Source organism: Nocardia sp., from assembly GCF_025465275.1.
Taxonomy (GTDB): domain Bacteria; phylum Actinomycetota; class Actinomycetes; order Mycobacteriales; family Mycobacteriaceae; genus Nocardia.
Genome location: NZ_JAODNK010000138.1, coordinates 1 through 56,176, shown reverse-complemented (window position 1 = coordinate 56,176; position 56,176 = coordinate 1). Strand labels below are relative to the sequence as shown.

Below are 56,176 nucleotides of genomic sequence, written 5' to 3'. Positions count from 1 at the left end.
GTGACTTATGCCACAGGTGAGGGTGCCGTAACGGCGACGTAATCGATCGGCAATTGCCCGGGCACATCCCTGCAGGAGTTTCGAACCGTCGCCGTGAACGCGGTGCACTGGGACAGGAGAACCTCGTGGTCGATGTCGATGCCCGTTCGACGAACGCAGACGGAATAGCCGCCGCCAAGGAAACCCTGGAGGACTACACGCTGCGGTTCGCTCCGCGCAGTTACCGAAAGTGGAGCCCGGCGGTGGTCGGCATCTCGGCGCTCGGCGGCATCGCCTACCTCGCCGACTTCGCCATCGGCGCGAACATCGGCATCGCCAATGGCACCGGAAACGCGCTGCTGGGCATCGGTATCTTCGCCCTCGTGGTGATGCTGACCGGCTTCCCGCTCGCCTACTACGCGGCCCGCTACAACATCGACCTCGACCTCATCACCCGCGGCAGCGGCTTCGGCTACTACGGATCGATCGTGACGAACATCGTGTTCGCCTCGTTCACCTTCATCTTCTTCGCGCTGGAGGGGTCGATCATGGCCCAGGGCCTGGAACTGGGCCTGGGCATACCGGTGTGGATCGGCTACCTGGCCTCCACGCTGATCATCTTCCCGCTGGTCATCTACGGCATGAACACGCTCGCCAAACTGCAGGTCTGGACCACTCCCCTGTGGTTGCTGCTGATGGTGCTGCCCTTCGGCTTCCTGCTGGTGCGCCACCCCGACTCGGTCTCCGCGTTCTTCGCCTACGGCGGTGAGAACGGTTCCGGCGTCAGCCTTTCCGGCACACTGCTGGCCGCCGGCGTCTGCCTGTCGCTCATCGCGCAGATCGCCGAGCAGATCGACTATCTGCGCTTCATGCCGCCGCGCACGCCGGAGAACGCCCGCAAATGGTGGGGCTGGATGCTGCTCGCGGGTCCGGGCTGGGTGCTCTTCGGCGCGCTCAAGCAGGTTGTCGGACTGTTCCTGGCGGTCTACCTGATCGCGACTCTGCCTGCTGCACAGGGCATTGCGAACCAGCCGGTGCACCAGTTCCTGGAGATCTACAAGAATATGGTGCCGGGCTGGCTGGCCATGACCCTCGCGGTGGTGCTGGTGGTCATCAGCCAGATCAAGATCAATGTCACCAATGCCTACTCCGGCTCGCTGGCCTGGACCAACTCCTACACCCGGGTCACCAAGACCTATCCGGGCCGGCTGGTCTTTCTGGTCGTGAACCTGGTGATCGCGCTGATCCTGATGGAAGCCAATATGTTCGACTTCCTGAACAATATTCTCGGCTTCTACGCCAATTGCGGCATCGCCTGGATCGTCACCGTCGCCACGGATATCGCGATCAACAAGTACGTGCTGAAGCTCTCCCCGAAGGTGCCGGAGTTCCGCCGCGGCATGCTCTACGACTTCAACCCGGTCGGCCTGGTCGGCTTCGGATCGGCGACGCTGCTGTCGATCATGACCTTCTTCGGCCTGTTCGGTGAGCTGCTGAAGCCGTACTCCCCGATCGTCGCGATCGTCGTGGCCTTCATCGCGACACCGCTCACCGCGATTCTCACCAAGGGCAAGTACTACCTGCGCCGCACCGACGACGGCATCGAACTGCCGCTGTTCGACGAGCACGGCAACCCGTCCGGCGAACTACTGGCCTGCGCGGTCACCGGTATGGAATTCGAGCGGCCGGACATGATCGCCTCGGCGGTGCCGGGTCCGGAGGGCGAAATCCAGTACATCAGCTCACTGGCGCTCTCGACCGACAAGACCGGCATTCACCTACTGCCCCACCAGAACTGAGCCGTCCACCCCTGCATCCCGGCGTGCTTGTGGCCGGGATCCACTTCAGTCGATCAGCCGCATGCCCGGCAGCGAAACCTGCGCTGCCGCACGCAGCTGGACCGAGGCGCGCAGCCAACGGCGGTGCGCGCGTTCGGGATCCGGATCGATGAAGCTCGAGACGAGGATCCCGCGCAGCGCGTCCATAGCGGTGAAGACGAAATCGCGGGCGTCCTTGCGATGCACCTCGTTCGGAACGTGCCGGCTCAGTGCGATCAGCACGGCATTATTGACGAACGGCTCGACCTTGCCCAGTTCGGCAGCCAGGGTCGGATCGGTCCGGCCCGCCACCCACAATTCGATCGCCGCGATGAACAGTGGCCCCTGATGTAGCTCCCACAGGAGTTCCAGCATCGTCGCGATGGGATCGGGCCCGGTCTCGATCCGCCCGATCTCCTGCATGGCGGCCTCGGTGCGGCGCTGCGCGAGGTGGCTGATGGCCGCCACCACCAGATCGGTCTTGGAGCCGAAATGGTGTACCTGCGCACCCCTGGTCACCCCCGCACGCTCGGCCACCCGCGGGGTCGTCGTGCCCGCGTATCCGTACTCCACCAGGCATTCGATGGTCGCGTCCAGAAGTCGCACCCGCATCTCGCTGCTACGCTGCTCCTGGGTGCGCCGGGGCGGCTTAGGCGTCGCGGTACGGGTCATTCACGCATCGTACACTTACATACACTTGTGTATGTAATACGGCCCGATTGTGGGCCGGACCAGGGTCCGGCCCACAGAACCGGCTTTATGTCTCCGAGTTGGACAGGCAAGCGTCGCAGGCCCAGCCATCATCGGTGGCTACGCAGTCCTGAAGCCGAATATGCGAATTCCCGATGGTCTGCTGACAGTTGATCGCACAACTATTGAGATCAGGGCCGCAGCTCACCGGATCAGCGGAAGCGACACCGGGAACAACAAGCACCAGACCGGCCAGCAAACCACCGGTGAGGACTGCGATTCGAACAGCACGCATGACGGATTTCCTTTCGTAGCAGGAGTTGTCCAGTCGAGAGCGCTCTTCGGCCGACAAGCCGAGACAGTAACAATGTTCGCTGTGAATTCAGCTCGAGGAAACCTGTGAGTCTCGGGCGCGAATGCCGTTTTCCCGCAACCCTTACCGCTGCGCGCGGGCGATCACCACGGTGCCCGTGAACAACAGCACGCCCAGCACCGCCAGACCCGTACCGACCACGGCCGGAGCCGTATAACCGAGGCCCGCGGCAATCACCAGACCGCCCAGCCAGGCGCCCGCGGCATTCGCGATATTGAGTGCCGCGTGATTCAGTGCGGCAGCCAGAGTTTGCGCATCATGCGCCACATCCATCAGCCGAGTTTGCAGGCCGGGCGCCAATGCCGCACCGGACGCTCCGATGAAGAATGCGCCCGCCGCCGCGGTATACGGATTGTGTGCCGCCACGATAAAGAGGGCCAGGATCACCACCATGGCGATCAATGCCGCGAATATCGCGCGATCCACCCCGCGATCGGCCAGCACGCCGCCGATGATATTGCCCGCCACCATTCCGAGTCCGAACAGCATCAGCACAATCGGCACCAGGCCGACCGACATGCCCGCCACATCGGTGAGCGTCGTGGTGATGTAGGTGTAGACGGCGAACATGCCGCCGAAACCGACCGCACCGACCAGCAGCGTCAGCAGCACCTGGGAACGACGCAGCGCACCCAGTTCGGTACGAGGATCGGTGAGCCGGATACCGGTGAGCTCCGGCACGAATCGGACGAGCGCGGCAACCGTGGCCGCGCCGATCACGGCGACCACCACATAGGCGTCCCGCCAGCCGAGATGCTGACCCAGCCAGGTAGCGGCGGGAACGCCGACAACATTGGCGGCGCTCAACCCCAGCATAACCGCGGCAACCGCCTTGGCACGCTGCCCCACCGGAGCCAGCGATGCGGCAGCCAGCGAAGCCACGCCGAAATAGGCGCCGTGCGGCAGACCCGTCAGGAATCGCGCGGCCACCAGCGTCGCATACGAGGGCGCGAACACGGACGCCGCATTACCGAGGGTGAACGCCACCATCAACGCAATCAGCAATTTCTTCCGCGACATCCGCGCGCAGAGCGCCGCAATTACCGGCGCACCGACGACCACCCCCAGCGCGTACGCCGAAACAGCGTGCCCCGCAACAGGTTCGGAAACATTCATCCCCCGCGCGATCTCCGGAAGCAGCCCCATCGTCACGAATTCGGTTGTGCCGATGCCGAATCCGCCCATTGCCAGCGCCAGCATGGCCGGCACATGCCATCCGCCCCGATACCCGGGCCCCACGCCGGGCTCCGCGGACGCGGAAGTGGCCGTGCGCTCGGACACGGAGACAGCAGACTCGGAGACAGATTTGGCCACGACCAATCGCAACACCCGGGCGAACCCGCCCGATACCCTCCGCCCCGGTGATCTCACTCACGAACAGGGCGGATAGAAAACCACAGCACTTTTTCGCGGTTGCCGGAAAAACAGTACGGGCACCCGCTCCGCCGAGTGGCGGGACAGGTGCCCGGAATGTGGTGGCGAGGGATGGTCCGGGCCGGGACGATCAGTCCCGGCCACCATCGGTCGCCGCTGCGCGCTGTTCACGTACCTTCAGCGCGACTTTTCGGGCGTCGGAACGCCCTTTTCCCTGGGGTTTCAGGGGTGAAACCCCTGAGAGCCCCGAGAGTTGGGTTACTCAGCGCAGGGTGCGCGCCAGGTTGGCGTCGAGCACACCGAGGAATTCCTCGGTGGTCAGGTAGCCCTGATCGCCGCCGACGAGCAGCGCCAGATCCTTGGTCATCTGGCCGTCTTCGACGGTCTTGATGACGACATCCTCGAGGGTCTGCGCGAAGCCGATGACCTCGGGGGTGTTGTCCAACTTGCCGCGATGGGCCAGGCCACGGGTCCACGCGAAGATCGAGGCGATCGGGTTCGTGGAGGTGGGCTTGCCCTGCTGGTGCTGGCGGAAGTGCCGGGTGACGGTGCCGTGCGCGGCCTCCGCCTCACAGGTGCGGCCGTCCGGAGTGAGCAGCACCGACGTCATCAGGCCCAGCGAGCCGAAGCCCTGCGCCACCGTATCGGACTGCACATCGCCGTCGTAGTTCTTGCACGCCCAGACGTAGCCGCCCTCCCACTTGAGTGCGGAGGCGACCATATCGTCGATGAGCCGGTGCTCGTAGGTCAGACCGGCGGCGTCGAATTCCTTCTTGAACTCGGCCTGGTAGACCTCTTCGAAGACGTCCTTGAACATGCCGTCATAGGCCTTCAAGATGGTGTTCTTCGTGGAGAGGTACACCGGATAGTTCTGCTGCAGACCGTAAGTCAGCGAGGCGCGCGCGAAGTCCCGGATCGAGTCCTGGAAGTTGTACATACCCATGATCACGCCGCCGTCTTCCGGCATGCGGACGACCTCGTGCTGGATCGGCTCGGAGCCGTCCTCCGGCGTGAAGGTCAGGGTGACGGTGCCGGCCTGATGCACCTTGAAATCGGTGGCGCGGTACTGATCACCGAAGGCGTGACGGCCGATGATGATCGGCTTGGTCCAACCCGGAACCAGACGCGGAACGTTCGAGATGATGATCGGCGCACGGAAAATGGTGCCGCCCAGAATATTGCGGATGGTGCCGTTCGGCGACCGCCACATCTTCTTGAGGTCGAATTCCTCGACGCGGGCTTCATCCGGGGTGATCGTCGCGCACTTCACACCGACGCCGTGCTTCTTGATGGCGTTGGCGGCGTCGACGGTGACCTGATCATCGGTCTTGTCGCGATACTCGATGCCGAGGTCGTAGTACTCGAGGTTCACATCGAGATACGGAACGATCAGCTTGTCCTTGATGAACTGCCAGATGATCCGGGTCATCTCGTCGCCATCGAGTTCGACGACAGTCCCTTCAACCTTGATCTTGGACATGGACTTCGTGTCCTCCTAGGAAGGTGGTGCTCCCAATACACGGCCGGGTGAGCGCGCTTGTGAGCGAGGGCCCCGGCTGTTCAACAAACAACGTATATGCCCGGCGTTTCCAGCGGGACCTCTGGTACCAGGTCCGCGCAGTTTGTGGCGCCAAACAAGACGAGCGTACTGCTGCTATGAACCGCACCGCACGGGCAGCCCCCGCTGTGCGGGACCCCGCCCTCAGTTACCGGTGAGTAGTGTGCACCGTCACGCCGGGGCTTTCCCGGCGCGACACGGGTTGCCCCCGACACGACGCGGGCCGCGCCCCCGAAAGGACGCGACCCGCGAAAGTGGTTGGGACTCAGACTCCGACGTGCACGTGCTCGGAGCCCTCCAGCAGATTCTCCGGCTTGTCCCGAATCATGAAGGCGATGATCGGAATGGTCAGCAGGAAGAATCCGGCGCCCGCATAGAACGCCACGTCATAACTGTGGATCGAGGCCCGGGCCACCACATTGTCGATGGTCGGGTGATTCTTGGCATAGCGATCCGCCGCCTGCACCGAGAGCGTCATCAGCAGCGCGGTACCGATGGAACCGCCGACCTGCTGTGCCGCGTTCAGCAGCGCACTGGCCACACCGGAATCCTTCTCGTCCACCTGGTGCAGCGCGGTGGTCTGCATGGCGACGAACAATCCACCCATACCGAGCGCGATGAGCAGGATGGCCGGCAGCACGCTGGTGGAGTAGCTGTCACCGAAGGACAGCTGCGCCAGGTAGAGCAGACCACCCGTGCCGAGCACCGCACCGGTGAGCATGACCGGGCGCGGCCCGATCCGCGGCAGCAGTGCGCTGGCGATACCGGCCGAGATGACGATGCCGATCGGGAACGGCAGGAACGACACACCGGCCTTGAGCGCCGAGTACCCGAGGGTGAGCTGCAGATAGAAGCTCAGGTTCAGGAACATGGCGAACATGGCGATCGGCGTGATGAGCGCGACCAGGAATGAGCCGCCTCGGTTGATCTCACCCGGAATACGCAGTGGCAGAAGCGGATTCGCCGTACGACGCTCGATGGTCACGAACGCGACGAGCAGTGCCACACCCGCGACGAGGAAGCCGAGGGTGGTGGTGGCGGTCCAGCCGTCCGACGCCGCGCGGCTGAAGCCGTAGACGACCGAGATCAAGCCGAGCGTCGCGGTGACCGCGCCGGGCAGGTCGTAGCCGCCGGTGCGCGGTGCGGGAGTGTCCTTGACAACAAAGGCGATCGCGCCGGCGAATGCCAGCAGTGCGATGGGCGTGTTCACCAGCAGGCACCAGCGCCAGCTGGCGTACTCGGTGAGCAGGCCGCCGACAATCAGGCCGATGGCCGCGCCACCCGCCGAGACGCCGGCGAACACGCCGAACGCGCGGGCCCGCTCCTTGGCCTCGGTGAAGGTGATGGACACCAGCGAGAGCGCCGCCGGGGCCAGCAGCGCGCCGAACGCGCCCTGCAGTCCGCGACCGGCGAACAGTTCCGCGGTGTTCTGCGCCAGTCCGGCCAGCGCCGATGCCCCGGCGAAGCCGATCAGGCCGATCAGGAAGATGCGGCGGCGGCCGAGGTAGTCGGCGAGCCGGCCGCCGAGCAGCAGCAGGCCACCGAAGATCAGCGTGTAAGCGGTGAGGATCCACTGCCGATTGCCGTCGCTGATGCCCAGGTCCTGCTGGGCGAAGGGCAGGGAAATAGTGACGATGGTGGCGTCGAGCACCACCATCAGCTGGGCCATGGCAATCACGCCCAGCGCCAGCCAGCGCTTGGAAGCGCTTGTCTGACTTGATTTTTCATCGGGCGCGAGAGTCGCCATCCCAGTGGTCATGCCGTCTCCTCAGGAGTGGTTCGAACAGCCTCGTCCATCGTGGCACCTCACGACAATTGGCGTCAAGAGAAAAGTGTCGCAATCAGACAGTTGGCGGTTCTCGTCACAATCTGACCGGACGGCTATACAATGGGGCTATGTCCGAGTCGTCGACGCCTGCCGATTTGTTGGAGCACTCCAGCCTGGAGCGGCACCGACCGGGCCTGCGCGAGCGCAAGAAGCAGCAGACCCGGACGCGAATCATCGATGTGGCACTGCAGCTGTGCGATGCGCAGGGTTTCGACGCCACCACCGTCGAGCAGATCGCCGATGCGGCCGATGTCTCACCGCGCACCATCAACCGGTACTTCGACAGCAAAGAGGCGATCGTCATCGCCCCGATCGAAGATATGGGCAAGGCGCTCGCCGACCAGTTGCGCGCGCAGCCCATCACCGGCAATGAGCTGCAAGCCCTGCTCAACGCGTTCATGGCCGTGGTCGAGCAGGTCATCGAGGGCGACAATCCGCTGCCGTTCCACTGGTTCCAGCAGATGCAGCGCATTACGCAGAGCAATGCGACGGTCCGCGCGGAGAGCCTGTCCGCGGCCGATACCAAGACCCTCTCCATGACGACGGTGCTCGCCGAACGCCTGCAGGCCGATCCGAATGCCATGTCGGTGCGGATGATCTCGGCCACCTGGCACGCCATCGTGCGCATCGGTATGGAGTGCGAGTTCGACGCCTCCTCCGAGTTCCCCGATTGCTCCAGCGCGAGCACGGCGCGCGAGCTCATCGACAACGTCCTCGCTGCCTACGAGGAGTACACGCGCAGTTGCGCGCTCCCCGTCGCAACGGCCGCCACCGGGGCCCGTTAGAATCTCGCCACAGGTCAAGAGCATCAGCGTCAAGCCCCGGCTCGCTGATCGGCAACCCTCCAGCAGCGGCGGGGTGCTCCGGGTGAGGACCAGGCGCTCGAAGGCCGAGCGCAAGCGCACTGTAGGAGGACCCGAGATGTGTTGTTGTCGAAGCTTATTCGCCTTCCGATAACGTCCACCTCCGCCATTCGGCGACCTTTCTCTGGAGCACGACATGAGTGACTCGACCGCGCCCGCTGCCTCTTCGGCAACCAGCGACATCGACCCGGCCAACTGGTCCTTCGAGACCAAGCAGATCCACGCCGGACAGGCCCCCGACGCCACCACCGGCGCTCGCGCGCTGCCGATCTACCAGACCACCTCGTACGCCTTCCGCGATACCGATCACGCCGCCGCGCTGTTCGGTCTCGCCGAGCCGGGCAATATCTACACCCGCATCATGAATCCCACCCAGGATGTGGTGGAGCAGCGCATTGCCGCGCTCGAGGGCGGTGTGGCCGCACTGCTGCTGGCCTCCGGACAGGCCGCGGAGACCTACGCGATCCTGAACCTCGCCTCGGCGGGCGATCACATCGTGTCCAGCCCGCACCTGTACGGCGGCACCTACAACCTCTTCCACTACTCGCTGCCCAAGCTGGGTATCGAGGTCAGCTTTGTCGAGGATCCCGACGATCTGGCGCAGTGGGAAGCGGCCGTGCGGCCGAACACCAAGGCGTTCTACGGCGAGACCATCGCCAACCCGAGCAGCTCCATTTTCGATATCCCGGGCATCTCCGGTGTCGCGCACGCCGCGGGCGTCCCGCTGATCGTGGACAACACCGTCGGCACGCCGTACCTGATCCAGCCGCTGAAGCATGGCGCGGACATCGTGGTGCACTCGGCCACCAAATACCTGGGCGGGCACGGCGCCGCGGTCGCGGGCGTGATCGTCGACGGCGGCACCTTCGACTGGACCGTGCGCACTGCCGACGGTGAGCCGCGCTTCCCGGGCTTCACCACCGCCGATCCCAGCTACCACGGCGTCGTATTCGCCGATCTCGGCGCACCGGCGTACGCGCTCAAGGCGCGGGTGCAGCTGCTGCGCGATCTGGGTGCCGCGGCATCGCCGTTCAACGCCTTCCTGATCAGCCAGGGCATCGAAACGCTGAGCCTGCGGCTGGAGCGCCACGTGTCCAATGCGCAGGCCGTAGCGGAGTTCCTGACGCAGCAGCCGGGCGTGGAGAAGGTCTACTACGCGGGACTGCCCAGTTCGCCGTGGTTCGAGCGTGGCAAACAACTGGCTCCCAAGGGTGTCGGCGCCATCGTGTCGTTCGAACTGGCCGGCGGCGTGGATGCGGGCAAGAAGTTCGTGGACACCCTGGTGTTGCACAGCCATGTCGCTAACATCGAGGATGTGCGCTCGCTCGTCATCCACCCCGCTTCCACCACCCACTCCCAGCTGACACCCGAGGAGCAGCTCGCCTCCGGCGTCACCCCTGGTCTGGTCCGTTTGGCCGTGGGCATCGAGGGCATCGACGACATCCTGGCCGACCTGCGTGCCGGACTGACGGCGGCCGCAAGTTGACCTCGAAGATCGGATCGAGCACTACCCGTTCGACGGCGGAAGTCCTGCTTCCGCCGCCGGACGGCACGCTGGGCAGCATTACGATCGGGGATGTGGCGCTGGAGAGCGGCGCCGTCCTCCCCGACGTGACGCTGGCCGTGCAACGCTGGGGCGAACTATCGGCGAATGCCGACAACCTGGTGCTGATCGAGCACGCTCTGACCGGTGATTCGCATGTGATCGGCCCGGCCGATGTGCATCACGATCAGGCCGGCTGGTGGGACGGGACCATCGGTCCCGGCAAGGCCATCGACACCCGCGAGTGGTGTGTCATCGCCACCAATGTGCTCGGCGGCTGTAAGGGCAGTACCGGTCCGGCGTCCCTGGCGCCGGACGGAAAGCCTTGGGGCGGACGCTTTCCCGAGCTCACCGTGCGCGATCAGGTGACCGCGGAGGCCCAGTTCTTCGATGTGCTGGGCGTCGAGCGCCTGGCCGCCGTCGTGGGCGGTTCCATGGGCGGCATGCGGGTGCTGGAATGGATGATCGGGTATCCCGAACGGGTCGGCGCGGCTCTGGTGCTCGCGGCCAGTGCGCGGGCCACCGCCGATCAGCTCGGCCAGCAGACCACCCAGATCGCCGTCATCAAGGCCGATCCGGACTGGCAGGGCGGTAATTACTACGGCACCGGGCGCGCCCCGATGACCGGTATGGGCCTGGCGCGGCGCATGGCGCATCTCACCTATCGCGCCGAGGCGGAGCTCGATCACCGCTTCGAGAATCACGCCCAGGGTGACGAGAACCCTTGGGAGGGTGGTCGTTACGCGGTACAGAGCTATCTGGAGTACCAGGCCGACAAGCTCATCTCGCGTTTCGATCCAGCCACCTACGTCCTGCTCACCGAGGCGCTGAACCGGTACGACGTGGGTCGTGGCCGCGGTGGCGTCGAGGCGGCGCTGTCGGGCACGCCGGTACCGGTCGTGGTCGGCGGTGTGGATTCCGATCGCCTGTACCCGCTGCGTAATCAGCAGGAGCTGGCCGATCTACTGCCGGGCTGTAAGGGGCTGGAGGTCGTGCACTCCCGCGACGGCCACGACGGCTTCCTCACCGAGACCGAGGCGGTCAGCAAGCTGATGATCGAGACGATGGAGCTGGCGCGCGCGGCGCGTGGTTGATCGGTAGCATCGCATACGACCGACCGGTATGGAATGTCTGCGGTGCAATGACCGCAGACAATCCCATGAGTCGCGCCTGTTTCGTACGAATTATCTTGACGCACTGTCGGTTTCGTTCGTGTGACACCGGGTAACCGACGACCGGAATCCGTGCCGAAACGCGGCGGTGGTCGTATGGTGGTCATCATGACAGCAGCCTTCGATGACATGGATCTTCGCGATCTCGTCGCGTTGCTCTCCGATGAGGAGCAGCACGAACTTCGCCCCGCCGTGCTGCGTGTGCTCCACCGACTCCCGGATCAGGAAATCCTGCGCCGCGAGCTGGGTCGCCGCCTCACCAACGTCTGAGCACAGGTCGAGATAAACCGGTAATAGAGAATCCCCCGGAAGCTGTTGGGCTTCCGGGGAATTCGTTGTAGATCCGTGCGGCGCGGTGCCGGGTTCGCGCGGCTGACGGCTTCGCGCGAGCTAGGTGACGCCCAGGCTGTTGATGGTCGCGGCGAGCACGATGATCACGCTGCCGAGCACGGCGGTCCACCCCACATCGAACGGCTTGCTCCGCACCGCCAGCAGGCCCACCCGCTCGGTCGGCAGCAGCAGTCGCAGCGCCGCCGCCAGCAGGGTCGCACCGCCGAAGAAGAACGTCCCGCGCCGCCAGCGATCCCAGGCCAGGAACACCACGGCCACCACCATCACCGCGGCGACCAGCAGGATGGGCAGGTTGTCGCGCACCGCGGCACCGAACCGGTTGCTGCGCTCTTCGGGGGCGGCATGGGCTGGACTCACGAAGCAGAGCTTAACCTGGAGCCCGTGTTCCATCTGGTCTTCTTCGAACCGCGCATCCCGCCCAACACCGGCAATGCCATCCGGCTTGCCGCCGGTACGGGCTGTGAGCTGCATTTGATCGAGCCGCTCGGATTCGACCTCTCGGAGCCGAAGCTGCGCCGGGCCGGGTTGGACTACCACGACCTCGCCTCCGTCACCGTGCACGAAAACCTCACCGCCGCATGGGAATCCATCAAACCCGAGCGCGTCTTCGCCTTCACGGCAGCAGCCACCACCCGCTACACCGACATCACCTACCAGGACGGCGACGTCCTGCTCTTCGGCCCCGAACCGACCGGCCTCCCCGAAGCAGTCCTCACCCACCCCCGCATCACCGACCACCTCCGCATCCCCATGCTCCCCGGCCGCCGCTCCATGAACCTCTCCAACGCCGCCGCCGTCGCCGCCTACGAAGCCTGGCGCCAACAGGGCTTCCCGGGCGCGGTGTAGTGACAGACGGCACCGGTAGCGGTCTACTTGCAACCAAGGCCCGCGACAATAAGGACGAAACCGTCCTGTCCTCGTAAACCCCGGGAGGCTGCGGATATGCCGAACTATCCTGACGACGTGGCGCTTCCGTATACACAACCTGAGCTCCCTGAGTACATGACGTGGGAGGAACTCGAGCGACTTCCCGAAGAGATCGCCGCACAGATCGAACTATGGGACGGTCGCGTGGTTTGGTTGCGACGGGGCCCCGGCGAGCATCAGGTCTTCACTGGACGTATGTGGGCCGCCCTCGAACGTTGCGCGCGTAAAGACATGTCGACTGAACCGAAGCACTGTTGGCGGGCCAATTTCGAGACCAATGTCTTTTTCGGCACGAACGGAAAATCCGACTTCATGACCCCGGATTTCCTGGTGCACCGCTGCCTTGAGTCCCCTTACCAGGACGTTCGCGCGGCCGATGCGTTCGTGGTCGGCGAAGTCCTCTCCCCCTCCAATACCCAGTCCGACATGGAGGCGAAGCGGGGCCGCTACGCGAGCGCCGGAATCCCGTGGTACTGGGAGGTTTCCCTGGCCAGCGAAACCAGCGCCATCGCTTCCGTGCGCGCCTACGGCCTGCAAGCCGAGCCCGGGCAACTCCCCGACGGTGTCCATCCGCTCCGAACAGCCAACTACCTTCTCACCGGCGAGTGGACACCCGCCGACACCGACGGCATCGAGTTCGACTTCCCGTTCCCGATCCACATCCCCTGGACCGAACTCGAATTCTGATGTCGCCGGGTTCACAGCTCGGCGTCAGCAGGGGTTTCCCGGTGCCGTGTAGAACGGGCTGATGAGCGATTCGGGTTCGTTTGGGGACAGTTCGGAAATCACGTGGGCGGTGGATTCGGTCACTGTGTACGGGACGCTGGTTCGGCCGGTCGGGGAGGGGCCGTTTCCGGCGGTGGTGCTGGTGGCGGGGAGCGGGCCGACCGATCGCGATTGGAATTCTGCGCTGCTGCCGGGGAGCAATGGGAGTGGGCGGCTCATTGCGGAGCAGTTGGCGCGGGCCGGTTTCGCTTCGGTGCGGTACGACAAGCGTGGTATCGGGCCGCACGGGAGGGAGCAGCTCCCGGAGCTGCTCGGCAAGGTCACCATGGCGGGTTTCGCCGATGAGTTGGCGGGCGCGGTACGTGCGGTCGCCGATCAGGAGTTCGTGCGCGGTGATCGGATTTTCGCGCTCGGCAATAGTGAAGGCACCCTGCACGCGCTCAACTATCAGCTGGGCAAGCCCGCGATCCCGTTGACGGGGCTGGTGCTCGTCAGCCCGCCCGGGCGAGCGGTCGGGACGGTGGCGCGCTGGCAACTGGCCGCGCAGGCCGCGACCGTGCCGGAGGGTGACGCCATGCTGGCGCTCTACGATGCGGCCGTAGCCCGATTCCAGGCGGGCGAACCGGCCGCGCCGGATCCCGCACTGCCCGAGGGTGTCCGGCAATTGGTGGGAAGTCTGGAGACACCGTTCAATCTGCCGTTCACCCGTGAGCTCTGGACTGCCGACCCGTCCGAACTCCTCGGCCGGGTGGACGCTCCGGTGTTGATCGTCATAGGCGACAAGGACGTTCAGGTCGATCGAGTGGCCGACGGCGGGCCGCTACAGCACGCCGCCGAGGGCCATCCGAATGTGAGCTTCCTGTTCCCGGAGAATATGAATCACATTCTCAAACAAGAACTTCGGCCCCGATCGGAGCTGACGCCGGGCGCCGTGACCACCAGCTACAACAGCCCGGACGCCATCCTGGATCCCGAGGCCATGGCCGATATTCTGGCGTGGCTCGACGCTCGTAGGTGACGGCGGATCAGTCGTCGATCTCGAAGCGTTTGAAGCGGGAGGTGGCGCCGGCGGTGATACGGACGGCGGATTTGGGTACGCCGTAATGGGCGGCCAGGAGTTCGCAGGCCGCCTTGTTGGCCTTGCCCTCCGTCGCGGGGGCGCGGACGTACAGCTGGAGGGCGCCGTCGTCGAGGGTTTCGACGAGTGGGCCCTTCCTGCTGTTGGGCTTGATGGTTGCCCGGACCACTGTCGGCACTGGCTGCTCCTTTCGGGGTGACAGTAGTGTCGCGTATGTCGTGACGGTACGGATCGTCCGAAAGGAAAGTCGGAGATGATCAAACGGTTGGTGTTTCTGCTGGCAGCGCTCCTGGGGGCGGCGCTGCTGGTGATGGGGACGGCTACGGCCGGGCCCGTCACCGTGAAGGACGACTCCCATGTGCTCGACGCCGCCAAGGTGACCGCCGCGGCGAACGCGCTGTCGAATCCGGTGCAGATCTTCACCACCGAGAAGTTCTCCGACGACAAGACGGCGTTCGACAAGGAGGCGCAGACGAAGGTGGTGAACCCGGCCGATGTGGTCATCGCCATCAATACCAAGTCCAAGCATCTGGCCATCCGGACCGGGACCGACTCGCATATTCGTGATACCTCCTCCGCCACTTCGGCATTCACGAATGCCTTCGGATCCGGCGACTACACGGGTGCGACCATCGCGGCACTCAATGTGCTGAAGTCGGATTCCGAGCAGGCCGGACCGGCCACGAACGCACACAATCAGGCGCCCGTGGCCACGAAAAAGAGCAGCGGCTTCGGCTGGCTCGGACTACTGTGCCCGGTGCTGATCATCGCCCTCGTGGTGGGTGTGGTCGTCATGCTGGTCCGTAAGCGCCGCGGTGGCGGTGGCGGCGGCCAATTCTCCGGTGGCGGTGGCGGTTTCCCCGGTGGCGGCGGTTACCAGGGCGGCGGCTATCAGCAGGGTGGCGGCTATCAGCAGGGTGGCGGCTATCCGGGCGGCGGCTACGGCCCGCAGCGCTCCGGTATGAGCCCTGGTATGGCAGGCGGTCTCGGTGCGGCGGCAGGCGCGGTCGGCGGCGGGCTCCTCGGGTACGAGCTCGGCAAGGAGTCGGGCGAGCGCGAGGAAGAGCAGCGCAACCAGGACACCGGCGGCTACAACCAGGGCGGCGGCTACGACAATCAGCCCCAGCAGGATTGGGGCGGCGGCGGAGGCGACTCCGACTTCGGCGGCGGCAGTGGGGATTTCGGCAGCGGCGACTCGGGCGGCGGCGACTTCGGTGGCGGCGGCGATTCCGGCGGCGGGGGCGGCGACTTCTGATACAGCCGCAGCGGCCGCCCCGAGGCTCGGCGTCCGATGCCGAGCCTCGCCGGAAGTCACTGCGGCTCAGCGGAAGTCGCGGGAGCGGCCCTCGATGCGCAGATTCATGCGTTGCAGGTGGTCGGCGACCACGGTGACCGCACCCTCGGCATTCTGCACCCGCCCGCGAATGAGCAGGGCGGGTGCGGATTGCGCGAGGCGGCGGTAGCGCGCCCACAGGCCGACCGAGCAGACCACGTTCACCATGCCGGTCTCGTCCTCGAGATTGAGGAAGGTGACACCGCCCGCGGTGGCGGGGCGCTGACGGTGCGTAACCGCCCCACCCACAAGCACTCTGGTGCCGTCGCGAATACCGAGCAGCTGGTCGGCGGGCACCACGCCCAGTGCGTCGAGACGGGGGCGCAGGAATTCGGTCGGATAGCTGCCGGGTGAGACGCCGGTGGCCCACACATCGGCGGCGGCCAATTCCAGCGCACTCATCCCGGGTAGCGCGGGCGCCTCGGTAGCCGCGCCGATGCCGGGCAGCCGGTCCGGGCGTTCGCCCGCCGCGGCCCCGGCCGCCCACAGCGCCTGCCGCCGGGTACTGCCGAGACTGCCCAGCGCACCTGCGGTAGCCAGCGATTCCGCCTGCGGCACAGTCAATTCCACCCGTCCGGTGAGATCCAGGAACGAGGTGTAGGGCGCGGAGGCGCGGGCGTCCACGATCTGTTCGGCCAGCTCCGTGCCGATACTGCGGACCGCCGCCAACCCGAGCCGGATCTGCATCCCCTTCGCCTCCAGGGTCGCCTCGGCCAGACTGTGATTGATATCCGGCCCGTGCACCGCCACCCCGTGCCGCCGCGCATCGGCGACCAGCGATTGCGGGGAGTAGAAGCCCATCGGCTGCGCCCGCAGCAGACCCGCGCAGAAAGCCGCCGGATGATGCAGTTTGAACCACGACGAATAGAAGACCAGGGAGGCGAAACTCTGCGAATGACTCTCCGGGAAACCGAAATTCGCGAAGGCGTACACCTTCTCGTAGATGCGGTCGGCGACCTCGCCGGTAATGCCGTGCAGTTCGCGCATGCCCTGATAGAAGCGTTCGCGTAGTCGCTCCATCTTCTCCGGGGAGCGTTTGGAACCCATGGCCCGACGCAGCTGATCGGCTTCGGTGGCGGTGAATCCGGCGATATCCACGGCCATCTGCATGAGCTGCTCCTGGAACAGCGGGATGCCGAGCGTGCGCTCCAGCGAATTCTCCAGCGCCGCATGGTCATAGGTGACTTTTTCGCGCCCGTTGCGGCGGCGGATATAGGGGTGCACGGACCCGCCCTGAATAGGCCCCGGCCGGATGAGCGCCACCTCCACCACCAGGTCGTAGAAATTGCGCGGCTTCAGCCGCGGCAGTGTCGCCATCTGCGCCCGCGACTCCACTTGGAAGACACCCACCGAATCTGCGCGGCACAGCATGTCGTACACAGCGGCTTCCTTCAGGTCCAGGCGGTGCAGTTCGACGGTCTCGCCCTTGTGCTCGGCGACCAGATCGATCATGTAGTGCAGCGCCGAGAGCATGCCGAGCCCGAGCAGGTCGAACTTCACCAAACCCGCTGCGGCACAGTCATCCTTGTCCCACTGCAGCACGCTGCGTCCCGCCATGCGCGCCCATTCCGTCGGGCAGACATCGGCGATGGGCCGATCACAGATCACCATGCCACCGGAGTGGATGCCCAAATGCCTTGGCAGGCCTTCCAATTCACCGGCCAGTCCGAGCACGTCCGCCGGTATGTCGGTCTGCTCCTCCTTGGCGACGCCTTTCCACCGGCTCACCTGCTTGCTCCACGCATCCTGCTGTCCGGGCGAAAACCCCAGCGCGCGTGCGGCATCTCGGACCGCCGACCGGCCGCGATAGGTGATCACATTGGCCACCTGTGCGGCGTATTCGCGCCCGTACTTGGTGTAGACGTGCTGAATCGCCTCCTCCCGCCGATCCGATTCGATATCGACGTCGATATCGGGCGGCCCGTCGCGCTCGGGCGACAGGAACCGCTCGAACAGCAGGTTGTTCGCGACCGGGTCCACATTGGTTATGCCGATGGCGTAGCAGACGGCCGAGTTGGCCGCCGAACCCCGGCCCTGGCACAGGATGTCGCTGGTGTGGCAGAAACTCACGATGTCGTGCACCACCAGGAAGTAGCCCGGGAACTTCAGCTCGGCGATCACCGCCAGTTCGTGTTCGAGCTGCCGGTACGCCTTCGGATTGCCTGCGCGCGGACCGTAGCGGCGATCCGCACCCGCCATGGTGAGTTCCCGCAGCCAGGAGTTCTCGTCGTGCCCCGACGGGACATCGAAGGGCGGCAGTTGCGGTGCGATCAATCTCAGGTCGAAGGCGCATTCCCGGGCCAGCGCAGCAGCACTCGCGACGGCGCGCGGGCAGTCCGCGAACAGCTGCGCCATCTCCGCGCCGGAGCGCAGGTGCGCGCCACCGGTCGGGGCCAGCCAGCCCGCCATCTCGTCCAGGCTCGACCGGGCCCGAATGGCGGCCAGCGCCATGGCCCGGCGCCGCTGCGGCGGGGCGGCGAAATGTGCTCCGGTGGTTGCCAATACGGGTAGCCCCAGCCGATCGGCCAGGGCGATGAGCCGCGTATTGCGCTCATCGTCCTCGGGGATGCCGTGGTGGGTGAGCTCCACACTCACGTGTTCGCGGCCGAACCGCTCCACGAGATCGCGCAGCGCGGCTTCCGCAGCGGCATCACTCTGCTGAAGCGCTTGCCGCACAGTACCTTTGCGGCATCCGGTGAGCACATGCCAGTGCCCGCCCGCCGCCTCGGTGAGCCGATCCAGGTCGTAGCGCAGCACCCCCTTCTCCCCCGCCGCCATATGCGCGGCCGCCATCTCCCGCGACAGCCGGCGATACCCCTCCTGCCCGCGCGCGAGCACCAGCAGATGCGGTCCGACCGGATCGGGCGCGCCGGTGCGCGGTGCGGAAGCGGCCCAGCCGGTCTCGCCCTGGCCGGTCCCGCTCTCACCGGATCGCCTCCGGCCGCGGCGTCCGTCGCGAGTGGCGTCGGCCCGCACCCCCTCGGCCGCGGAATCCGAGCGCCCGCCCCGCCCGCGGGTGCCGCGCGGCGCGAGATGCGCTCCGGCGCGGGCGGTGGTGCCGAGGGACAGTTCAGCTCCGAAAACGGTCGGCATCCCCCATTCGCGGGCGGCCTCGGCGAAGCGCACCACCCCGTAGAACCCGTCGTGGTCGGTGAGCGCGAGCGCTTCGAGGCCGAGCCGCACCGCCTCTTCCACCAGTTCTTCGGGCTGGCTGGCGCCGTCGAGAAAGCTGTAGGCGGAGTGCGTGTGCAGTTCCGCGTACGGCGTCCCCGATCGTTCGGCGCGATCCAGCGGTCCGGCCTCGTATTTTTCGCGCTTGCGGGACCAGGCCGGGCTGTCGCCGCCGTCGCCGTCGATCTCCCGGGCGGGACTGGGCCGGCCGGAGAGCACGCGCTCCAGCTCCGACCAGGTCGGCGGACCGTTGTGCCAGCCCACGCCCGCCTCCTCCGCCTCGATCGATCCCTTCCGGGCATCGAACATACATTCGATGATTCGAGACATTACGCGAGACCCAACCGAACGGTCTGTAAAACTCAGCCACCGGTTCAGCGACCGGCCGGACACCGTGACAACAACCTCGCGCACCCCTCCTGGCACCGGAACTTACTTTGGAGTAAGTTCAAGGCACTTCGATCTGCAAGGGAGCAGTGATGACCGATAGCTCAGCCGTCGACGGTTACCTGGCCCGTCGGCGCGCCCGTCGCGACCTGACCGGCAAGCACGTTCTCATCACCGGAGCCTCCTCCGGCATCGGGCGCTCCGCCGCGCTGGCCGTCGCCGAGAAGGGCGCGGTCGTACTGCTGATGGCACGCCGCGGCGAGGAACTCGCCGCGGTGGTCGACGAGATCAAGGCCGCCGGGGGCGAGGCGCACGGCTATCAGTGCGATGTCACCGACGCCGATTCCGTGGACGCCGCCATCACGCTCATCCTCGCCGAGCACGGGCACGTCGACATGCTGGTCAATAATGCCGGACGGTCCATTCGCCGGGCCGTGCACCGCTCCACCGATCGCATGCACGACTTCGAGCGCACCATGGCGGTCAATTACTTCGGCGCGGTCCGCATGACCCTCGCACTGCTGCCGCAGATGCGGGAGCGCAAATTCGGTCACATAGTGAACATTTCGAGCGCCGGCGTACAGGTGGCCACCCCGCGCTTCGCCGCCTACCTGGCCAGCAAGGCGGCCCTCGACATGTTCGCCGAGGTGACCGCGGCCGAAATGCTCGCCGACAACGTCACTTTCACCACTATCCACATGCCGCTGGTCCGCACTCCGATGATCACGCCCAGTGGCGATCAGGGCACCTCCACCCAGTCGCCGGAATGGGCCGCGGCAACCATCGTGCGCGCCCTCAGCGAGCGGCCGCGCCGCATCGATGTACCCCTGGGCACACTCGCCGAATACGGCAGCCTGGTCGCACCCGCCATCAAGGAGCGGGTGCTGCACCGCTACTATCGCGCCATCCCGGACTCCCCCGCCGCCAAAGGCGAAACGGTAATCGAACCGGAAACCGTAGACGTGGACGTCGTTGTCCCACAACGCCATCGGCGCGGCGTACCACCCGCGATCCGCGTCACCGGCACCGCACTGCGCCGCGCCGCGCGACTGGTACCGGGCACGCACTGGTGACTGTCTAGCCATTCATTGATCCGGATAACCGCCACGGCAACACTTTCCGCTGACAAACATCGGAGGTGTTGCCGTCGGACGGTTTCCACTCGCGGGTAGCCGAGTGCCGCTCACGCCTGGATGACCTCGAGACCCACCAGCGCGTTCAGCGAATCGCAACTGGCCCACGATTGGTTCTGCCCGTACTGCGCCGGACCGTACTTCCAGTAAGTAAACGGTACCGGCCACGCCACGCAGGTGAGCTTCACCTGATGCCAGGTCGGCAGCTCACAATTCGACATCCCGCCGGTCCCGAAGATGTTGTACAGATGACAATTCGCATCCCCCACCGGGACGTCAGCCTGAGCCACCCCACCACCCACAAGTGTGGCGGCCGCAACTGCGGTGGTAATAACTCCCCCGGCGGCAAGTCGCATCACAGATCGCATTCCGAACCTCCCGAATAGATGTTGCTACGGATATCGGGCTCGCACTGAAATCAGTTACTAACAGTTTGCCAGCCATATACACCGGAGCAAAGAAAAACTCCTCCATCCAGTGACTGTCCTGGGCAGAGGAGTTTTTCGCGTGGAGGGTGTATTACCAGCCGGGGTTGCCGCCGATGGGGACATTGATCCAGCTGGGGGCGCTGGGGTCGATGTCGATGTGCTGCGGCAGCAGTTGGCTTTCATTGAGGAGGGGGCGAAGGGGAAGGCCGCGGGGGAAGTTGAAGGCGAAGACGTCCACGCGCAGGCGGTGGCCCGGTTGGAGGACGGCGTCGGTGGCGGTCAGGCCCAGGTCGAGTTGGGTGGGCCGGCCGGGGACCAGCGGCTCGCGGGTGTCCAGGGTCAGGTACGGGTAGGGATCGGTGTAGTCGCCGTTGGCGGAGCGGGATGCCTTGGCGTCGTCGACCTTTCGCAGCGAAGCGGTCAGCTGGCCCGAGGTGAGGACCGTCGAACGGCCATCGGGGGCAACATCATTGATGGTGGCCGACCAGTAGCCGTCGGTCGCGTCCAGCACCGTATTGAGGTGCAGGTTCACCGGGCCGGAGATGGTGGTCGGCGCGGCGACGGGCGGGCTGGTGAAGGTCAGGCCGTTGAGTTCCATCGGCCGGGCGTCCTTGGCGCAGGCGTCGAGGACTGCGGTAATGCCGGCGGTGATCTGCGCGGCATCGCGTGAGCACAGGCTCATGACACCGGCGCCGACGGTAAGTCGCTGCGGCCCACCGGGTTCGGTGGTCAGACTGCCGTCGTACAGACTGCCGCCGGCGGTGCCGCTGGGCGCTCCGGACAGGTACATGCGGCGGTAATCGGCTTCGCTGCGCGGGAATTCGCCCGCGGTGGTCCAGGATCCGCCCTGCTGGAACAGCGTCACCGGGCCGTACCCGTCGATACCGTTGTCAATTCCCTTGAGCCAGTGGTCGAACCACGCGCGCTGCAGCACATCCATACGCGGCGGCGCACCCGGCACACCGAAACCGCTGCCCGGATCCGCATGGTAGGTATCGCCCATGATCAGCTGCTTCTGCCCGGGCGGCAGCGGAATCGCGTTGTAGATGCGCGGTTCGGAATAGGTGAAGATATCGTGCCAGCCGCCGTAGACCATGGTCGGCACCCGCACCTTGTCCGGGTGGCCGAGCCAGCCGGTGCGCAGCGGACTGTCGGTCTCCAGCAGGCTCTTCAGATTGTCCGGAATCTCCGGCACGCTCTGGATGGTGAGCGCCTGAATGATGTAGTCGAAGAACGTCATCGGGCTCTGCAGCCGGTCCGCCAGCCACTTCCAGTCGAAACTGCCGGAGAACAACGCGGACAGATCCGGAATGAGCTTGAGACTGTCGACACCGAGCAACCACGGTGGGATGAAACCGAATCCGAGCGCGCCACCGGTGGCGAGCACATCGCGCACCAGATCACTGCCCGGCTCCACCGGGAAGATGGCCTTCAGCGCAGGCGGCTGCTGTTCGGCGGCATGCAGCTGATTGATGGCCGAGTACGAGATACCGCTCATACCGATCTTGCCGTCCGACCAGGACTGCTTGCTCGCCCAGTCGATCACCTCGGCACTGTCGAGCTGTTCACGCTGCTGGAAGACCTGCCACACACCCTCGGAGAACCCGGTGCCGCGTACATCGGCGACGACCTGCGTGTACCCGCTCTGAATCAGCTTGCGGTCGGCGGTGAACAGCCGGGCCGCGCCGCCCGGCAGCGCCTTGGTGAGGTCGGTGAGCCCGCCCAGGCCGACGCCGGACAGGTCGAAGCCCTGCAGGAAATTGCTCAGAATATCCGGCAGCACCGGTACCGACAGCGCCGAATCGGCAATCATCGAAACGAGTTTGGTGTACGGGGTCATATTCACGATGGTCGGGAGCGGGGTGTCCACGATCTGCCCCTGGGCGTTCATCGGCCGATAGACATTGGCCTTCAACACCGTTCCGTCACTCATGGTGATGGGTACGTCCCAGTCGATGTGCACGCCCGGATACTGCGGCGGCCCGTCCTGCGCCCCGAGCCATTGCGCACCGAGCTCGCCGGCGTCCGGCGTGCTCGCCGCGACCGGAGTCGCCAGCGCGCCGACGGTCACCGCCGCCGTGATCAGAGCCAGTGCGCCCACGACGCGACTCCACGGATTCCCGAGTTTCATCCGACCCCTCGTGCACAAGAAACATGGACGTACCCAACGGATCGTGACTGTAACGGGCGACACGTCCGAGTGCAATGATGCTGCCCGCCATACTCTCGAGGCCGCCGTCACAAGGCTGTGCCCGCATGGCGGAAACAACTGGCTATCCTCGACTTATGAGTCTCGATCCCGCTGTCGGCCGCGCCCGGCTGCCCCGTGGCAGCCACGGCCTCGACCGTCTGACGGTGGAGAATTCACAGCGCTTCCGCATGATGTGGAGCGTGCTCGAATCGGTCTCCGAACGCGGCTATGCCGCCACCACCGTGGCCGATATCGTGGCCGGCGCCAATATTTCCCGGCGCACCTTCTACCAGTTCTTCACCGACCGCGAAGACTGCTTCGCGGCGGCCTACTCCGAGGCGGTCGCACAGGTGGTCGCCGCCATGGACGCGGCCATCGCCGCCGCACCGCGCACCGACTGGCGCACTCTGGTCCGCACCACGCTCGGCGAGTACCTGCGATTCCTCGCCGAGCACAGCGAATTCGCGCACGCCCTGCATACCGAAGCCTTCGCCGCCGGACCACGAGTGGCCCGCCAGCGTGTCGACCTGAAGAAGATCTTCGCCGCCCGCATGCGCGCCGCCTTCGAAATCGGCCGTGCCGCAGGCGATATCCCGGCAGACATCGAGACCGAGGTCTTCGACGTACTCATCGGCGCCATCGACGACCGCGTCCGCGACTGCCTGCTCTTCTCCCAGGCCGCAGACCTGCCGGAACTCACTCCCCTGCTGTATCGAATCACCCTGGCACTCTTCGAAGTTCCGGAGCCACGGCAGGCTGGATGAGCGACATGCCCATCGCCTTTTCTCGTCATTCCGGCGCGCTTTTGGCCGGAATCTACGCGGTTGCGGTGGATCCCGGCCAAAAGCATGCCGGGATGACGAGGGGCTTCATGCCGGGATGACAGGCGGCTTGCAAGGAGGACGGGGGGCTTGCTGGGATGACAGGAGGGCTCAGGGCAGCGGATGGATCCCGTCGACGACCACCGCGGTGGCGGGTTTGGGGGCGGCGCCGCAACTGGCTTGGCGCGGGGCGTAGGCGACGGTGCGGGTGGTGACCAGCCAGCGGCGGCCATCGCGGTGGGTTACTCGAGCCGCACCCGCGAAGGTGGCGGGGTCTTTTGTTGTGGCAGGGTCGATTTCGGCCGGTTCGACAGTGAGGTCGTCTATTCTTGCGCCCGGGTCGGCAGCACCGGTGGTGGGCTCCGCATGGCCGTCCGTGGCGCGACGGGTATAGGCCTCATCGCTGATCTCTTGGCGGACAGCCACTTCCGCGACCTGTTCGACCGCTGTGTAGCAACCCCGGCCACGGAAACCGGTCAGCGATATCTCGCCGCGGTCGGCAGCATCGACCATGGCGACAGCCGAATCCCCGTCCATGCGACCGTAAGTCAGGCCGGTGGGCAGTAGAACCACTGCCGGGGCGAACCGGTGACCACCGGTGTGCGAGCACTCCCAGACTCGGTCCGGGTACAGATCGGACAGACCGGCCGCGATCGGACGACCGAGCAGGGCGCAGCACTGATCGCGCTTACCGTGCGCGCAGACCAGCACCACCGGTTCCTCCACCAGCGCACCGATTCCCGGCGGCGGGCCATTCAGCAGGTGCAGGTCCAGATCCAGCAATTGTTTGAGGTCGGTGATCTCGAAGCGCTCACACCAGGAGCCCTCGGGCCGGGAACTGGCGATGAGAACCGTGCGCACACCATTGAATTCATAACGCCCGGGACGGCGGATCACCATGGGACGCACGTGGGCGGCCTTGGTGCGCGCCGCCAGTTCGGCGGTGATCTCGGGGCCGAGCACCTCGTCACCGATCACATCGCGGCCCCACGCTCCGGGCTGCTCTATACACAGCCAGCCGGTGATGCGGGTGGCGCTGCCGGGTAGTGGAATCTCCCGCGCGGCAGCCGAACAGGCCAGTCCCTCGAACGCCGTCACAGCGGCTGCCCGTCGGCCAGTTTGCGAATCAACTGCTCGAGGCGACGTGCGCGCGTTTCCGGCCGCACCGCACTGCCCAGGTGATAGCCGACGACGATTCGTGATTGCGCGGGCAGCGTCTCGAAGAAGGTCGCCGCTTCGGGATTGAGCGCGAGGGCGGCGAGGAAATCCTCCGGCAGATCGCGGCCGGCGGCATTATCCCAGCGGCCGTCCTCCTTGGCGCGGTCGATCTCCGCCTGCCCCGCCGGATGCATGAGGCCCTGCTCGATCAGCTCCGCGACGAGCCCCTCATTGCGCTGCGACCACGGACTACGGCGGCGGCGCGGGGTGAATCCGACCAGATAGAACTCCTCGTCCAGTGGCCGTGCCTGCCCGTCGATCCAGCCGAAACACAGGGCCTGCCGGAGTGCGCGGGCATGGTCCAGCGATACCCAGCCGGTCCCTTTTTTCGCGAATTTCATCCAAATACCGTCGACGGCAGCATGATTGGCCGCCAGCCATTCCCGAAACGACTGCTCATCGGCGAAGAACAGGGTAGGACGCTCGAGTGCGGACACCGTCTAACTGTAGATTCCGCCGCGGCCTCCGGTGTTCGGTCCCCGTAAAACGCAATTGTCCGGCGCTTCGCCGAACGCACCAGCTCAGTGCCCCAGGAAGGGCAGGACCGTGCTCGCGAATTCCTGATAACGGTCGCGGTGAATGCTGTGCCCGCAACTGAAGACCCGCACCGTGCACTCGGGAACGGCGGCGCGCAGCAATTCCAATTTCGCCGGGTCGACCATGCCGCCCGGGCCGCCGCGCAGGAAAAGCAGCGGCGCCGCGATCTCGGGCAGGCCCTCCCACCATTCCGGCAGTGGTTTGCGGAACTGCTCCAGCGCGGTGCCGGTCATGGCGCGGTCGAAAGCCAGCACGGCGCGCGGATGCCGGACCAGACTGCTGGTGGCGTGCCACAGCTCCGGCAGCGACGGCAACCGGCGGGTCAGCGTCATCTGCTCGTCCCCGGAACGCAGGGGCAGCGGTTGCTCTTCAATAACCAGCCGCCGCACCAATTCCGGGCGCTCCATGGCCGCCCACGACACCGCGTAACCACCCAGCGAATGCCCGACCAGATCGACCCGCTCCAGGCCGAGCCGATCGCACAGCCGCAGCACATCCGCGCCGAACTCCGGAAAACGATACGAAGCGGCGTGCCCGCTCCGGCCGTGCCCCCGCAGATCCGGAATGATCACCCGCCGCCCCTGCCGCACCAACTGCGCCGCGAACCGATCCCAGGTGTGCCCGTCCCCGCCCATCCCGTGCACCAGCACCACCGGCACATCGCTCGACCCATGCCCCGCCGCATCGGAATCCCGATAGGCGATCAGCACGTCTTCGAACTCGACCCGGGTGACCGTCTCCACGATCAACCAGCCTACGGACCCGCCTCCCACACCGCCGCAGGTTGTGCGCACCGCCATAACCCGATGACCAGCCCGCTGCTACCCCGCCACCCCGTCGCCCGGCCGGCTCCATCAACGGCACAGCCCGTGTCTGAGCCGCACACGCCTTGCAGAGGCTGCGCGATTCAGACACGGGCTGTTTTTGGTACGGCAGCATGGCCCGATTCACTCGTAGAGGCCCTCGACATGCCAGGTGCGGTTGTAGCCGAGCAGCAGTAGGGCGCGTATGTCCTCGTCCAGCAGGACCTGGGCGCGGGCGGCGAAACCGTACTGGAACTCGTGAGTCCACCAGTGGTCGTCCAGCGGCCACGGGCCCGCCCATCCGATCAGTCGCCAGGACCGCCGGCCCCAGTGCAGCTGCGCCGGATCGGCGGTGAACAGACCGCGGTCGGTCACCCACACCGGAGACCCGTCCGCCGCCTCCACCCGCACCTCCGGCCGGCTCACCCACACCACGGTCGGCGCGGGCTCCGGCAACCGCCCCGGCCACGGCTGCGCCGGATCCGCCGCAGGCACTGGCTCCTCCCCCAGCGTCACCATGGTGATCCGCTCCGCAGGCCCGCGCCCCCCGCTGAGCACCCCCAACCGCACCGCATCCCCACCCAGCAACCCCTGCACCCGAACCAGCGCCCGCCGAGCCCGCTCCTCATCCTCACCGACCCCACCCCACAACCCGAGCTGCAACGCCCCCGCCGAAACCACCTCCACCGGCTCCAGCCGCAGCAGGGTAATAGGAGAACCCGGCACCTCGTCCCACTCCGCCCATCCATCCGAGTCCTGCTCCACCCCAGCAGATTCCGAGCCACGCCCACTCGGTCCGGCGCCACGCTCAGCCGATCCGGCACCACGCCCACTCGAACTCGTGTCACGACCAGTCGAATCAGTATCGCGGCTGAACGCACCCTTGCTGCGGCCGGATGAGTACGCCGTCGTGCCGTTTCCGTACGAGCGCGGCTCCACGTTGCGGCCGAATGCTCCACGCCCGGTGGAGCGCGCGCGGCGGGCGCGGTCCAGGGAGCGGCGGGTGAGCCAGCCGTCGAGTTGCCAGCGGATGCGGTCGGCGGTGCTGTCGGGGGTGAGGGGTTCGGCGCAGCGCCAGGTGCGGGAAAACTGTTCGCCTGCTTCGGTTTCCGCGTGTATGACGAGGCGGGTGCAGGCCATCGAGGCGGCGGAGAGGCCCTCGTGCAGGCGGGTGGCGAGCAGGCGACCGGCGAAGGCGGCGGCGTCGACGCGATCGATCGGGGGATCGCAGCGGTACTCCACCGTCAGGTCCGGGGCGGGGGTCTGCGCGGAGGGCGGGCGCTCCGGTTCGGCACGGGCACAGCGGTGCGCGGCAATGGCATCCGTGCCGAAGCGGGACGCCACCTCGGCGGGGGTGAGCGCGGCGAAATCGCCGATCCGTCGTAATCCCAAGCGGTGCAGCAGATCCACCAGGTCGGCGCGTTCCGGTGCGGCCAGGGCAGGTTCCACCGATAATTCGGAGACCGGCAGCGGCGCAAGGAATTCCGCACCTTTACCGGTCGGCACAATGGTGGCGCGGCGAGCGGCGAGCACCGCCGTGGACAGCTCGTCGGCAATGCCGATCTGGCATTCCACCCCGACCGCCGCCACCGCGTCCACAAGCTGTTCCGCCGCAGCCTCTTCCGACCCGAAGAAGCGGGCGGCGCCGCGCGCGGACAACACCAGCAGCCCCGGCCGCAGCACCTCCACACCCGGCACGGTCGCATCCACGGCCGCCACCACCGGTTCGAACAACCGCGCATCCCGATCCGGATCATCCTGCGCCACCAGCAGATCCGGGCAACGCCCCTGCGCCTCCCGCTTCCGCAGCCCGCGCCGAATCCCCTCCGCCCGCGCCGACGCCGAACACGCGGTCACCCGATTAGCCGAAAACACCACCACCGGACGGGTGACCGGCGACCCCGCCTCGGCAGCCGCCGCCACCGCAGGCCAATCCAGGCACCACACCGCCAATACCCGCCGCGCTTTCACACCCATCTCATCACTGCCGCACTACCGAGCTGACGCTCGAGCAGTCTCACCACCCGCCGCGCACAAGTTGGTGCGCAGCGCACGAAATAACGCCAGATTCCTTGCGCAGCATGCGAAATTGCGCGCGGGAACATCTGCACGCCACGGCCGCTAACCCGCGACACAGCGCTGCCAACCGCGGTCGGCCACTCGGCAGTCAAGAGACGGCATAACGGGCGGCCACTCGGCGGTCAAGAGACCGCATGGCGGGCAAAGCTCGGCAGCCGAAAGACGGCACGGCGGACAGAGCTCGGCGGGCAAGAGACGGCACGGCGGACAAAGCTCGACAGTCAGGAGACAGCATGGCGGTCGGCGCTCAGAGGGTCGGGGGCGGTATGGGATTCGAGGACAGGGGGATTCGTGTGTACCCATTCAACCCGGCCGTTGCTGGGGCGCAGGGCCAGATGACCCTGCCGGGGCTGGGCGGAGCGGCCGTGCACGGAGACATCCAGCCGGACGGTGCGCAATCGGCCGCAACCGCGTCCCAGACCGCTGTACCCGGCCACCTGACTGTCGATGCGCAGCACGGGACCGGCCCAGGAACCACCGGTAACCACCAGCGTGGAGCCCTTGCTACGGGCGCGAGCGGTGAGTACTCGCGTGCGTGACATGGGCACCGAAGCACCGTTCAAGCCGAGAATCACCAGATCCAGGCCATCCAGCAACACCGAGGCGACTTCGAGCGGGTCCGGGCCGGGGTTGACGACAACAGCCAAACGGTCCAGTCGCGCACCCATTTCCGCTGCTGCCAGCAAGCCGAAGCGTGGCACGCCGACAACCGCGGCATGACCGCCGGAACCGGTGACCGAGGCCAGCAAACCGGAGAGCAAAGAATTGGCACCGGAGTACAAGACCACCGACCCCTTCGCCAAACCGCCTTCGGGCAAAAGGTTTTCGAGCGCGGGCGGCACCGGCAGCGACTCACGCCGCAACCCCGCGGCCGGTACCCGCGCGCCCTCGGTCATCGGCGGCGGACCCGCCTCCGGTCGCGAACCCGCCGCCACCGGCTGCACTTGCCGCGTTGCCGCGCGCGATTGCCCGCCCGGCAGGCGTACCACCGCCTCGGCGCCACGCGCCGGAATCGCCGCCATGCGCCGCCGCAATTCGGCCAGCTGCACCTGTTTCGATTCCTCCGCCGAACCCATCTATCGACCACCTCTCCCAATCGATGGGGACCCAATTCCCAAGAGCGCACGGCTCCACCACACTGCGCCGAAGCCACATCCCGAACCCCCTACAGGTCCGGGACGGATAAGCCAGCACCAACCCAGCTACTCACGATAGTCGAATATATGTTCGATTCAAGCACAGTAGAACTCGAGCCTCGACGCGCGTCAAGAGGCAGTGGCGCAAACCTCGAGTTTCGAACCAGGCCAGTCAGGATGGTTTTCCGCTACCCTGCACCCGTGACCGAACGCGCCCGTCCCATCGTCGGCCCCGATTACCTGGTGGCCGGCCGCTACCGTCTGCAATCGAAGCTCGGCGGCGGCGGCATGGGTGCGGTGTGGCTGGCCAAAGACCGCCTACTCAACCGCGATGTCGCCATCAAGCAGGTGCTCACCACCGCCGGACTCAATGAGCACGAGGCCCAGGAGGTGCGGCGACGCATCATGCACGAGGGCCGGGTGGCGGCGAAGCTGTCGCACGAGCACGCCATCGCCGTGTACGACGTCGAGCTCGAGAACGGCGAGCCCTGGCTGGTGATGGAGTACCTGCCCTCGCGCAGTGTCGCCAAGGCGATCTCGCTGACAAACGCGCTCTCCCCGATCGAGGTCGCGCAGATCGGCGCACAGGTCGCCGACGCACTGGCCACCGCACACGCCGCGGGCATCGTGCACCGTGACATCAAGCCCGGCAATATCCTGGTCGCCGATCGCGGCGACGAGGTCGGCATGGTCAAGCTCAGCGACTTCGGCATCTCCAGCGCCGCGGGCGATGCCGACGATGTGGGCGATGTCATCACCGGCACCCCCGCCTACCTGCCGCCGGAGGTCGCGCGCGGCGCCCAGCCGACCACCGCCAGCGACGTATTCTCGCTCGGCGCAACGCTGTACACCGCCATGGAGGGTCAGCCGCCGTACGGCTTCCACGACGACAGCGGGGTGATCGTGGAACGCGCCGCCATGGCGCAGGTGATTCCACCGCAGCGCAGCGGACCGCTCACCTCGGTCCTGCTGCACATGATGGAACCGGCGCCGCAGCGGCGCCCCACCATGGCCGAGGCGCGCAATGAAATCCTCACCGCGGCTTTCGGTCCCGGTACCGCGCCCTACATTCTCGGTGCGCCGGTGCGCACCGACGACGGCACCATTCCGGCCTGGGCGGCCCGCAATTCCGCTGCCGGACTGCGCAGCCCGCACTCCAGCCCGCTCCCCCGCCCGCAGCGCGCCAACTCCGCCGCCGCACCCGCTGCCCCGCAGCAGAAGTCGAAGGGCTTCGACATCTCCAAGCTCGGGCCCAATGCCGGGCCCCTGGCGGTAGCGATCGGCCTGCTCATCGGCCTGCTGATCATCATCGTGATTCTTGTTGTTTTGTAATTCGCGAAGGTGACAACTGATTTCGTGAGGCCCGGGTAACTCGTCGGGTACGTCCAAAATCGGTTCGCCCCCCGGCCGCCAGCACGCGTGCACGACCGTCAACGGCACCCAGCCGTGCGCCAAAGTTCCGGGGAGGCGGGTCAGTCGATGCGGCGGCGGTGTGCCCAGCGAGTCAGAGCATTGCGGTTGGACTGCTGGGTTTTTCGCAGCACGTTGGAGGCGTGCGTCTCGACCGTCTTCACCGAGATGAACAGGTTCTCGGCGATTTCCCGGTAGGTGTAGCCGCGCGCCAGCAGGCGCAACACCTCCAGCTCACGCGGTGTGAGCGAGTCCAGTTCCGGATCGAGCGGCGGCTCGGGCACCTGGGACCTGCCGGTGAACGAATCCAGCACGAAACCGGCCAGGCGCGGGCTGAATACGGCATCGCCGCCCGCCACCCGCCGAATGCCGTCCGCGAGTTCGGAACCCGAGATCGTCTTGGTGACATAGCCGCGCGCACCCGCGCGAATCACCGCGATCACATCCTCGGCCGCATCGGAGACGCTGAGCGCCAAGCACACCGGCCCCGCCTCGACACCCTGCAGCACCGCCACCCCGCCCCCGTCGGGCATGTGCACATCGAGTAGCACCACATCCGGTGTGGTCGCCTTGATTCCGGCAATGGCCTCGGCCACCCCGCCGGCCTCGCCGACCACCTCCATATCGGATTCACGACTCAGTTCGGCCCGCACCCCGGACCTGAACACGGCATGATCGTCGACCAGAAACACCCGGACACTCACCACAAGCTCCTCATTCGGCAGAGTCGTGCTGCACCACAATACGTTCGTCGGCACCATCCTTGCGGGGCATGGTGATTCGCACCTCGGTGCCACGCCCGGGCGTCGACGTGATCTCCACATGCCCGCCGCGCCGTTCGATACGGGCGCGAATGGATCTGGTCAGACCCTGCCGGTCGGATTCGACCGCGTTCACATCGAAACCCTTGCCCCGGTCCCGCACGAAGACGCTCACCTGATGCGGTTCGGCCTCCGCGAACAGGTCGATCGACGGCACCTCGGCATGTTTGGCGGCATTCACCAGCGCTTCGCGGCTGGCGCCCAGCAGCGCGGTGAAATGCTCCTTGGGCAGGCCGATACCGCTGTCGTCGACATCCATGGTCACATCGCCCACCGTCACCGGCGTGACCTTCACCCCGTGCTGATCCTCCACCTCACCGGCAATGGTGCGCAGCGCCGCAACCAGACTCGACTGCGCCGGCCCGGTGTCGTCGAACAGCCACTTACGTAGCTCCCGCTCCTGACTGCGCGCCAGCCGCACCACCTCGTGCTGATCCCCGGCCTGCCGCTGGATCAGGGCGAGCGTCTGCAGCACGGAATCGTGCAGATGCGAGGCGATCTCCTCGCGCTCGTCATTGCGAATACGCGCCGCGCGTTCATCATTCAGCGCCCGCACCATGCGCAGCCACAGCGGCACCGTGAGCAGCCCGGCCCCGACCAGGGTGACCGCCACCGCCAGCAGGGCCGAACCCAGCGAACTCAGATTGATGCGCGCCAGCACCACCACACCCAGCCCGACCACGATCAGCGTCGCGCCGGCGACAATGCGCGCCCAGGTGACCACCGACGGCCGCGACGGCAACCCGATGGCGGATCTCGGCCCGTCCGCATCGAATTCGCGCCACACCAGCGCCGCACCGATGGCGACCACAATGATCGGCCCCACCACCTGCGCGGCCGTCCCGTTGAACAACCACGACATGCCGACTGACAGCGCCAGCCCGAGCAGCACCAGCCCGATGGCCTGCCGCCGCTCCGACGCCGACGGCTTCACCGCGTCCCCGCCGCCCGGCGTGAAGATCCACAGCAACCCGTAGGCCACCACCCCGGCCCCGAGCAGCCCGGACAGCAGGACGAACGCTATGCGCACCTTGAAAACATCGATGCCGAGATGATCGGCCAGACCGCCGGCCACCCCACCGACCACCCGGCCGCCGGAGCGCCGCAGCAAGCGCTGCGGCTGCGCCACCACCGTGCGCGCAGGATCGAGCGCCCCACGGGCAGGGTCGAACAGGGGCGCGGACGGATACATATCTCCGATACTGGCATGCCACGGTGACAGGCAACATCGGGAAACACCCCCATTCCGGCCCTGAGACCGCCGGTTTGTCCGGTCCGGACAGAAAACCGGCCCTGAACTGCACGGAAATCGGACCGACCGCATTTCGGCGGCGCGCTCGGACGCACCGGACCGGACGACGGGCGCAGCGGCCGGACGAAACCGGGCTGACCGGACCGGAGAACCGATCGCGACCCCTCTCACCAGCAGTTACTGCTCGCTCGAACACATAAGGGACTCGGCCCGCACCGGGTGTCCTCCCTAACTTTCTCCTCGGGACCAGCGAGTTCCACACCGCGACCGCTACCGCAGCGGCGCAACAGGTTCGGGGAGGAACCAATGATCGTCAAAACCGCTTTCGCCGCCGCTGTCACCGCAGCCGGACTCACCTTCGGCGCCGGGATGGGCGTCGTACATGCCGACGCTCTGGCGCCGCACGAGAAGAGCACCACCGCACCCAATGGCATGTCGATCACCGTCGGGCATACCGACAATGCCGCCCGGGTGGTGCCGCCGTTGAACGGGATGCCGACCAGTCGGGAGGTGTACCTGGACAACACTTCCTACGGGCGGGTGCAGGGCGGCACCGGCAAGATCCGCACCGGCTACTTCGTCGCCTGCGCCGTCGATCTGGATGTGAAGTTCGATATATCGGCGAATGTGGGCATCACCGCCGACGCCTCGGTGGGGGTGAGCGCCGGGACGGATCTGGTGACACCGTCCGCGAATGTGAGCATCGCCCCCACCATCGGCGGCAGCATCGGCGTGGATCTGTCCATCACGCCCGGCAAGATCAACGACGTCAAGCTCGGTGAGAAGGAGCTGCCCGCCGGCGGCACCGGCTACATCGTCGACCACGACTACCGGCTCACCGTGAACGGCTGCGGCGGACCGCTGACGGTACAGGCGTACACGATCATCGAGGCCACCTCGCCCGAGGCGGATGCGGGCGACTGGGTCATCGGCGACCCGGTCGCGCTGTGATCCGGCGAATCCGCCGGCTCGATGCCCTGCGGCGGCGCAACACCACGTTGTGCCGCCGCATCGGCGATCCTGCCGCGCAGCAGCTAAATTGGCCTGATGCTCGTGGGGGACAGGCACATAGGGGACGCACCATGGTGACCGGGGAAACCGAGGAGCGGAACCGTTCACCACGAGCGCTTTTCACCCAGCGGTTCACCGAACTCTATGAAGCCGCGGGCAATCCGACACTCCGCCGGGTCGCCACCGCGGCGGAAACCCGTATGCGCGGCGCCCAGGGCAATCGCCCGGGCGGTGCGTCCGCCCAGCGCATCAGCGATTGGAAAGCCGGCCGAAATGTTCCGGCCCGCTTCGAATCCCTGCTCCCGGTGGTGCTCACCCTCGTCGAACTCGCCCGCAAAGGCGGGCATCCACTCCCCCGCGAACTCGCGGAAACCCGCGAATGGCAACGCCTCTGGCATGCCGCCACCACCTGGAACCCCGACGAGGACGACCACGCCGCCTGCCCCTACCCGGGCCTGACCTCCTACCGCCCGGAGAATCGCACCCTGTTCTTCGGCCGCACCCGCGCCACCACGGAACTCACCGCCCTGGTCCGCGCGGCCACCGGCCTGGTCGCCGTCATCGGCGCCTCCGGCGCGGGCAAATCCTCCCTACTCGGCGCGGGCCTGCTCCCCACCCTCACCGACTGGGAGACAACCGCTCTCACCCCGGGCGCACACCCGCTCACCGCCCTCCTCGAAGCCGTCACGGGCAACGTGCCGGCCTCACAGGCCACAGCGGACCCGCACCCGGTACCCGGCGCGGGGACCGGGACCACACTGAAATCAGCAGCCGCCTCGAACCCACAAGATGCGCCAAAATCGCCGACCAGGACCGGATCGGGGTATGGAATCGGATCGGAATCAGATTCTGCCCCAGAAGATCCCGGCACCGCGTCCACCGCAATCCAGGTCGCGACGGTCCGCGCGGCACTGACTCCGCGCAGCGACCGTCCGCGGCGACTGCTGATCATCGATCAGTTCGAGGAGCTGTTCACCGCCTGCGACAGCGAGCAGGAGCGCGAGGAGTTCCTGACGGTTCTGAACGGCTGCGCCGGACGCGCCGATGATCCGATCGCCGTGGTTGTCGCCCTGCGGGCCGACTTCTACGCGCACTGCCTGAACTACCTGGTCCTGCAGGATGCCCTCGAGCATCGCAGCTACCTGCTCGGCCCGATGCGCCCGGACGAGCTGGCCCAGGCGATTTCGGGTCCGGCGCGGGCCGTCGGCCTGGAGCTGGAACCCGGTCTCGAAGAGTTGGTGATCACCGAATTGTGCGGCGCCGGTGACCATCACGGCCGCCGCACCTACGATCCGGGCGCGCTGCCCCTGCTCTCGCATGTCATGGCCGCGACCTGGCAGCACCGGGAAGGGCGCCGCCTCACCGTCAACGGCTACCGCAATGCGGGCGGTGTGGTCGGCTCGGTAGCCGAAACCGCCGAATACGCTTGGAACGAACTCTCTTCCACCCAACGCGAAGCCGCGAAGTCGATCCTGCTCGGGCTTGTCACCGTCACCCAGGATTCCCGCGACACCCGCCGCATCGCACAGCGCTCGGAGCTGCTCCGCCGAGTCACCAACCCCGAAGATGCCACCGCCGCACTGGAATTGCTCTCCCGCACCCGCCTGATCACCCTGGATTCGGACGCGGTCACGCTGACCCACGAAATCGTCCTCACCGCCTGGCCCCGCCTCCGCGCCTGGATCGACGAGGACCGAGTCGGCTACCTCACCCGCCAGCGCCTCGAAACCGATGCCGCCGAATGGGCTGCCCAGGAACGCGATTCCTCCCTCCTCTACCGCGGCACCCGCCTCCACAACGCTCTCGACAATGTCGACCCACCCCCGGTCGGCCCACTGGCCCGCGAATTCCTCACCGCCGCAACGACCGCACAGAAGAAGACCCGCCGCCGCTCCCGGTACAGGCGGATCAACCTCGTGTTTCTCGCAGTGGTCCTGCTGATCACGGCCTCCGGGCTCTATTACCAGAACCGCCTCGCCGATCAGCGGCGCAATGACAAGGATTTCGCCGCCGTCCTCACCGCCGCCGATCAAGCGCAGCAAACGGATCCGTCACTCGCGGCACAGCTGAATCTGATCGCCTGGCGTATGCATCCCGGCGATTCGGCCGTGCGGTCCCGGCTGTGGCAGACCGAGGCCAGCCCGCTGGTCACGACCACCGCCGCCCATTCGCAGGCCGTCAAGAGGATCCTGTACCAGCCCGGTGGCAAGGTACTGGCGTCACTGTCCGAGAACGACGGCAGTCTGCGACTGTGGGACAACACCGACTCGAGGCATCCGCGGGCGCTGGGGCAGCAGATCAGCGGGATCAGTGAAATCGCCCTGAGCTCGCAGAGCCCCCTGATGGTCACCACAAATATGCGCGATGCGCCCGATCATGCTGTCACGCTGTGGGATATCTCGGCACCGGCGACACCTCGCCGTCTCACCACCATGCCCGGCCTGACCGATGCGCAGGATGCCTGGGTGGCATTCACACCCGACGGCCGCACGCTGGCCGCACTGACCCTCACGCGCCTCACGCTCTGGAACGTGAGCAATCCCGCCGCCCCGATCCTGACCTCGTCCAAGCAGGTGCGCGACGAACACGCGTCCGGAATGATCGGTCCGATCGGCTTCAGCCCGAACGGCAAATTGCTGGGCCGCATCAACAACAATGGCGACACCATGTCCAACACCGCAGAGCTGTGGGATGTCGCCGACCCGGCCGATCCCACGCTGGTGACCCCGTCCGTCAGCGGCACCAACGCAGGCCCGCTGATCGCCTTCGCCTTCAGCCCCGACGGCACCGTTCTCGCCGTCGGCGCCGACTACAACGGCAGCGCGACGGGTGGGACCAATTCCAATGTGCAGCTGTGGGATATCGCGGATCCACTACACGCGCGATTGTTGTCGACGCTGTCCACCGACCGCCTCAGCCTGTCCACGATGGAATTTTCACCGAACGGCGACCTGCTAGCGACAAGCGGCAGTCGCGGACCGACACTCTGGAACGTCACCGATCCGGCCGCCCCGATCCGCTCGATCGACAAAATGACAATGAGTCCCACCCTGTGCCACCTGGACAGCCTGACGACGCCCTGCTCCGGCGGCCCCACAACCTTCGACTTCGCCCCCGACGGGCGTGCGGTGGCGGCCGGCGGTCTCAGTGGCGACATTCAGATCTGGTCACTGCCGCCCGCCGTGCTCACCGGGCGCACCGGGTGGGCCGCGCCACCCATAATCGCCGCGAACGGCGCCCGCATGGCCACCAACTCCGGCGACGGCCGCATAGCGCTGTGGGATATCCGAAATCCTCAGATACCCAAGCGAATCGGTGAGTATCGCGCCGACACCGCCTACGAATGGGCACAACTGTCCGCAGACGGCAACACGCTCCTGGTACTGGATTACCTGCACGGCGCCGTGCAGACGCTCGACGCGTCCGACGCCGCGCATATCCGGCAACGTGGTGAATGGCGTATTCCCACCTCCATTGCACCCGCCGGCATGACCTTCAGCGCTGATCTTCGGCTCATGGCCACCACCAGCGGGAACATGGTGCAGCTGTGGGATTTCTCGAATACGGTCCAGCCGAAGGCCGTCGGCGATCGATTTCCGATGCCGGAGGGCCACAGCATGCCCCTGTTCGGTCCCGACGGCAGCACATTGATCGTCCTTTCGACCACCGAGACGGCCGCACATCGGGAGTTCTCCATGACGTTGTGGAACATCGCCGATCCGGCACAACCGCAACGGATCTCGGAGCTGGTGCGCCAACCCGCCTCGGAGATCGACACCGGCGCCCTCACGCCCGACCACAAGACCATGATCACGACCAGCAACGAGTTGATCCAGGCATGGGACATCGGCAATCCGGCGAAACCGGTCCGGCTCGGTGCGCCGTTCACCGCGAACACTCTGCCCATCCAGCCGGTCGGGTTCACCGCGGACTCCCGCACCCTGGTCACCGTCGGCGTGGACGGCACACTGCAAGAGTGGGACCTCACCGACCGGGCCCACCCCGCGAATATCGGCACCCTGGTGCAATCCGACGCGTACGCCTGGAATGCCGCACTCGCACCCGACGGGCGGCACGTGGCCTCGAGCTCCAGAGACGGCACGGTGCACCTGTGGGATCTGGACGAACAGCACGCCATCGATCGCATCTGCACCGTCACCGGCGCGATGTGGAGTCCAGAACTGTGGCAGCGCTATCTACCGCAACTGCCTTATCAGCCGCCCTGCAACTGACTGATGCGGCCACCGGGCAGTTCACCAGCGCGGCGGGCGGCGGACCCGGTCTTGCGCTGACCATCCGATCGCGGCCCGGCGGACGGCGCACCGATTTCGCATCGACCGACCCGATCGCACCGCGCCAGGCAAGTTCAGGTGGTGTTTCAGGGTGTTCCCCGATGCGCCCGGAGCGGCCCCGCAACGACTATGGACCCCATGACGAGAACGAGCGACTGGTCCAGGGGCACCGGGCGTGCCGGCTTCGCTGATCAGCTTCACGACATGTGGCAGACCCGGCCGGTGCGGCTGCCGAACAACGGTCCGATCGCGGGTGTCGCGGCCGGGTTCGGGCGGCGGTACAACGTGGATCCGGTGCTGGTGCGGGTCGCGTTCGTGACGTCGGCGCTATTCGGCGGGGCGGGCATCGTGCTCTACCTGATGGCCTGGCTGCTATTGAGCCAGTCGGGCGACCAATCCTCCGCGGCGGAATCGCTTTTCGGCCGGGGGCAGAGCTCGCAGACCTCGTCCAAGACCATTGTGCTGCTGGTGGCGCTGGGCATCGCCGTCACCACGGTGGGTCCCGTCGGCGTCGGGCTGGGCGGGTCGGGGGTGATCAGCTTCGCGCTCATGCTGGCCGGCTGGTGGCTGCTGCACCAGCGGCAACCCGCGCCGCCGCAGGATTATCTGTCGCAGACGGCCGCGGATGCCACACTCGGCGAATTCCCCGTCGCGAACTCACCGTTCTGGACCGGATACCCGGGCACCACAGCACCATTCGACACCTACGGGCCGTACACGAAGCTCCCAGACAGCTACGAACCCGATCCGAACCAGCAGCCGCCGGCTTCGGAGGCTCCGACCGAAGCCTTTGCCCGGCAGAGCTTTTCACCAGAAGCCGAGGTTCCGACTCAGGACACCGCAGTACCGAAGGCCGACCAGGATGTAGCGCAGGATGTTTCGACTCCTGCTGCGGAATCCGAGACTGTCGTGCTGCGTAAGGCCGAGTCGAATACCACGGGCACTCAGGATGTTCCGGCACCCGACGGCGACCAGGCGACGGTCGTACTCCGCAAGGATTCGGGCGCCACGGACCAGAACGACTCCCCTAACCAGAACGACGCCGGGGCGGGCGGCGGCACCACCGAACCGGAAGCGCCACAGGATCAGCTGCCGTCCGACGGCACACCGCCTGCGCTGCACCGGATTCCGTCCGCATCCGAGCGCCCCTACACCGCCTACGGCCCCGCACCCATCTCCCCCGATTTCGGCCCCACCCCACCCGGCTGGGATCCGCTCGGCGTGGCCCCGCTGGCCTGGGATCTGCCCGAACCCGGTCCCGGCCCGGTCCAGCAGACGCTGCCGGTGCAGAGCGCGCCGCGCAAACCCCGTTCGCGCCTGACCCTCATGGTGATCGGCCTGGCCATCCTGGCCGCAGCCGCTGCCGGAGCGGCGGCAGCCTCGGGTGTGGAGTGGATGACGCCCAGCCGCATCGGCGCCGCCGCACTGGCGGTGATCGCGCTCGGCCTGATCGTCGGCGCCTTCCTGCGGCGCGGCTACGGACTCATGGTTCTCCTTGCGCCCCTTGCCGGTTTCGTCATTCTGTCCTCGCTGATCGGCCCCATCGAATTCGACAAGGGCTCGATGGGCGATCACCAGTGGACCGCGGTAGCGGGGACCGAACTGCTGCCGGCGTATCACGTCTCGATGGGCTCGGCGACGCTCGATCTGAGCAAACTGCAGCTCACCGAGGATCGGGCCGTCAAGGTCTCGGTGCGCATGGGTGACGCCAGGGTGGTACTGCCCCAGAATCTGCGCGTCGATACGACGTGCAATGTGCGCCTGGGTGATTCGAACTGTGTGAGCGGAATGTCAGGGCCTGCAACGGGTCCGGTGCTGAATCTGACCGTCGATGTGCAGATGGGAAACGCGGAGGTGAATCGTGGCTGAGCAGAAGAATCGTCGTCCGTCGTTCTCGCTGCTACTGGCAGGACTGCTGGGACTCGGTGTGAGCGTGTGGGCCTTCATCGGCCCGCACTCCTGGCCGGTATCAGGTGGACTGTCACTGGGGTGGATCGTGGTGATCGCCGCAATCGTTGTCGGTATCGTATTGGTTCTGTCGCCGCGTAAGAACAGCGACTAACTCGCCGCGCTGCCCCACCCTCGCCGGGGCAGCGCGGACGCCTTCGAGGACTGCCCTCCGAGAAGGCAGAAGGCCCCTCGCCGGTAACGGCGAGGGGCCTTCTCTTCCGCCTCTCCGCGACTTAGGCGCACAGCTGAGTGCCGTTGCCGGTTGAGGACGCGTACCGGCGGTTGGGTGCCGAACCGATTTCCGGGGGTACCCGGGGAGTTACCCGGCCCTCACGAAATCAGTCGTCACCTCACTCCCATTCGATGGTGCCCGGCGGCTTGCTCGTCACGTCGAGCACGACGCGGTTGACGTCCGGCACCTCATTGGTGATGCGGGTCGAAATGCGTTCCAGCACTTCGTACGGCAGGCGGGTCCAGTCGGCCGTCATGGCGTCCTCGCTGGACACCGGGCGCAGCACGATCGGATGACCGTAGGTGCGGCCGTCGCCCTGCACGCCGACACTGCGCACATCGGCCAGCAGCACCACGGGGCACTGCCAGATCTGCTTGTCCAGACCGGCGGCCGTGAGCTCCTCGCGGGCAATGGCATCGGCCTGCCGCAGCAGGTCCAGCCGATCCTGATTCACCTCGCCGATAATGCGAATGGCCAGACCCGGCCCCGGGAACGGCTGGCGCGCAACAATTTCCTCGGGCAGCCCGAGCTCACGGCCGACCGCGCGGACCTCGTCCTTGAAGAGCAGGCGCAGCGGTTCGACCAGATCGAATTCGAGATCGTCCGGCAGACCGCCGACATTGTGGTGGCTCTTGATATTCGCGGTGCCGGTGCCGCCGCCGGACTCGACCACATCGGGGTAGAGCGTGCCCTGCACCAGGTATTCGACCTTGGTCTCGCCCTGCTCGCCGACCACCTCGGACACCGCATCCTCGAACGCCCGGATGAACTCCCGGCCGATGATCTTGCGCTTCTCCTCCGGATCGGTGACGCCCTTCAGCTCACCGAGGAACTTGTCCACCGCGTCGACGGTCACCAGCCGGGCGCCGGTGGCGGCGACAAAATCGCGCTGCACCTGCTCCCGCTCGCCGGCCCGCAGCAGTCCGTGATCGACGAACACACAGGTCAGCTTGTCGCCGATGGCACGCTGCACCAGCGCCGCCGCCACCGCGGAATCCACACCGCCGGACAGACCACAGATGGCATGCGCGTCACCGACCTGCTCGCGCACCTGCGCGATCAGCGCCTCGGCGATATTCGACGCCGTCCACGCCGCGGGAATCCCGGCGATCTCGTGCAGGAACCGGCTCAGCACCTGCTGGCCGTGCGGCGAATGCAGTACTTCGGGGTGGTACTGCACACCCGCGAGCCGCCGCTCCAAATTCTCGAACGCGGCAACCGGCGCACCGGCGGAAGTACCGGTGACCTCGAAACCGGCGGGCGCATCGGTGACCGCGTCACCGTGGCTCATCCACACCGGCTGCCGGGTCGGCAATCCGCCGTGCAGAATGCCGCCGTCCACACTCAACTCGGTACGCCCGTATTCCCGGGTTCCGGTATGCGAAACAGTGCCGCCGAGCGCCTGCGCCATGGCCTGAAAGCCGTAGCAGATACCGAACACCGGCACATCGAGGTCGAACAGCCGCGGATCCAGCTGCGGCGCCCCCTCGGCATACACACTGGACGGACCACCCGAAAGAATCACGGCGAGGGGGTTCTTCTCCGCGATCTCCTCGACGGTGGCCGTATGCGGAACCACCTCGGAGTACACGCTGGCCTCGCGCACCCGGCGCGCGATCAGCTGCGCATACTGTGCGCCGAAGTCGACAACAAGGACTGGTCGCTGGGTATCTGCCACCGAGTCAGTCTAAAGAGCGACATAGGACACAGACCCGCCACCCCGGACCTTTAGCGCCCGGCTCGGATGCCGTTAGCTGTTAGGGACGCGTAGTGCGGTTGAGAGCCGAAACCATTTTGGGGGTACCCGGGGAGTTACCCCGACCTCGCGAGATCAGTTGTCAGCTTACGCAAGAGACAGATCGCACGGCGGACCGTAGACCACCTGCCAGTATTCGGGTAGGGCCTAGCGTCGCGGGATCGGCGGGTAATCCGGCCCGGAACAGCGGGTCCAGGGGCCCCGGGCGAACCGGTGGCCGGGAAAGCGGCGCTGTTTGTCGCCCCTGCTGGCTATCCTCTACTTCGTGCCATTCGCCCGTGCGATCGATGCAGAGATCCACTACGAGGACAGCGGGGGCGAGGGTCCGGTACTGCTGCTGGGGCACGAATTCCTCATGGACAGAACAATGTTCGCCTCGCAAACGGCGGCATTGACGCCCGAGTTCCGGCTGGTGTCCTGGGATGCTCGCGGGCACGGCCGCACTCGTGACGAGGGGCTGCCGTTCACCTACTGGACCTGCGCCCGCGACGCGCTGACCGTGCTGGATCAACTCGGCACGCAGCAGGCAGTGCTGGGCGGGATTTCGCAGGGCGGGTTCATCGCGCTGCGTGCGGCCCTGCTCGCGCCCGAACGTGTTGCGGCACTCGTGCTGATGAGCACCGAAGCGCACGAACCCTCCCGCGCCGAACTCGCCAATGCCCGCAATTTCCTGGACAAATGGAACGAAGACGGCCCGCGCCCGGCCCTGGCGGATCATCTGGCGCACTGGCTCATCGGCGACGACGAGTGCTCCCGCACCGTCTGGGTCGAACGCTGGCTGGCCCGCGACCCCAATGCCATCGAGGTGGCCGCCGGCGCCCTCCTCACCCGCGACTCGATCCTCGACCGACTACACCAGATCACCTGCCCCGCACTGGTTATCCACCCCACCCACAGCGGCGTCCCGCGCGCCCACGCCCGCGAACTCGCCGACCGCCTCCCCGACGCCCGCTACCTCGAAATCGACGGCGGCCGCCAAACCGTGAGCATGACCCACCCCGCAGCCGTCAACACCGCCATCCGAGAATTCCTGCACGACCACATAACTTCCCGCTCCACCACCACGTCCCCCCGCATCCGCATCAGCGAAATTTCGGCCGGAACACCCATCCCCCGCAATCCCGAACAGTAGAAACGGGATTCAACCCACCCCGCGGGGCACCCACCGAAATGACTTCGCCCCCTGCCCATCACGCCCGAAGGCGTGTGAACAGGGGGCGAAGATTATGGGCCGCTATCCCTCACGATTTATGGACTGGGCAATGACTGCCTCGGTGCGTATCACCGTGTGCCCTGCAGCGGTCTGAAGTGTGGCTGTGTTCGTAAAGGCGACAACTGATCTCGTGAGGCCCGGGTAACTCCCGGGGCACCCCCGAAATCGTCTCGGCACCCAACCGCACCACGCGTCCCCAACAGCCAACGGCACCCAAGCCGTGCGCTAAAGGTCCGGGGAGGCGGAACAGTGGAGGCGGAACAGCACAGCTAGACCCGGATGTTCAGGCCGACCTTCTGGAACTCCTTGAGGTCCGAGTAGCCGGTCTTGGCCATCGCACGACGCAGGCCGCCAACGAGATTCAGCGAACCGAACGGGTCGTTGGACGGGCCCTCGAGCACCTGCGCGAGCGGGACGCGCTCCTCGTCGATGGCGTACGGCAGCAGCGCGCCGCGCGGGACCGACGGGTGCGCGGCGGCGGACGGCCAGTACCAGCCGGCGCCGGGGGCCTCCTGCGCCAGCGACAGCGGCACGCCCAGCATGACCGCGTCGGCGCCGCAGGCGATGGCCTTGGCGATATGACCGGAGGACAGCGTCTCGCCGTCGGCGATCACATGCACGTAGCGACCGCCGGTCTCGTCCAGGTAGTCGCGGCGGGCGGCCGCGGCATCGGCGATGGCGGTGGCCATGGGCAGGCGAATGCCGAGCACCTCATTGGTGGTCGTCGCACCCTGCATCGAGCCGTAGCCGACGATCACGCCGGCCGCACCGGTGCGCATGAGGTGCAACGCGGTGCGGTGATCGCTCACACCACCGGCCACCACGGGCACATCCAGTTCGGCGATGAAGGTCTTGAGGTTCAGCGGTTCACCGTCACCGACATGCTCGGCGGAGATGATGGTGCCGTGCACGACCAGCAGGTCGATCCCGGCCTGCACCAGACCCGGGGTGAGCGCCCGCGCATTCTGCGGGCTGACCCGCACCGCGGTGGTCACTCCGGCGGCCCGCACCTCGGCGACCGCGGCGGCAAGCAGCTCCGGCCGCATGGGCGCCGCGTGCAGCTCCTGCAGCAGCGCCACAGCGGCCTCGGTGCCCTCCTTCTCGGCAACCTCGGTCAGCTGCTGGATCTTGGCCTCGACATCCGCGTGCCGGGCCCACAGCCCCTCACCGTTGATGACGCCCAGCCCGCCGGCCTTACCGAGTTCGATGGCGAACCGCGGCGACACCAGCGCATCGGTCGGATGCGCCAGGAACGGAATCTCGAACCGGTAGGCATCGAGCTGCCAGGCCACGGACACCTGCTTGGACGAACGCGTCCGCCGGGACGGCACGATGTCGATATCGTCCAGTTCGTAGGTGCGCCGGGCGGTCCGGCCCATGCCGATCTCGACCATATCGCGCATGCGAAGTCCTCCTGTGTCTAATTTGCCTCCGCTTCGCTCCGGCGGATTCGTGGCCCTGGGAGTCTCATTCTTCCCTCCCTCCGCTCCTCCGCTTCGCTCCCCCGCTCCGCTCAGTCCAGAACGAGACGGGCCACGAATCTTGGGGGGCGAGGCGGGAAGCCGGGCGGAAGGCGGGGGTGGGGTGGGAATTGAGCGGGAAGTGAGTCAGGCTCGGGTTGTGTAGTTCGGAGCCTCGACGGTCATGGTGATGTCGTGCGGGTGCGACTCCTTCAGACCCGCCGCCGTGATCTGAACGAACTGCGCCGCCTGCAGATCCGGAATGGTCTGCGCGCCGGTGTAACCCATGGCCGCGCGGACACCACCGACCAGCTGGTGGATCACCTGGTCCAGCGGACCGCGGAACGGCACCCGGCCCTCGATGCCCTCGGGCACCAGCTTCTTCTCCGACAGCACATCGTCCTGGAAGTAGCGGTCCTTGGAGTACGACTTGGCCTCGCCGCGGCTCTGCATGGCGCCCAGCGAACCCATGCCGCGGTAGCTCTTGAACTGCTTGCCGCCCACCAGAATCAGCTCACCCGGCGATTCCGCGGTACCCGCCAGCAGCGAACCCAGCATGACGGTCGACGCGCCCGCGGCAATCGCCTTGGCGATATCACCGGAGTACTGCACGCCACCGTCGGCGATGACCGGCACACCGTGCGGCTTGCAGGCGGCGGTGGCCTCGAGAATGGCGGTGATCTGCGGCGCACCCACACCCGCGACCACGCGGGTGGTGCAGATGGAACCGGGACCGACACCGACCTTGACGGCATCCACGCCCGCCTCGACCAGCGCGAGGGCGCCGGCGCGGGTGGCGACATTGCCGCCGATGATCTGCACCCGGTCGCCGACCTCGGCCTTGACCTTGGCGACCATCTGCAGCACGCCGGCCTGATGCCCGTGCGCGGTATCCACGATCAGCACATCCACGCCGACATCGGCCAGGGTCATGGCCCGCGCCCACGCGTCCTCGCCGACACCGACCGCAGCGCCGACCAGCAGGCGGCCGTCGCGGTCCTTGGTGGCGTTCGGATACTGCTCGGTCTTGACGAAGTCCTTGACCGTAATAAGGCCGCGCAGCTTGCCGTTGCCGTCCACGATCGGCAGCTTCTCGATCTTGTGGCGGCGCAGCAGACCCAGCGCGGCGGGGGCGGTGACGCCCTCCTGCGCGGTGATCAGCGGCGCTTTGGTCATGATCTCGGCAACCGGGACGTTCTGATCGACCTCGAAGCGCATATCGCGGTTGGTGATGATGCCGACCAGCTGCCCCTGCTCATCCACCACCGGCAGCCCGGAGATGCGGTACCGGGCGCACATGGCGTCGACCTCGGCGAGGGTATCGGTCGGACGACAGGTCACCGGATCGGTCACCATGCCCGCCTCGGACCGCTTGACGGTCTCCGCCTGCGCGGCCTGTGCGGCCACCGACAGGTTGCGGTGCAGCACGCCCATACCGCCGGCCCGCGCCATCGCGATGGCCATCCGGGCCTCGGTGACGGTATCCATGGCGGAGCTCACCAGCGGCGTGCGCAGGGTGATCTCACGGGTCAGGAGACTGGAGGTATCGACGGCACTCGGGATCAGATCGGACGCGGCCGGAAGCAGCAGCACATCATCGAAGGTGAGGCCGAGCATCGCGACCTTGTTCGGATCATCGCCACCCGTACGAGGGCGGCCGGCGTTTCGTTCGCCCGTAACGGGACTGCTCATCGGATCGACCCCTCCTGGAGCTCGGCACAGTCCCCCGGTCCGGATTCCGGCGAGCGACTGGATGAATGACAAAGCCGGCGTTTGCTACCCGGCCTTTGGTCAACCATGGTATCGGTCGCTCAATTCCTGGCAGCAGCCACGCCCGGCCACAGCGATCGCCGGTCCGCGACACACGGATACCGAGGAATGCGACACACTGATGCCCGAGAATGCGAGGTGTGTGTTGTACCACCAGCGAAGTGGGGGCAAATACCTAACAGCGCTGGCGCAGACACCCTCTTTCTGCGTACCGTGGGACTGTGCGTGACCATCTACCACCTGGCTTGCCGCCGGATCCATTCGCCGGAGATCCCTCCGACCCGTCGGCCGCGCTCGATGCCATCGAGCCGGGGGAACCGTTGGATCCTCACGAGCGCCTAGCGGTCGAAGAGGATCTCGCCGACCTCGCGGTATATGAGGCATTGCTGGCCCACCGCGGTATCCGCGGTCTCGTGGTCAGCTGCGAGGACTGCCGACAGGACCACTACCACGACTGGGATATGTTGCGCGCCAACCTCCTCCAGCTATTGGTGGACGGTACGGTACGCCCCCATGAACCTGCCTACGACCCGACTCCCGAGGCGTACGTCACCTGGGACTACTGCCGTGGTTATGCCGACGCTTCCATGAACGAGGCATTGCACGGCGACGGGTTCGACGGGTTCGACGTCTAGAAACCGAAACCGGGCCCGCGTCCAACTTGGAACGCAGGCCCGGTTTTCGGTATGAAGAAGCCGACCATCTCGGTCGGCTGATTTTCTATGCCCGTGAACGAATCACCTGGGCGTTCCACCCAACGGAACCGACGGCACGGTCGGAATGATCGTGACCGGAGGTACCACCGGAGGGGCCGGTGACGGCTTTTCCACCGGCGGCTGCGTGACAGGCTGCTGACCACCCGCCGGTGCCGTACCGCCGCCCGCAGGCCCGCCCGGCTGGCTGGCCGGGGAGGTCTGCGGCGGAACGGTCACCGGAGGCTCCGTCACGTCCACCGAAGGCTGCACAGGTGGCACGGTGACCGGTGGCGTGACGCCCCCGCCGTTGTGCGGAGCCGTGGACGGCTCCGGTTCGGTGGGTGCGGCAAGACGCGGATCGACCGTCGTGCCACCACCGTGGGTATCCGGCGGCAGCGTCGGATTGACCGTGACGCTCGGATTGGCGGGATTCGGCACGACCGTGACCGGCGGCAGCGTGGTGATCGCCGGATTCGGCGTCGTGGTCGGAGCCAGCGACTGCGCAACCTCCGGAGCCACCTGCTTCAGCTGCGTCAGCAATACCTGCCAGCGGCCCTGCAGATCGTTCTTCTTGGTGTCGTCGTTGACCTGACTCGCATTCGCCGAGGCACTCTCCATCGCGGCCTTGGCCTGCTCCGGATGCCCATCACTGATGAGCTGCTGCGCCTGGACCAGAGCATCGTCGGCACGCGCCACCACCGTGGACTGCGCCTGCTCGCTGAACACAACTTCCTTGACCCGCCACAGCGGATCACCGGGATTTGCGTTGTAGGAGAAAGCAGACAGGCCGCCGATGATCAAGGCGAGGGCCGCCGCCGCGCCCAGGAGCGGGCGCACAAGCCTTAGTCGCCCGCTCGACTGGGCGCCGATCCGCGCGTCCCGGGCGCCGATCTCCTGATTGACCGCCGCGACAATGGTGTCCAGATCCGGTCCGGCCGGCATCGGCTCTGCCAGAATCTCCGCGCGCCAGTTCGCGAGTAGGGCCGCGAGCTGGTACTCCTCACCGGTTCCCGTTTGCACGGGCCCGTCGCCGGAGATGGCATCGATCAGCGCGTCGTCACGGCGCACTGCCGCAATGTCCACCGGTCCGGTGTCACCGGACGCCTCGGCGTAGGGACCGCTGTTCTGCGATCCAAGCCGCTTCCAGTCGCCCCGACCGCGCTCGCCATCCCTAGCCATACATTTCACCTGCCCTCGCCACTTGAGTCTTGAGTTTCGCGAGTGCCCGATGCTGGGCGACTCGTATAGCACCTGCCGTACTGCCCACGGCAACTGCGGTTTCTTCGGCTGACAAACCCATAACCAAGCGCAGGATCAGGATCTCGCGGTGCTTTTCCGGAAGCGTGGCCAGCAGACTGTTCATCTGCCGACTCGTTTCCGAATCGAGAGCTCGCTGTTCCGGCCCCTGGTCGGTGGATATGACATCCGGTACTTCGGCCATGGCATCCGCTTTGTTACGGGCGGCATTGCGATGAGCGTCGGCGACTTTGTGGGAGGCGATGCCGTACACGAAAGCCATGAACGGTCGGCCCTGATCCTGATAACGGGGCAGAGCTGTCATGACGGCCAGACAAACCTCCTGCGCGACATCGTCGGCGGAGAGCTGACCTCTTTCGGCCGACCCGATGCGCGCGCGGCAATACCGCACCACCAGTGGGCGGATGCTCTCCAGTACCTGGGCTAGAGCAGACCGATCGCCCTGCGCTGCGGCAGCGACGACAGCTGGGTCCAACTCCTCACCCGCGTTGTTCATCGTCAGAGCTGTTCCTGGCGTTACGAGTGGCACCACGGCTGGCGGCCGGTGCTTCCGCGGAGGGGCGGAACGGTCCCAACAATAGCGGCTGGCGCATTCAGGCCAGTCGTTACGGGGGTCAGTCTCGGGGACTACTCAGGGACATCCCGGGAACTACTCAGGGACGGCCGAGAAGGTCGGTGGCCGAACGCAATCGCCCTCCGCGAGCCTCCAGCAAACGTGCGCATTCGGCCGCCTCGGCGGCGCCGCCCGACTCCGGGTCCACCCCGGAGCGCAGCATGGCGCACGCCCAGCGCAGTGGCAGGAGTTCGAATTCCCGGCATTCCCTGACGGTTTCGGCGGCGAGGCGGCGGGACCGATCGAGGTCACCGGAGGCCGCGGCCGCGGCGGCGACCAGTAGCCGGGATTTGACCCGGTGGCGCTGCGAGGGCGAGTTCTCTGCCAGTGCGAGCGCCATTTCGGCATGCGCGAGGGCCGGGTCCGAGGTTCCGCTCGCGGCCTCCCCGGGGAGCGGATTCCGGCCATCCGGTTCCGGCGCGGCGATCAAACCGGCGCCCGGAGCCGACAGCGCCGTCTCAGCAGACACCCAGTGCAGGCGGATGCGCTGTCGCCACAGGGCAGAAGACTCGTCGCCGGCACTATCGAACTGTGCGCGGCAACGCTGTAGCAGCCGGGCAGCAAGCGCCGGGCGAGCGGTGCCGAGAGCGTCGGCGGCCAGGCCCGTCAATGCATCGCAAACCGCTTCGGCACGAGCAATATCCGACCTGAGGATGACCCCGGAGGCGGCGGAACCGCCCGCGCCGGCCCCCGGCGCGGGGGTCGCGGACAGGACGAGGGCAGCGGCGCGGCCGTCGGCCACGGCGGCGTGCGCATGCCAGCCGAGCTGGCGCAGCAGGGAGCCTCCGAGACTGTGAGTGAGCGAGCGCAGCACCGGATCGGTGGTCCCCGCGCGGGCGCGGCGGAGTTCGGTCCGGGCGGCGGCGTAGCGCCCGACACCGCCGAGTGCGACCGCGCGCAGCCAGCTCTCGGTCGAATCACCGGGTGTGGGCAATCCGGCAGCAGCGCGGCCGGGGGTGGCACCGAAAGCGGTATCGGCGAGTAGTGAGTTCACTTCGAGCACAGGCACTGTCGCACTGTAACCAGTGCCACCGGAGCCGACCGTGGCCGCCATATCACAGAAGCACAGCAACATTGCAGCATTCTCTACTGCGTTTATGTTTCCACTCCGTAAATCTGTGCTCGCTATCGCCTAGCACGCCCGTAAGGAATTCGTATGGCGTTTCGCGCTATTAACCTGTCGGCCTCGAATCGGCCATCTCTACCGTCATCGAGAGAGCCGGCGCAATGGCTGAGATCACGCTGATCGCGACTCCGACATAGCCGGGATTGCTCGCATTCGCGGACAAAAAGCGGCCCTCACCAGGTACTTCATCAACTCGCCTGACCTATCGTGCGCCGCGACGGCTCCTGGGCAACCGATCAGTATCACCACAGTCGCCCCACTTTGTAAACAGCAAAGATGTTAATTCTCTAATGCGCCGGTATTCGAATCCCAGAGGAACGAACTATTGACTCGAATTCATTGTCGGACCTAACGTACGACATCGCCGCCATCGGCGCCGTGTGAAATTGCGGCACCGATGGAGAGCGATCGCCGGGGCACCGGTGATGCCGCCTGACTGTTGCCACAAGCACCGCTCGACAATGCCGACGAGCTCGCACCAAGAGGAGTTCACCATGCCTATGCCAACCCACCTCCCTGGTCCGAATGCCGATGTCTGGGACTGGCAGATGCGCGGGTCCTGCCGGGGACAGGACTCTTCGGTGTTCTTCCATCCGGACGGCGAACGTGGCCGGGCTCGGGCCCAGCGCGAGATGCGCGCCAAGGAAGTCTGCCGGGCCTGCCCCGTCCTGCTGCAGTGCCGTTCACACGCCCTGAAGGTGAGTGAGCCGTACGGAATCTGGGGTGGAATGTCCGAGACCGAGCGTGAGATGCACGCCCGCCGTAACCGCCGCCGGGCGGTCGCATAGTCGTTTTTCTCCCGTACCCCTGTGACTGCTGCTTACCAGCGGTGCGGGCGAGGCGCACGGTGCCTTTTCCTCGGGCCACAAGGACGTTGGCGCTGACCACGGGTGGTGCGAGTTCAGGAAATTTCCCATCCGCGCGGCACGGCGCGCCGAATGCCTAGCAAACAACCGGCCACTGCTCCGGCGGGAATCGGTTCTCCACTGGCGAAGCTTCGGCGTTTCCCAAAAGCTCCGGCGTGTCACGGCGTGTCCCTCTTCAGGGCAGCTTTGGGCAAGTCGGTACAAAACGGAAAACCGCTGCGCGACAGTCGTTTTGCCGATACCCCCACCCGAAAGGAGGTTATAGCGGCAGGCTACCCTCGTGGCCGATGACACAGAACGGAGCGTTGTGACAGCGCGGCCGCCGGCCGCAGAGGGCGACTCCTCTGCGATGACGGCGCGCGCAGCCGAAAGCCTCGAGCTAGCTGCACTTCTCGGACGTTGCGGGGAGTCGGACGAGCGGGCATTCGCCGAGCTGTACGACCGCACCTGCGCGCGGGTGTTCGGGCTGGTGCTACGGGTGCTACACGATCCGGGGTACGCGGAGGAGACCACACAGGAGGTCTATCTCCAGATCTGGCGCACCGCAGCCAATTTCGATCCGGCCAAGGGCTCCGCCGTTACCTGGCTCATGACACTTGCCCATCGCCGCGCGGTCGATCGCGTGCGCGCCGAGCAAGCCCACGCACAGCGCGAAGTCGCTTACGGCACGAGCACACTCGGTAACGAATTCGATGAAGTCACCGAAGAAGTGGGACGACGGCTGGAACAGCAGGCGGTCCTGCAGGGTCTCGCGACCCTGACGGAGACGCAGCGGGAAGCCATCTCGCTCGCCTACTTCGGCGGACGGACATATGCCGAGGTCGCGGTATACCTCGGCGTAGGGTTACCTACCGTTAAGTCCCGTATTCGGGATGGACTGACACGACTCAAGAAAAGTTTGGGAGTGACGTGAGATGAACGAAAGCCAGATCGATCTCGCGCACACTGTCGCGCTGGGATCGATCGGCGACGAAGATCAGCGCGCAGTGCAGGAACTACTGGATACCGGTGACCCGGTGCTGCGCGTGGACTTCACCCAGGAAGTGCAGCACACCCGAGATGCTCTCGCCCAGTTCGCGACCGCGGCGGCCACCCCGCCGCCGCTCGCACTCCGCGACCGCATACTCGCCGCCGTAGCAGCAGACCAGGCGCCAGCAACCGCAGTACAGCACAACCGCACCGTGCTCTATCCCAGCAATGGGCACAGCCGCGCAGTCAACGACTGAGCAGGTAAACCCAGCTCCGCAATCTTGGGCACCCGCCCAGTCTGATCCATTTCGATGGGCGGGAAATCCAGTGTCACACCAGCTTTCATCGAGTACCCTTGACTCGTTCTCAGGCAGAGGCGAAAACCAAGCCGATGTCGCAGACAGCGAACACTGCTTTACAGGTCAACAGATTTCGACCGTGGATCGGTCGGCGTCCACGGCGAGTTGCGTCGGGACGGTAAAAATGCCCGATGGAAACCTTGTGAGACCCGTGCGTGAACGGGCGGAGGTATTGCCATGGGAAGACCGCATGCTTCGGCATGTCGGCCAACTCCGTTGGGGTAACTCATCGGATCAGGACACGGTTGTACACGTTTCCTGAACGGAAGGGGATTCATGGCGCTGCAGATATTGAGCGAGTTCGTCAAGGGACCTACCAGCACTGAAGAGATCGAATCCGTCACCTCCGGGCGCGGGTTGTTCCTGCCACCGGAGGCGGGCGGTGAGGTCTCGCAACTGCTGTCGGCGCTGGCACCTGCCGATCTGAATGCGGCCGTCGTGGAATTGCGCAACCTCATGCCGGGCGGGGATCTGTTCCACACGGCGGTGCTCGGCCTGCTGTGCGGCACGCTGGTCGAGAACGGCGCCGATCCTGGGGCCGCCATCGATACGACGCTGGAATTGCTGGTGCGGCAGCTGGACGCCCTCGCCGAACATCCCGACGAGGCGACCCGGGCCGCCACCCACCTGACCTTCCCCGCCGCCATGACCATGCTGTGCCGGTCCAAGGAGACCCGTAAGCGCTGGCGACTGCGCCCGGAGATGATGGCCCGCCTGGACGAGCTCGAAGAAGCGGGCCTGGTGCCGTTCTTCCTGCGCGAGGTCTTCACCCTCTACGACGATCTGGACCTGCTGATCCTCGATCAGCACAATCGCCGCGCCTACTCGTTCCGCCTGATCGGCGTCCGAAACCGCCTCTACCACTGCTACGCCCTGCTGCAGGACGCACTGCTCCGGCATTGCGGCCCCGGCTATCTGGACGCCGAACCGCTCGACCCGGCCAATGTGCGCTTTGCACGTAATGACGGGCTCACACCCGAGGAACGCAATCAGCACCTCATCGATTACCTGCGGTTCAATTTCACCTACCCGGGCTGGCTGTACATCCCCGGCACGGCCCCGATCGCCGACCTGCCAACGCTCGACGGCACCCCGTTCCTCCTGATCGAGCCGAAGCGCACCCACCTCAGCTGGAATCCGCCGAATATGTATCCCGTTGTGCACGAGGCCCTCCGAGCCTCCTGCGAACTGATCCGCGAATACGACCGGGCTGAAGCCGACGCGTTCCTGGCCCGCTGCGGCGCAGCCTGACCTGCCGCTCCGACCCCCACGCAATACCGCTTGGCCGGGCCCTGCGGCCTGTCGCGACCTGCCACAACACGGCCTCGCTGACCGCAGTGCAGCCCGACCATGCCCGTCAGTGGTTAGATACTGCCCGGTTCGCTTCGGCCTTGCCTGACATCCTTGCAGCGCAGCCTGATCCAGGTCACCGGCCTCGCGTTGGAGGATCGTGCCGCCCACCGAGGTGTCGCCGGCCTGGGACGATGCCGTTCGATCCGCCACTTCGAACGCGCGAGGCCCCGGACGGTTTCCCGTCCGGGGCCTCGTTCACCTGCTCAACAGTGTTGAGCCGTGGTCATACTCAGTGCGAGTGGCCGTGGTGGGCAGCAGCCGGCTCCTCGGCCGGCTTCTCCACAATGGCACTCTCGGTGGTGAGCACCATGCGCGCCACCGAGATCGCGTTCTCGACCGCGGAGCGGGTCACCTTCACCGGGTCGATGACACCGTCGGCAACCAGGTCGCCGTAGGTCAGGGTGGCCGCGTTGAAGCCGTCCTTGCCGTCGGTGACCTTGGAGACGACAACCGCGCCGTCGACGCCCGCATTGGCGGCGATCCAGAACAGCGGAGCCAGCAGCGCGAGCCGCACGACCTCGACGCCGGCCGCCTCATCGCCCGTGAGCGAATCGCGCAGGGCGACAAGGGTGGAAGCGGCCTGCACCAGGGCGGTGCCGCCGCCGGGGACGATGCCCTCGGCGACCGCGGCCTTGGCGGAGGAGACCGCATCCTCGACGCGGTACTTGCGCTCCTTGAGCTCGGTCTCGGTGGCCGCGCCGACCTTGATGACGGCGACGCCGCCGGCCAGCTTGGCCAGGCGCTCTTCCAGCTTCTCGCGGTCCCAGTCGGAGTCGGTGTTCTCGATCTCCTTGCGCAGCTGCGAAACCCGCGCCTGGATGGCTTCGGCGGTGCCGGCGCCTTCGACGATGGTGGTCTCGTCCTTGGTGACCACGACGCGACGGGCCTTGCCCAGCACCTCGAGGCCGGCCTCACGCAGGGTGATGCCCAGATCCGGGTTCACCACGGTGCCACCGGTGACGATGGCCAGGTCGTCCAGGAACGCCTTGCGACGGTCACCGAAGAACGGGGCCTTGACCGCAACGGCCTTGAGGGTCTTGCGAATCGCGTTGACGACCAGGGTGGACAGCGCCTCGCCCTCGACGTCCTCGGCGATGATCAGGACCGGCTTGCCCGACTCCGCGATCTTCTCCAGCAGCGGCAGCAGATCGGGCAGCGAGCTGATCTTCTCGCGGTTCAGCAGGATCCAGACGTCCTCGAGGACAGCCTGCTGCGTCTCCGGATCGGTGACGAAATACGGGGACTGGTAGCCCTTGTCGAACTGCACGCCCTCGGTGATGACCAGTTCGGTCTGGGTGCTGGAGGACTCTTCGATGGTCACCACGCCGTCCTTGCCGACGGTGGTGAGCGCCTTGCCGACCAGCGCGCCGATCTCCTCGTCGCGCGAGGAAACGGTGGCGACCTGAGCGATGGCCTTCTCGCCGTCGACCGGGGTGGCAGCGGCCTTCAGCGCAATGGTGACCTGGTCGGCGGCCTTGTTCATGCCCTTGCCGAGGGTCATCGGGTTCGCGCCGGCCGCAATGTTCTTCAGGCCGCCCTTGATGAGGGCCTGGGCGAGCACGGTGGCGGTGGTGGTGCCGTCACCCGCGACATCGTTGGTCTTGGTGGCGACGCTCTTGACGAGCTGTGCGCCGAGGTTCTCGAACGGGTCCTCGAGATCGATCTCGCGGGCGATGGTCACACCGTCGTTGGTGACGGTCGGGCCGCCGAACGACTTGGCCAGCACCACGTGCCGGCCGCGCGGGCCCAGGGTGACCTTGACGGCGTCGGCGAGCTTATCGACGCCACGCTCCAGTGCGCGACGAGCCTTCTCGTCGAACTCGATCTGCTTTGGCATGTATTACCTACTCCTGAAGTGAGTTTGGGGAGGGCGAACGCACTCCGCCCCGGGTCGAGGCTGTTAAGCGGCGACGCCGAGGCGGAGAGTCCGGGGTTTCGGGAGCGAAGCCCCTTCAAAGGCCCCGGAGAGTTGGTGCGTCCCTACTTGGTGACGACGGCCAGCAGATCGCGCGCCGACAGAATCAGGTACTCGCCACCGTTGTACTTGATCTCGGTGCCGCCGTACTTGCTGTAGATGACGACATCGCCCTCGTTGACGTCCAGCGGAATCCGCTTGGCGCCGTTCTCATCCCAGCGGCCGGGGCCGACGGCGATGACGGTGCCCTCCTGGGGCTTCTCCTTCGCCGTGTCGGGGATGACCAGGCCGGAGGCGGTCGTCGTCTCGGCCTCGTTGGCCTGGACGAGGATCTTGTCCT

At 66.5% G+C, this 56,176-nt stretch carries 47 protein-coding genes and 1 riboswitch; of the genes, 22 read left to right on the top strand and 25 right to left on the bottom strand.

Translation table 11 applies throughout. The features are described 5' to 3' along the window. Positions 1-125 precede the first annotated feature (125 nt). Positions 126-1,778, top strand: coding sequence for a purine-cytosine permease family protein (locus JWN03_RS30435; protein ID WP_297622213.1), 1,653 nt, complete (start codon positions 126-128; stop codon positions 1,776-1,778). A gap of 45 nt (positions 1,779-1,823) precedes the next feature. On the opposite strand, the gene JWN03_RS30430 is transcribed toward JWN03_RS30435, so the two are convergent. The 5 genes from JWN03_RS30430 to JWN03_RS30410 all read right to left on the bottom strand — a co-directional run bounded on the left by JWN03_RS30430 (position 1,824) and on the right by JWN03_RS30410 (position 7,550). Then, entirely contained in the window at positions 1,824-2,468 is a 645-nt protein-coding gene (locus tag JWN03_RS30430) for a TetR/AcrR family transcriptional regulator (RefSeq protein WP_297622212.1), read from the bottom strand. Positions 2,469-2,553: 85 nt separating this feature from the next. Continuing rightward, a complete protein-coding gene (locus JWN03_RS30425) occupies positions 2,554-2,781 on the bottom strand; it encodes a hypothetical protein (protein ID WP_297622211.1) in 228 nt (75 codons plus the stop codon). Positions 2,782-2,922: 141 nt separating this feature from the next. Next, on the bottom strand, positions 2,923-4,098 hold the full coding sequence (locus tag JWN03_RS30420) for an MFS transporter (protein WP_297622220.1): 1,176 nt from the start codon (positions 4,096-4,098) through the stop codon (positions 2,923-2,925). 397 nt (positions 4,099-4,495) lie between these two features. Next, on the bottom strand, positions 4,496-5,713 hold the full coding sequence (locus JWN03_RS30415) for an NADP-dependent isocitrate dehydrogenase (protein ID WP_297622209.1): 1,218 nt from the start codon (positions 5,711-5,713) through the stop codon (positions 4,496-4,498). A gap of 343 nt (positions 5,714-6,056) precedes the next feature. Next, positions 6,057-7,550 carry an MFS transporter gene (locus JWN03_RS30410; RefSeq protein WP_297622207.1) on the bottom strand — a complete coding sequence of 498 codons (1,494 nt, stop codon included), beginning with the start codon at positions 7,548-7,550 and terminating at the stop codon, positions 6,057-6,059. A 137-nt stretch (positions 7,551-7,687) separates the two neighbouring features. Here JWN03_RS30410 and JWN03_RS30405 point away from each other — a divergent pair, with 137 nt between their 5' ends. The 4 genes from JWN03_RS30405 (at position 7,688) to JWN03_RS30390 (ending at position 11,467) form a co-directional block, all read left to right on the top strand. Beyond that, entirely contained in the window at positions 7,688-8,404 is a 717-nt protein-coding gene (locus tag JWN03_RS30405) for a TetR/AcrR family transcriptional regulator (protein ID WP_297622205.1), read from the top strand. A 12-nt stretch (positions 8,405-8,416) separates the two neighbouring features. Further along, positions 8,417-8,527: riboswitch (SAM riboswitch) on the top strand. 91 nt (positions 8,528-8,618) lie between these two features. Continuing rightward, positions 8,619-9,968, top strand: coding sequence for a bifunctional o-acetylhomoserine/o-acetylserine sulfhydrylase (locus JWN03_RS30400; protein ID WP_297622203.1), 1,350 nt, complete (start codon positions 8,619-8,621; stop codon positions 9,966-9,968). Continuing rightward, on the top strand, positions 9,965-11,119 hold the full coding sequence (metX, locus tag JWN03_RS30395; protein WP_441343086.1) for a homoserine O-acetyltransferase MetX: 1,155 nt from the start codon (positions 9,965-9,967) through the stop codon (positions 11,117-11,119). Before JWN03_RS30400 ends, metX begins: the two co-directional genes overlap by 4 nt. A gap of 186 nt (positions 11,120-11,305) precedes the next feature. Further along, entirely contained in the window at positions 11,306-11,467 is a 162-nt protein-coding gene (locus tag JWN03_RS30390) for a hypothetical protein (RefSeq protein ID WP_297622201.1), read from the top strand. A gap of 120 nt (positions 11,468-11,587) precedes the next feature. On the opposite strand, the gene JWN03_RS30385 is transcribed toward JWN03_RS30390, so the two are convergent. After that, complete coding sequence (locus JWN03_RS30385; protein ID WP_297622199.1) at positions 11,588-11,905, bottom strand: DUF3017 domain-containing protein; 318 nt, start codon at positions 11,903-11,905, stop codon at positions 11,588-11,590. Positions 11,906-11,929: 24 nt separating this feature from the next. Here JWN03_RS30385 and JWN03_RS30380 point away from each other — a divergent pair, with 24 nt between their 5' ends. The 3 genes from JWN03_RS30380 (at position 11,930) to JWN03_RS30370 (ending at position 14,219) form a co-directional block, all read left to right on the top strand. Next, the gene (locus JWN03_RS30380) at positions 11,930-12,394 is read left to right on the top strand and encodes a tRNA (cytidine(34)-2'-O)-methyltransferase (protein WP_297622196.1); all 465 of its coding nucleotides are present in this window, start codon (positions 11,930-11,932) and stop codon (positions 12,392-12,394) included. Positions 12,395-12,550: 156 nt separating this feature from the next. Further along, a complete protein-coding gene (locus tag JWN03_RS30375) occupies positions 12,551-13,162 on the top strand; it encodes a Uma2 family endonuclease (RefSeq protein WP_297622218.1) in 612 nt (203 codons plus the stop codon). 61 nt (positions 13,163-13,223) lie between these two features. Continuing rightward, positions 13,224-14,219: an alpha/beta hydrolase family protein gene (locus tag JWN03_RS30370; protein WP_297622194.1), complete on the top strand. Its 996-nt coding sequence runs from the start codon at positions 13,224-13,226 to the stop codon at positions 14,217-14,219. A gap of 7 nt (positions 14,220-14,226) precedes the next feature. Here the strand turns inward: JWN03_RS30370 and JWN03_RS30365 are convergent, their stop codons facing one another. Beyond that, entirely contained in the window at positions 14,227-14,457 is a 231-nt protein-coding gene (locus JWN03_RS30365) for a DUF167 domain-containing protein (protein WP_297622192.1), read from the bottom strand. Positions 14,458-14,532: 75 nt separating this feature from the next. On the opposite strand from JWN03_RS30365, the gene JWN03_RS30360 reads away from it, so the two are divergent. After that, positions 14,533-15,534 carry a hypothetical protein gene (locus tag JWN03_RS30360; RefSeq protein ID WP_297622190.1) on the top strand — a complete coding sequence of 334 codons (1,002 nt, stop codon included), beginning with the start codon at positions 14,533-14,535 and terminating at the stop codon, positions 15,532-15,534. 66 nt (positions 15,535-15,600) lie between these two features. Here JWN03_RS30360 and JWN03_RS30355 read toward each other — a convergent pair whose 3' ends face one another. Then, positions 15,601-19,047, bottom strand: a complete 3,447-nt coding sequence (locus JWN03_RS30355) for an error-prone DNA polymerase (protein WP_297622217.1) — start codon at positions 19,045-19,047, stop codon at positions 15,601-15,603. A gap of 215 nt (positions 19,048-19,262) precedes the next feature. Between JWN03_RS30355 and JWN03_RS30350 the strand changes: the two genes are divergently transcribed. Beyond that, positions 19,263-20,243 carry an SDR family NAD(P)-dependent oxidoreductase gene (locus tag JWN03_RS30350; RefSeq protein WP_297622188.1) on the top strand — a complete coding sequence of 327 codons (981 nt, stop codon included), beginning with the start codon at positions 19,263-19,265 and terminating at the stop codon, positions 20,241-20,243. 110 nt (positions 20,244-20,353) lie between these two features. Here the strand turns inward: JWN03_RS30350 and JWN03_RS30345 are convergent, their stop codons facing one another. Next, positions 20,354-20,671, bottom strand: a complete 318-nt coding sequence (locus JWN03_RS30345; RefSeq protein ID WP_297622186.1) for a hypothetical protein — start codon at positions 20,669-20,671, stop codon at positions 20,354-20,356. Between the two features lie 151 nt (positions 20,672-20,822). Next, positions 20,823-22,862: a CocE/NonD family hydrolase gene (locus JWN03_RS30340; protein ID WP_297622184.1), complete on the bottom strand. Its 2,040-nt coding sequence runs from the start codon at positions 22,860-22,862 to the stop codon at positions 20,823-20,825. 155 nt (positions 22,863-23,017) lie between these two features. Here JWN03_RS30340 and JWN03_RS30335 point away from each other — a divergent pair, with 155 nt between their 5' ends. Then, positions 23,018-23,686, top strand: coding sequence for a TetR/AcrR family transcriptional regulator (locus JWN03_RS30335; protein WP_297622182.1), 669 nt, complete (start codon positions 23,018-23,020; stop codon positions 23,684-23,686). Positions 23,687-23,854: 168 nt separating this feature from the next. Here JWN03_RS30335 and JWN03_RS30330 read toward each other — a convergent pair whose 3' ends face one another. The 5 genes from JWN03_RS30330 to JWN03_RS30310 form a co-directional block, all read right to left on the bottom strand. Then, positions 23,855-24,841: a sucrase ferredoxin gene (locus tag JWN03_RS30330; protein ID WP_297622180.1), complete on the bottom strand. Its 987-nt coding sequence runs from the start codon at positions 24,839-24,841 to the stop codon at positions 23,855-23,857. Next, the gene (locus JWN03_RS30325) at positions 24,838-25,398 is read right to left on the bottom strand and encodes a YdeI/OmpD-associated family protein (protein WP_297622178.1); all 561 of its coding nucleotides are present in this window, start codon (positions 25,396-25,398) and stop codon (positions 24,838-24,840) included. The genes JWN03_RS30330 and JWN03_RS30325 overlap by 4 nt, the downstream gene beginning before the upstream one ends. A gap of 84 nt (positions 25,399-25,482) precedes the next feature. After that, positions 25,483-26,241 (bottom strand): alpha/beta fold hydrolase, encoded by a 759-nt coding sequence (locus JWN03_RS30320; RefSeq protein WP_297622176.1) that lies wholly within the window; start codon positions 26,239-26,241, stop codon positions 25,483-25,485. 204 nt (positions 26,242-26,445) lie between these two features. After that, positions 26,446-28,278, bottom strand: a complete 1,833-nt coding sequence (locus tag JWN03_RS30315; RefSeq protein WP_297622174.1) for a Y-family DNA polymerase — start codon at positions 28,276-28,278, stop codon at positions 26,446-26,448. A 323-nt stretch (positions 28,279-28,601) separates the two neighbouring features. After that, the gene (locus tag JWN03_RS30310) at positions 28,602-29,456 is read right to left on the bottom strand and encodes a hypothetical protein (protein WP_297622172.1); all 855 of its coding nucleotides are present in this window, start codon (positions 29,454-29,456) and stop codon (positions 28,602-28,604) included. A gap of 261 nt (positions 29,457-29,717) precedes the next feature. On the opposite strand from JWN03_RS30310, the gene JWN03_RS30305 reads away from it, so the two are divergent. After that, positions 29,718-30,848 (top strand): serine/threonine-protein kinase, encoded by a 1,131-nt coding sequence (locus JWN03_RS30305; RefSeq protein WP_441343085.1) that lies wholly within the window; start codon positions 29,718-29,720, stop codon positions 30,846-30,848. A 140-nt stretch (positions 30,849-30,988) separates the two neighbouring features. Here the strand turns inward: JWN03_RS30305 and JWN03_RS30300 are convergent, their stop codons facing one another. Together JWN03_RS30300 and JWN03_RS30295 are read right to left on the bottom strand one after the other, a co-directional pair. Next, a complete protein-coding gene (locus JWN03_RS30300) occupies positions 30,989-31,618 on the bottom strand; it encodes a response regulator (RefSeq protein WP_297622216.1) in 630 nt (209 codons plus the stop codon). 22 nt (positions 31,619-31,640) lie between these two features. Further along, on the bottom strand, positions 31,641-32,939 hold the full coding sequence (locus tag JWN03_RS30295) for an ATP-binding protein (RefSeq protein WP_297622168.1): 1,299 nt from the start codon (positions 32,937-32,939) through the stop codon (positions 31,641-31,643). Positions 32,940-33,305: 366 nt separating this feature from the next. Between JWN03_RS30295 and JWN03_RS30290 the strand changes: the two genes are divergently transcribed. From JWN03_RS30290 to JWN03_RS30275, 4 genes are all read left to right on the top strand, one after another. Continuing rightward, a complete protein-coding gene (locus JWN03_RS30290; RefSeq protein WP_297622166.1) occupies positions 33,306-33,950 on the top strand; it encodes an MspA family porin in 645 nt (214 codons plus the stop codon). 131 nt (positions 33,951-34,081) lie between these two features. After that, positions 34,082-38,242 (top strand): nSTAND1 domain-containing NTPase, encoded by a 4,161-nt coding sequence (locus JWN03_RS30285; protein ID WP_297622164.1) that lies wholly within the window; start codon positions 34,082-34,084, stop codon positions 38,240-38,242. 198 nt (positions 38,243-38,440) lie between these two features. Continuing rightward, positions 38,441-40,171 (top strand): PspC domain-containing protein, encoded by a 1,731-nt coding sequence (locus JWN03_RS30280; RefSeq protein WP_297622162.1) that lies wholly within the window; start codon positions 38,441-38,443, stop codon positions 40,169-40,171. Beyond that, positions 40,164-40,364 (top strand): hypothetical protein, encoded by a 201-nt coding sequence (locus JWN03_RS30275; RefSeq protein ID WP_297622160.1) that lies wholly within the window; start codon positions 40,164-40,166, stop codon positions 40,362-40,364. Before JWN03_RS30280 ends, JWN03_RS30275 begins: the two co-directional genes overlap by 8 nt. 238 nt (positions 40,365-40,602) lie before the next feature. Here JWN03_RS30275 and guaA read toward each other — a convergent pair whose 3' ends face one another. After that, the gene (gene guaA, locus JWN03_RS30270) at positions 40,603-42,162 is read right to left on the bottom strand and encodes a glutamine-hydrolyzing GMP synthase (protein WP_297622158.1); all 1,560 of its coding nucleotides are present in this window, start codon (positions 42,160-42,162) and stop codon (positions 40,603-40,605) included. Positions 42,163-42,505: 343 nt separating this feature from the next. On the opposite strand from guaA, the gene JWN03_RS30265 reads away from it, so the two are divergent. Next, positions 42,506-43,372 carry an alpha/beta fold hydrolase gene (locus JWN03_RS30265; RefSeq protein WP_297622156.1) on the top strand — a complete coding sequence of 289 codons (867 nt, stop codon included), beginning with the start codon at positions 42,506-42,508 and terminating at the stop codon, positions 43,370-43,372. Between the two features lie 350 nt (positions 43,373-43,722). Here JWN03_RS30265 and JWN03_RS30260 read toward each other — a convergent pair whose 3' ends face one another. Together JWN03_RS30260 and guaB are read right to left on the bottom strand one after the other, a co-directional pair. Beyond that, a complete protein-coding gene (locus JWN03_RS30260) occupies positions 43,723-44,856 on the bottom strand; it encodes a GuaB3 family IMP dehydrogenase-related protein (protein WP_297622154.1) in 1,134 nt (377 codons plus the stop codon). Between the two features lie 204 nt (positions 44,857-45,060). Beyond that, positions 45,061-46,605 carry an IMP dehydrogenase gene (guaB, locus tag JWN03_RS30255; protein ID WP_297622152.1) on the bottom strand — a complete coding sequence of 515 codons (1,545 nt, stop codon included), beginning with the start codon at positions 46,603-46,605 and terminating at the stop codon, positions 45,061-45,063. Positions 46,606-46,904: 299 nt separating this feature from the next. On the opposite strand from guaB, the gene JWN03_RS30250 reads away from it, so the two are divergent. Beyond that, positions 46,905-47,318: a DUF5319 domain-containing protein gene (locus JWN03_RS30250; protein ID WP_029923780.1), complete on the top strand. Its 414-nt coding sequence runs from the start codon at positions 46,905-46,907 to the stop codon at positions 47,316-47,318. Positions 47,319-47,420: 102 nt separating this feature from the next. Here the strand turns inward: JWN03_RS30250 and JWN03_RS30245 are convergent, their stop codons facing one another. The 3 genes from JWN03_RS30245 to JWN03_RS30235 all read right to left on the bottom strand — a co-directional run bounded on the left by JWN03_RS30245 (position 47,421) and on the right by JWN03_RS30235 (position 50,257). Further along, positions 47,421-48,557 (bottom strand): anti-sigma-D factor RsdA, encoded by a 1,137-nt coding sequence (locus tag JWN03_RS30245; protein WP_297622145.1) that lies wholly within the window; start codon positions 48,555-48,557, stop codon positions 47,421-47,423. Beyond that, positions 48,550-49,131, bottom strand: coding sequence for a sigma-70 family RNA polymerase sigma factor (locus JWN03_RS30240; protein ID WP_297622143.1), 582 nt, complete (start codon positions 49,129-49,131; stop codon positions 48,550-48,552). The genes JWN03_RS30245 and JWN03_RS30240 overlap by 8 nt, the downstream gene beginning before the upstream one ends. Before the next feature lie 157 nt (positions 49,132-49,288). Continuing rightward, positions 49,289-50,257, bottom strand: coding sequence for a hypothetical protein (locus JWN03_RS30235; protein ID WP_297622141.1), 969 nt, complete (start codon positions 50,255-50,257; stop codon positions 49,289-49,291). A 611-nt stretch (positions 50,258-50,868) separates the two neighbouring features. On the opposite strand from JWN03_RS30235, the gene JWN03_RS30230 reads away from it, so the two are divergent. From JWN03_RS30230 to JWN03_RS30215, 4 genes are all read left to right on the top strand, one after another. Continuing rightward, complete coding sequence (locus JWN03_RS30230) at positions 50,869-51,162, top strand: WhiB family transcriptional regulator (RefSeq protein WP_153805677.1); 294 nt, start codon at positions 50,869-50,871, stop codon at positions 51,160-51,162. A gap of 427 nt (positions 51,163-51,589) precedes the next feature. Further along, the gene (locus tag JWN03_RS30225; protein ID WP_297622215.1) at positions 51,590-52,153 is read left to right on the top strand and encodes a sigma-70 family RNA polymerase sigma factor; all 564 of its coding nucleotides are present in this window, start codon (positions 51,590-51,592) and stop codon (positions 52,151-52,153) included. 1 nt (position 52,154) lies between these two features. Continuing rightward, a complete protein-coding gene (locus JWN03_RS30220; protein ID WP_297622138.1) occupies positions 52,155-52,466 on the top strand; it encodes an RskA family anti-sigma factor in 312 nt (103 codons plus the stop codon). A 378-nt stretch (positions 52,467-52,844) separates the two neighbouring features. Further along, entirely contained in the window at positions 52,845-53,819 is a 975-nt protein-coding gene (locus JWN03_RS30215) for a hypothetical protein (protein ID WP_297622136.1), read from the top strand. A gap of 331 nt (positions 53,820-54,150) precedes the next feature. Here the strand turns inward: JWN03_RS30215 and groL are convergent, their stop codons facing one another. Together groL and groES are read right to left on the bottom strand one after the other, a co-directional pair. Further along, positions 54,151-55,758, bottom strand: a complete 1,608-nt coding sequence (groL, locus tag JWN03_RS30210; RefSeq protein ID WP_297622135.1) for a chaperonin GroEL — start codon at positions 55,756-55,758, stop codon at positions 54,151-54,153. Between the two features lie 143 nt (positions 55,759-55,901). Beyond that, positions 55,902-56,176 (bottom strand): co-chaperone GroES (gene groES / locus JWN03_RS30205; protein WP_297622133.1); only part of this gene is annotated, 275 nt, incomplete at its 5' end.

What these genes read in the sequence shown, in the direction of transcription:
- JWN03_RS30360 (WP_297622190.1), top strand. Translation starts at nt 14,533, where the DNA reads ATGATCAAACGGTTGGTGTTTCTGCTGGCAGCGCTCCTGGGGGCGGCG.
- JWN03_RS30290 (WP_297622166.1), top strand. Translation starts at nt 33,306, where the DNA reads ATGATCGTCAAAACCGCTTTCGCCGCCGCTGTCACCGCAGCCGGACTC.
- JWN03_RS30425 (WP_297622211.1), bottom strand. Translation starts at nt 2,781, where the DNA reads ATGCGTGCTGTTCGAATCGCAGTCCTCACCGGTGGTTTGCTGGCCGGT.
- JWN03_RS30295 (WP_297622168.1), bottom strand. Translation starts at nt 32,939, where the DNA reads ATGTATCCGTCCGCGCCCCTGTTCGACCCTGCCCGTGGGGCGCTCGAT.
- JWN03_RS30390 (WP_297622201.1), top strand. Translation starts at nt 11,306, where the DNA reads ATGACAGCAGCCTTCGATGACATGGATCTTCGCGATCTCGTCGCGTTG.
- JWN03_RS30350 (WP_297622188.1), top strand. Translation starts at nt 19,263, where the DNA reads ATGACCGATAGCTCAGCCGTCGACGGTTACCTGGCCCGTCGGCGCGCC.
- JWN03_RS30280 (WP_297622162.1), top strand. Translation starts at nt 38,441, where the DNA reads ATGACGAGAACGAGCGACTGGTCCAGGGGCACCGGGCGTGCCGGCTTC.
- JWN03_RS30285 (WP_297622164.1), top strand. Translation starts at nt 34,082, where the DNA reads ATGGTGACCGGGGAAACCGAGGAGCGGAACCGTTCACCACGAGCGCTT.
- guaB (WP_297622152.1), bottom strand. Translation starts at nt 46,605, where the DNA reads ATGAGCAGTCCCGTTACGGGCGAACGAAACGCCGGCCGCCCTCGTACG.
- JWN03_RS30410 (WP_297622207.1), bottom strand. Translation starts at nt 7,550, where the DNA reads ATGACCACTGGGATGGCGACTCTCGCGCCCGATGAAAAATCAAGTCAG.
- JWN03_RS30430 (WP_297622212.1), bottom strand. Translation starts at nt 2,468, where the DNA reads ATGACCCGTACCGCGACGCCTAAGCCGCCCCGGCGCACCCAGGAGCAG.
- JWN03_RS30220 (WP_297622138.1), top strand. Translation starts at nt 52,155, where the DNA reads ATGAACGAAAGCCAGATCGATCTCGCGCACACTGTCGCGCTGGGATCG.
- JWN03_RS30310 (WP_297622172.1), bottom strand. Translation starts at nt 29,456, where the DNA reads ATGGGTTCGGCGGAGGAATCGAAACAGGTGCAGCTGGCCGAATTGCGG.
- groL (WP_297622135.1), bottom strand. Translation starts at nt 55,758, where the DNA reads ATGCCAAAGCAGATCGAGTTCGACGAGAAGGCTCGTCGCGCACTGGAG.
- JWN03_RS30335 (WP_297622182.1), top strand. Translation starts at nt 23,018, where the DNA reads ATGAGTCTCGATCCCGCTGTCGGCCGCGCCCGGCTGCCCCGTGGCAGC.
- JWN03_RS30415 (WP_297622209.1), bottom strand. Translation starts at nt 5,713, where the DNA reads ATGTCCAAGATCAAGGTTGAAGGGACTGTCGTCGAACTCGATGGCGAC.
- JWN03_RS30405 (WP_297622205.1), top strand. Translation starts at nt 7,688, where the DNA reads ATGTCCGAGTCGTCGACGCCTGCCGATTTGTTGGAGCACTCCAGCCTG.
- JWN03_RS30315 (WP_297622174.1), bottom strand. Translation starts at nt 28,278, where the DNA reads ATGGGTGTGAAAGCGCGGCGGGTATTGGCGGTGTGGTGCCTGGATTGG.
- JWN03_RS30260 (WP_297622154.1), bottom strand. Translation starts at nt 44,856, where the DNA reads ATGCGCGATATGGTCGAGATCGGCATGGGCCGGACCGCCCGGCGCACC.
- JWN03_RS30400 (WP_297622203.1), top strand. Translation starts at nt 8,619, where the DNA reads ATGAGTGACTCGACCGCGCCCGCTGCCTCTTCGGCAACCAGCGACATC.
- JWN03_RS30340 (WP_297622184.1), bottom strand. Translation starts at nt 22,862, where the DNA reads ATGAAACTCGGGAATCCGTGGAGTCGCGTCGTGGGCGCACTGGCTCTG.
- JWN03_RS30225 (WP_297622215.1), top strand. Translation starts at nt 51,590, where the DNA reads ATGACGGCGCGCGCAGCCGAAAGCCTCGAGCTAGCTGCACTTCTCGGA.
- JWN03_RS30370 (WP_297622194.1), top strand. Translation starts at nt 13,224, where the DNA reads ATGAGCGATTCGGGTTCGTTTGGGGACAGTTCGGAAATCACGTGGGCG.
- JWN03_RS30240 (WP_297622143.1), bottom strand. Translation starts at nt 49,131, where the DNA reads ATGAACAACGCGGGTGAGGAGTTGGACCCAGCTGTCGTCGCTGCCGCA.
- JWN03_RS30215 (WP_297622136.1), top strand. Translation starts at nt 52,845, where the DNA reads ATGGCGCTGCAGATATTGAGCGAGTTCGTCAAGGGACCTACCAGCACT.
- JWN03_RS30375 (WP_297622218.1), top strand. Translation starts at nt 12,551, where the DNA reads ATGACGTGGGAGGAACTCGAGCGACTTCCCGAAGAGATCGCCGCACAG.
- JWN03_RS30345 (WP_297622186.1), bottom strand. Translation starts at nt 20,671, where the DNA reads ATGCGATCTGTGATGCGACTTGCCGCCGGGGGAGTTATTACCACCGCA.
- JWN03_RS30245 (WP_297622145.1), bottom strand. Translation starts at nt 48,557, where the DNA reads ATGGCTAGGGATGGCGAGCGCGGTCGGGGCGACTGGAAGCGGCTTGGA.
- JWN03_RS30230 (WP_153805677.1), top strand. Translation starts at nt 50,869, where the DNA reads ATGCCTATGCCAACCCACCTCCCTGGTCCGAATGCCGATGTCTGGGAC.